Here is a 50,894-nt window from a genome sequence, read left to right on the forward strand (position 1 = left end):
GGTGCCGCCCATCCCGCGCTCCACCAGCGGGCCGTGACTGACGCCGAGGCCCAGCACGAACCGACCCGGGTACAGAGCGGTCAGTGTGCGAGCACCGGCCTCGGCGGCCGACGGAAGACGCACGTGAATGTTGGCGATGCCCGTGCCGACCACCAGCCGGTCGGTGGCCGCGAGGAAAGCTGCCGACTCGGTGAGGCACTCCTTGCCGACGGTCTCAGGCAGGAACAGCGATCCATAGCCCATGGCTTCGATGTCGCGGGCCACGGCCTGCGCGTCGGGCATGGCCCAGCTGTCGCTGGCCCACCAGACGCCGATGCGGGACGGGAAGTCGATACGCGCGCGCTGAGTGGTCACCCGTCCACAATCGCCTACCGCCACCCACACGGCGACGCGGGGTCACCCCTGGAGCCGGCCCGACAACTCGTGGGCCTGCTCGAGCAGCAGCCGCCCCAGTTCGCGTCGGCGGCCGGCCCGGAACCGGGTTTCGACGCCGGTGAGGCTCAACGCCCACTCGGGCAGGCCGCGCCGGTCGAACACCGCGGCCGCCATCCCCCAACTGCCTTCGACCAGCAGCGCGGGATTGACCGCGTAGCCCGCGCGCCTCGTCTGCTCGATGCGCTTGCGGATGGCCGCTTCGGAATGTGTAGGCCCCCAACTGGTTTCGGGCTGCTCGCGGGAGAAGTAGTCGTCGACGTCGGCGGCCGGCAGATGGCTGAGGATGGCCAGGCCTGCGCTGGCCACGCCGAGCGGAAACCGGATACCGACCTGCAACACGTGGGAGCGCAGCGGGAAGCTGCCCTCCTCGCTGAGCACGCAGACGGTCTGATCGCCGCGGCGGGCGGAGAAGAACGCGCTCTCGCCGGTCTCGCGGGCCAGTCGGGTCACCACCGCGCGCGCCTGATCGGTGACGTCGTGGTGTTGCGCCGCACCGACGCCGAGCAGGTACAGCTCGGGGCCCAGCGACCAGCGCCCGGTTTTCTGATCCCGGCTGACCAGATGTTCGTCGGCGAGTGCGGTCAGCAGCCGGTGCGCCGTCGGCCGGGCCAGACCTGCCAACTTGCCGAGTTCGGTGGTGGAGGCGCCGTCGGGTTCGGCCGTCGCCACCGCCCGCAGCATCGCCCCCACGCGGGCGACGACATTCGGACCGGTCATCACCACATGGTAGGCGTTCACTGAATGAACGCCCACGGCATCACTGCTCATCATGTGAACACTTTTGACCTGCTTCGAGCAGAGACTTGCCGTGTCAGCGGCCTGGAGTGAAAAGTGGGTGCCGCGTTTACTGAATGAACGGCGTGTTTGACTGGATGGAGTGCCATGACCTCGAAGGTGTACGCCTCGGCCGCCGCAGCGGTCGCCGACATCGGTGACGGCGCCACGCTGGCCGTCGGCGGATTCGGCTTGTGCGGAATCCCCGACCAACTCATCGATGCCATCGCAGCGTCGAGTGCCACCGACCTCGAGGTGTTCTCGAACAACTGCGGTGTCGACGGTGTGGGCCTCGGTGTGCTGCTCGGCCTCGGCAAGGTCCGCCGGGTCACCGCGTCGTACGTCGGCGAGAACAAGGAGTTCGCCCGTCAGTACCTGTCCGGCGAACTGGAGGTGGAACTCACCCCACAGGGCACGCTGGCCGAGCGGATGCGCGCCGGCGGCGCCGGCATCCCGGCGTTCTACACCCCGGCCGGCGTCGGCACGCCCGTCTCCGACGGCGGCCTGCCGTGGCGGTACGCGGCCGACGGTTCGGTCGCGGTTGCCTCGCCGCCCAAGGAGATTCGCGAATTCGGCGGCAAGCGGTACGTGCTGGAGGAGTCGATCAACGCCGACTTCGCCCTGGTGCACGCACTGCGCGCCGACACCGCAGGCAACCTGGTCTTCAACAAGACTGCCCGCAACTTCAACCCGTTGGCCGCGATGGCCGGGCGGATCACCATCGTCCAGGTCGAGGAGCTGGTGCAGCCCGGCGAGATCGACCCCGACGACGTCCACCTCGCCGGCGTGTTCGTGCAGCGCATCGTGCACACCGGCCCGCAGGACAAGCAGATCGAGAAGCGCACCATCAGCGAGGGAGCCGCAAAGTGACCGCACCAGCCGGTTGGAATCGTGACCAGATGGCCGCCCGTGCCGCCGCCGACATGATCGACGGCGAGTACGTCAACCTCGGCATCGGCCTACCCACCCTGATCCCCGGCTTCCTGACCGGCGACGTGCACGTCACGCTGCACTCGGAGAACGGCATCCTGGGCACCGGCCCCTACCCCACCGACGACGCCGTCGACCCCGACCTCATCAACGCCGGGAAGGAGACCGTGACGGTGAATCCCGGTGCGGCGTACTTTGATTCGTCGCTGTCGTTCGGGATGATCCGCGGCGGCCACATCGACACCGCGGTGCTGGGCGGCATGGAGGTGGCGCGCAACGGCGATCTGGCCAACTGGATGGTGCCGGGCAAGATGGTCAAGGGCATGGGTGGCGCCATGGACCTGGTGCACGGCGCGTCGCGGGTCATCGTGCTGATGGAGCACACCGACAAAGCCGGCAACCCGAAGATCGTCGAGGCGTGCACACTGCCGCTGACCGGTCAGGGCGTAGTCGACCGGATCATCACCAACCTGGCCGTCATCGACGTGCCCGGGGACGGCACCCTGATCCTGCGCGAGACCGCCCCCGGCGTCAGCGTCGACGAAGTCATCGCGGCCACCGGTGCCGAACTGACGGTTGAGGTGGCATAGGGATCTACGCCATGACCTCGAATGGGTCACCGCCGCCGATCGGCTTGATCAGCTCTTTGATCTCGTCGTCGAGCGACGCCGACTTGTCACGGGGCCAGGTGTAGCTCGCGTCTCGATCCTGACGGAGCCTCTCCCACAGCTTGATTCGTAACGCCCGGGCGAACGACACTTTTTCAAAGCCGAGTGAGGTGCCGTCGACCTTGCTGGTGAACCCGACCCCGAACTCGCCTTCGGCGAACAGGTTCACGCTGGTCAGCGACGGCTGCCAGAAGTTGGCCGAGCCGATGACGACGAACGCGTCGTCGGTGTGGTCGTCGAAGATCCAGACCTTCGAGTGCACGAACTTCTTGTCGTTCGGGACCTGCAACAGAATCGCGGGATTGGCCCCGCCTTTCAGGGTCTGGACCAGCGGGTCGCGCAGCGGCGGGTTGGCCGGCCCGACATCCCGCTTATTGCTGACGACCACCAGTTTCACGCCGCGGCTGATGGCGTCCTGGAGTAGATCGTCCAATGAGCGAGGAAGGTCGGGCAGGTCCGAGCGTTCCCTCGGCGACGATCCGCCCGTCGGGTTGGTTCGAGTCGGGGCAGCTCCCATCGTCTGGAAGAACTGCTCCTCGATGTAGATGGACTTGGTGGCGGCGCCGATGGCCCGGGACAGCAGGCAGTAGTAGGTGTGCTCGCCGTTCTTGGCGTAAGTGCGCTTCCAGTTCGTCGTGTCCGCGGGGAACGGCGGGTAGGTGCGGACGAACTGCACCCGGTGGGCATCTCCGCTCCCGGGCGGTATCGACTGCTGCGTCGAGCTGACCCCGCCCAGCGGCGGCTTGAGTGATTCCCAGCGCTCCTCCAACGTCTTGCGTCCCAAATGCGCTCCGGCGCCGATGATCTCGGCTTGCACGTCGAACCAGCCCGGGTCTTTCCGCCTACCCAGCGTGACGTCCATGCCGCCGACGAACAGGTGCGTACTCGAGTCCAGCTTCAGGAACGCCGCCTTCTGGTGGAAACTCGTATCGGGGTGCAACTGGTCGTCGATCACCGCCTCGGGGACTTTCTCTTTGATCGCGTCGGCAACCTCTTGGGCGTTGTCGCTCCACGAGTGTGAGCGCGTCAACATCAGTCGCACGCGGGCCAATCGGCCGAGCGCGCCCTGCAAGAAGGTGATCGGCTGTTGCACCTGCCCGAACTTCTGGGTCAGCACCATGTACACGCTGAAGGCCCAGCCGACCAGGAACACGTCGCCGTTCTCCTTGGCCTGCGACATCAGTGCGGCGAGCCGGTCGAAGTACGAATCGTAGTCGGCGTAGATCTTGATGTCCGCGGTCGTCACCGTCTGAAAGCACCATTCGTCAGGCGAGCCGGGCCCTCCCGCCGGGAGGAACCAATCGGTCACACCTGGCGTCCGGTCTTCGGGTCGTAGGTGACCTCGACGGGAACCACCTGGTCGGTCGGAAGCACCTCCACCCACTGGTCGAACACCTGGAAGTCTTCAGCGCCGGGCGTCGCCCGAAAACCACCGTCCAGGGGATAGAACCCGTGCTCGTAGACCTTGTCGATGGGGGTGGCCGACACCCGGTTGTCGTCATCGATCTCTTCGGCCGGATAGCGGCCCACCTTCTGGGAATCGTTGTGTTTCTTGGCCACCACGTCACACAGGTGGTTGATGGCGTCGCGCACCGTGGGGGACGGTCCGGTGTGGGGAATCTGGGCCAGTTCGTCGGCCGGCGCCGCGTACTGATCGTCCAGTCCGTCGGTGCCCTCGATGTGGAGCCGCTGCAGCCAGTTCATCGCCGCGCGTTCCTTCCCCGGCCGAATCGGGATCACCGCCTTGACCCACGGCGCATTCAGGAAGGCGTTGCGCAGGTTGTCCCCGTCGAGCTGCAGCAGCCAGCCCAATGACGCGCCGAGCTTCGCCGGATGGGACTCCTCGGTGATGTAGTAGTCGTCGACGCGGTTGTCGGCACCGCCCCATGACACGGTGTCCATGGATGCGATCTGACTGTGGTGGCCGGCGGCCGCTGCGGCACTGGTGATAACGCTCTTCGCGACCTCGGACTTCAGCTGTCCGAAGATCGATCCCGACTTCGCGGCGTCGTGCAGGACCGGCGACGCGGCGACGTCCGATGGCGTCCGCAGCCCGCCCAGCGACTGGTGACTCTGGTGCAGGCGAGGGCGCCACCATTCGGGTGCCACGAAGTAGAGCATCTTGTCGACGTCAAAAATCGTGTTGAGCAGCTCAGAGACGACGTGCCGGGTGCGATCGTCGGGCATCGGCAGGTCCTTGGTCAGCATCTCTTGAATCAGGCTGCGGTACACGATGATTCGTTCCTCTTCGCGGAGGTCTTCGAATGGGCGCGGCTCGATGTTGCTGGCCTTGTTGATCCGATCGCGGGCCGCTTCGACGAACGCTTTCTCGTACTCGCGGCGAGTCTGCTCGGTGAACTTTTCGGTCGCGGCGACGTTCTTGGTGTTGACGTCGTCAAGCGCGGCTTGGGTCGGCTGCCACGTGACCTTCGCCGTTACCCGCAGCGGCGAGACGTTGCGGAAATTCACGTACTCGAGGTGGATGCCGAAGGACATGTCGCCGGGCGAGTCCTCGACGACATTGCGGACCGAAATCTCGATGTCGTTGCCGCCGTAGTCGAACTCGATGATTCCGCTGGCGACCTTGCCGTCCGGGCCGAACTCGTAGCCCGGCCGGTCGCATACGGCGACGAAGCCGCTGAAGTCGGCCTTGATACGTTCCGGGTCCCCCTCGGTCGTGTCGAGGTTGACCTCCTTGCCGTCCTTGTACGCCTCGTCCATGTCGTCTTCGGGGATCGTGTCCTCGGTCATGGGCACGAACGGAATGTCGATCGGGTATTCCGTCACGAACGGCGTCGGCATCGGAATGGACTCTGGCGGCGGCACACTGCCCAACTCCGGATCTTTGGCCAGGTGCACGAGATTTGCGACGCCGAGCTGCCGACCGGGATCGTCGACGTAGGTCTGCCAGCACAGGTACGTCCCGATGTCCTGGACCTGGACGCCGACCTGCCGCATCTTGCGCCGCAGTTCGTAATTGAGGAGTTTGTCGGTGTGGTTGGCGAGAACGTAACGGCGGCTTGACGTGTCGGTGGTCTCTGTCACCGTTCGGAATGTCGTCTTGTAGTTCTTGCGGATCTCCGTGGACAGCTTCTCGGTCTGCTCCCGCATGCGTTTGTGGGTGACCTCCCGCGCCGTCGATTGCGTTTTGCCGATGTCGATCTTGGCGGACGCGCTCGCACTGCCCCCGATCCAGCTCTGGTTCGCGGTGGTGTCGACGCCGAATTTGGTGTCAGATTTGTTGTCGGTCTTGACCGCATCGGACAGTTCGTCCTGCTCGGTCGTCGACTTCTCCGACTTGAGCACCGTCTCCGTGGAGCTCTCCGTCATGCGTTCCTGAAGAGTCTTGCGGGTGCTGATCTCGACCAGCTCGACGGTCGCACCGGGGCTCATCCAGACGTGACCCACCGGCGGCCCCAGAAAGGTGTCGAACTCGAAGAAGTACTGGCGGAACAGGTGCACGATCCCCAGTGGAGACAGACTCACCCGATCCAAATCTCGAAACGGGTCCATGTACTCGAGCGGGTCACGGAACTTGAGGAGCGCCAGGAGCCGGTCGAGGTTCTTGTCCGGTCGATAGAACAGATTCTTGAGTTCGTCGAAGTGCTGGTTCTCCTTGAGGTACAAGATAAAACCGGCGACGGCGGATTCGCGACTCAGCTGATCGGCAACCATGTCGGTGAGCCCCTCCGACCGCCGGGCAGATGCGGTGCCGGCGGTGTCGCGACTCAGTGCCGCGGTGTACCACTGCTGCGTTTTCGGGACCACCACCTTGTCCAGCGTCTTCTGGATTTCTGCCGGCGCAATCGCCCGGTCCCAGACCGACGGGTGGTAGTCGGCAAGCGAGGGTAGCGACCGAGCTACGCCTTCCATCACGAAGCTGCCACCGAACCGCGTCTCGGTATCCCGCAATTGAGCAGGCTTCAGATTGGCTATGTGGGCCAACGGCTTTCGGTCGTCGAGCGTGAGTTCGAACTGGCTCTTGAACTTCTTGTACAGCGACTCGAAGGCGATGGCCTTGTCGACGGCGAACCCGCGGTCCCAGCGGTTCGCCATGCGTTTGGCGCGCCATCCCAACATCGGCTGATAAACACCGAAGATCTCGCTGGCATAAGGAAGGACATTCGCGTAAGCAGAAAAATCCGTGATCCTCTTCATGAGAAAACGATAGTTCCCAGCTGCTTCCCAGGAAGGAAATCGCGCCGGACGGTCAGCTCAGGTTCACGGCGGGTTCAGCCCGGAACACCCGACGCCCGGCGGGGCGGCGCGGCGTCCGTTCCCTACGCGTGAAGGTCCGGGCCAGCACGCCGCGCACCAACGGCACCGGCGACCACCAGAACCACCGGCCGAGCAGCCCGGCGATGCCCGGCACCACGAAAGTCCGCACGATCAGGGTGTCGATCAGCAGGCCGACGCCGATGGTGGTGCCGACCTGTTCGATGCTCAGCACGTCGCTGGAGAGCATCGCAAACATTGTGATGCCGAAGACAATTCCGGCGGTGGTGACCACGCCGCCGGTGCCGCCGAACGTCCGGATCATGCCGGTCTTCAAGCCCGCGTCCGGCCGGGTCACCTCCTCGCGCAGCCGCATGGTCAGCAGCAGGTTGTAGTCCGCGCCGACGGCCACCAACGCGATCAACGCGATCGACGGCACCGCCCAGTGCAGATCGTTGCCCAGCAGGTCTTGCCAGATGAAGGCACTGACCCCGAGCGCCGACGCGTACGACACCACGACGGTGCCGATCACCACCGCGGCCGCCACCGGGCTGCGCAGCATGACGAGGATGATCAGGAAAACCAGCGCCAGCGCTACTCCGGCGAGCAGCAGGAAGTCATCGGACACATAGCCACGAAGCTCCGCGGTGCCGGTGCCAAAGCCAGTGACATACACCGTGTTTCGGACCAGCGTGCCCTCTTTTGTCGACTCGCGCACGGCAGCCAGAATCTCGGGTGACCGTAGCGCCCCGTCGGTGCCGAACACCTTGCCGTCGCCGTAGACCAGCAGCCGCGTCGACCGGCCGTCGGGCGCGAAGTACAACCCGGCCGCGCGCTGGAAGCGCGGGTCCTGCCACGCGCGTTGCGGCAGATAGAAGCCACCCGCGCCACTGTCCTGGAAATCCGCACGCACCCCGCGCAGATAGTCGGTCAGCCCGGTGAACATGCCGCGGGTCTCGCCGACGGTCTTGGTCAATTGCGTTGTCACCGCACCGAGTTGGTCGACGGCAGCCCGCATCGAACGCACCGACGCCTGCGCACCGGTCAGTGACCGCGCCATCTCTGTGGTGCCTGCACTGAAACCCACCGTGCTGTCGGTCAGCGTGCCGGTGGCCGCCACCACGGAATCCATCGGCTCGACGACCCTGAGTACCAGTGAGCAGATGGCGTCGCCCGCGCAATTCGGGTTGGCGCCCGTGAAGCCGCGCAACGGATCCAGGTACTGCGACACCGAGGTGACGTTGTCCCGCAACTGCTGCATGCCGCCGTGCATCGCCTCGATTCCGGAGCCGAGCTGCCCGAGCCCGCGGACGCTGCCACCGAGCCCGTTCTGCAATTGCGTTATCGCCGAAGAGAACTGGTCCAGCGTCGCGGACAGCTGATTGACGGAACCGAGCCGCTTGCTCAGCTGGGCCACCCCGTCATCGAGCTGGTCGGCGATGGTGCCGGCCTGATCGGTCAGCGCGGCCTGCTCGGGCAGCGAGCCCGACGGCCGCGAAGCCGACTGCACCATACGAATACCCGGAATCTCCATGATCTTTCGGGTCATCCGTTCGACAGCGATGACGCCCGCCGGGTTGCGCAGATCGTGATCGGTCTCGATGGACACGATCTCGGGCAACAGCCGGTTGGGCGGGAAGTGCCGATCCATGGCCTGGTACCCGCGGTTGGCATGCGTGGTATCCGGTTGTGCGGCAAGCTCATCGAAGCCCAGACGGACGCCGGCCACCGGGATGGCGCACACCACCAGAACCAGCGCCGAGGCCACCAGCACCGGCCCCGGCCACCGGGCGACGACGGTCCCGACCCGGCGCCAGCTCCGCCCGGGCGCCTTGGCGGCGGCGCGCGCTCGCGGCTGTGCCAGGCCATGCCGGCCGGCCAGCCCGATGAACGCCGGCAACAAGGTGAGCGATGCGAACATCCCGGTGAGAATGCCGATCGCACAGGGCAATCCGGCGCTGCGGAGCATGCCGACCTGAGCGAACAGCAGACAGGACAACGCCGCCGCGATGGTCAGGCCGGACGCCGCGATCACCGGCGCCACGCTGCGGTTCGCGATGACCAGCGCGTCCTCGTGGTCGACACCGGCTCGTCGCTGTTCGTGGTAGCGCCCCAGCAAGAAGATGCCGTAATCAGTTGCCGCACCGAGCACCATCGCGGCCAACAACGACACCGAGAAGATCGACACCTCGATCAGGTCCCGCTCCCCCAGGAACGCGACGAATCCCCGCGCCACCCCGAGCCCCAGGCCGACAGTCAGCAACGGGATCGCCGCCGTGACCACCGACCGGTACACCACGAACAGCAACACGGCGATCAGCACCACGGTCACCCCGGTGATCATCAGCATCTGCTTGTCGATGGCACTGAGCTCATCGGCGATGGTGGCACCCGGACCGGTGACGTAGGCGTGCAGGCCCGGCGGTGCGGGCGCGTCCGCGACGATGCGCCGCACGGCATCCAGCGCGGCATTCGCCTTGGCCGCACCGAGTTCGCCGCGAATCCGCAGCATCGTGTAGACGGCCTTGCCGTCGGTGCTCTGCGCGCCGGAGGCCGTCACCGGATCGGACCACAGGTCCATCACCGAATCCACATCCGCGGTATCCGCGCGCAGCGTACTCAGCAGGCGGTCGTAGTAAGCCCGCTCCGGCGGGCCCAGCGGGTGATCGCCCTCCAGCACCAGGTAATTGAGGTTGCCGCCCGATCCGTCGTGGAACTGCTGGTCCATCTGAACACCGGCGAGGTTCACCGGTGCGTCCGCGGGCAAGAAGCCCCGCGCGTGGTTGTGCGCGGTGGTTTCCACCTGCGGCACAAGGAGATTGCCCGCCGCCGCGGCCAGCACCCACAATCCGATGATCAGGACCGCGAAGCGGCTACAGAATCTTGCGATGGCGTCCCACATGGGATCTGAAACTACGAGCGACCGGGGTCCGGAAGCGTCGTGCTGGGGACGAGACCGGGCCTCCTACCGCGGTAGGAGAACCGGGCCGCCCCGCGAATGATGTGTAAATCCCGACACCGGCTCTAGGCTGGCGGTATGGCCTGGATCCGCGACTTCGCCCTGCGACGACGCGGCCTGATGTCCTACCAGTTCCCGTTCACCGTCCCGGTCGTCATGTACAGCGGGTCGCTGCTGGTTGCCGGCACCGCCGCGATGCAACGGGATTTCGCCCGGCCGTGGCTGTTGGTCGTCGCCATCTCACTGGTGTTCGCGCCGATCGTCGCGTTCATCGTGTTCGGCCACAAGCCGTCGACTCTGACCACCGCAGCCTCGGTACTTACGGGCGTCGGTCTGCTGTTGCTGTGCTGGCCGCCGGTCTTCCTCGACGCGGCGCCGTTCCTGCTGATGTTCATGCTCGGTGAGGTGTTCGCGCTGGGTTCGGTGCGGCACGGACTGGTGGCCGCGGCGGGATGCGCCGTGCTCCTGGTCGGCGCCGCCCGCGCCGGGCATCTCACCACCTATGTGCCGTACCTGCTGTTCTTCCTGGCCATCGCCGCGATGATCGGCCGCATCCTGCAGTTGCAGCAGCGTCTCGTCCTGGAGGAGCGCGCGCGCCAGGCCGCCCTCACCGAACAGGCGACCGCAGATGAACGACGCCGGATCGCCCGCGAGATACACGACGTGATCGCCCACTCGCTGTCGGTGACGATGCTGCATCTGACCGGCGCCCGGCGGGCGCTGCAAGAGGACAACGACGTCGACGAGGCGGTCGACGGCCTGCTGGACGCCGAGCGTCTCGGCCGGCAGGCCATGTCGGACATCCGGCAGACCGTCGGCCTGCTCGGCGCGCGCGACGCGGCGCCGCTGCGGCTGACCCCCGAGCCCGGGTTGTCCGACATACCCGACCTGGTGACGAGTTTCGCCGACGCGGGATTGCATGTGGAGTCGAGCATCGAGGTCGACCCGACATCGGTCACCGCGGGGATCGGCCTGGCGTTGTATCGGGTGGCCCAGGAATCGTTGGCGAACGTCGCCAAGCACGCCCCGGCATCCGCGGCAAGGCTGCGACTGTATGTGGAGAAAGGAACGGCCATCCTGTCGGTCAACAACGAGCTGCGGCGCCCGGTGACCAGCGGGCCGGCGGGCGCGGGACTGCCGGGCATGCGCCAGCGCATCGCGTTGCTCGACGGCGATTTCCAGGCCGGTCCCGGACCGGACGGGTGGACGGTCCAGGCTCGCGTGCCGGTCACCCCGACGGCAACCCAGCACTGCGCCATGCACCGAATCCGGATGTCACGCAACGAGACCCACAATGGCTGACGGCGCAGTCCCGAAAGATGGTTCGACCGTCGACGTACTGCTGGTCGACGATCAGGAGCTCGTCCGCTCGGGCCTGCGCCGGATCCTGCGGCGTAAGGACGGCTTCACCATCGTCGGCGAATGCGCCGACGGCGACGAGGTACCCCGCGAAGTGCTCCGGTGCCGCCCTGACGTCGTCGTGATGGACCTGCGGATGAAGCGCGTCAGTGGCGTCGACGCCATCCGGGCCCTGCGCACCGGCGGCGGCCCACCGGCCTTGGCGCTCACCACTTTCGACGACGACGACCTGTTGTCCGCGGCACTGCGCGCCGGGGCGTCGGGCTTCGTCCTCAAGGACTCACCGGCCGAGGAACTGATCCGGGCCGTGCACGCCGTCGCCCGCGGCGAGGCGTACCTGGATCCCGCCGTGACCGCCCGCGTGCTGAACGGCTACCGGCGCGCCCCCGGCGTACCGTCCGACGATGTCGCCGACCGGCTGACCGCCCGCGAACTCGACGTGCTCGAGCTGATCGGATCGGGCGCGACCAACGCCGAGATCGCCGGCCGGCTGGTCATCTCGGAGGTGACGGTGAAGAGCCATATCGGGCGCATCTTCACCAAGCTGGACCTGCGGGACCGCGCGGCCGCGATCGTCTACGCCTACGACCACGGCGTGGTCGCGCCCAAATAGCGGCTACTCACCTACCCGGCGGCGAATTCCTTCAGCATCGCATTCAACTGGTCTTTGTCAGGGGCACCGTAGATTTTGGGACTTGAGCTGCGGTACGTGGCCATGATCGGGCAATGGTCCAAGAGGCCTTTCACCGAACCGAGACTCTTGATTCGCTTGCCGGTTTTGGCCTCGCGTATCTCTACGTCGTAGTCGACCGAGTAACGAGTCACGCGGTCCGTGTCGCCCCGGCTCTCATATTCACAGGTGCCCTCTTTCTTCTCGGTGGCAGACAGCCGCGACAGGCACGCGACGACATTGATCGACGAAGGCGGCGAATTGGCCCCGGAATACCCTCCGTCGGCGCCCGCCATCGACACCGCTGTCCACTTACTGATGCTGCCCACCGACTCGTAGAACGCGACGATCTTGTAGGGCTTTTGGTAGTCGGCGGCATTGCTCACCGAACCGTTCTTGCAAGCGGCATTGAAATCGTCCGCGGTGTTCGCGGTAGTAGGCGGTTCGCCCCGAATGCTCGAGGTAATACCGACTACCGCTGCGATGCCCACCGGTATGGCGAATATTGCAGCGACTACACCGAGCGCGCGACGGCCGCTCTTCGGCGGCGGTGGCGTGTACTGCGGCCACTGACCCTGCGGGGCCTGGCCATACGGAGCTTGCCAATACTGTTGCGGCCCTTGACTACCGACCCCCGGCTGCGCCGAATTCGGCCACGGCGGAGCCGGCGGCCCGTACTGCTGCGGAGCACCGTGCCCTTGGTATCCAGGCCCTTGATAGCCGGGCGGCGGATATGGAGGCTGCGTCATTCATCGATCGTAAGCGCCGGCAACGCCTCGGTTTGGCGCCAAAATACTGACCACAAACCTCTGCGCAAGCGCCACGAACAGCCTCAGTCGGCGAACACCCCGCGCATGGCGTCGGCGCCGAACATCGGCTCCATCATGGCCGAGAAGTCCGGGCCACGGCGCAGCTTCTGGCCGCCGTCGACGTTGATCAGCTGGCCGGTGATCCACTGCGATGCGTCACTGAGCAGGAACAGCGCCAGGTTGGCGACGTCCTCGACCTCGCCGGCGCGGGGCAGCGGGGTGCACTGCTTGTAATCCTCACGCAGCGGCTCGAATTCGAAGATGCTGGCTGCCACCAGGTCGGTGCGGATCAGGCCGGGACGGATGCTGTTGGCCCGCACCCAGGAGGCGCCGAGCTCGTCGGCCGCCAACTGCACGAGGTGATCGAGCGCCGACTTGGTGACGCCGTACGGGCCGAACCAGCGGTGGGTGTTGCTCGCCGCGATCGAAGAGATGCCGACGAACGATCCGCCGCCGCCGCGCACCATCTCCCGCGCGGTGTGCTTGACGACGTACATGCTGCCGTTGACGTTCAGGTCGACGGTCTGCCGCCACATCTCCGAATCCAGGTGCGTGACGGGCCCGACGGTCAGTGAGCCACCGGCACAGTGCACGGCGCCGGCGAGCTTGCCGTTCCAGGCGGCGGCGGTCGCGACGGCGGCGGCCACGTCGTCCTCGTTGGTGACGTCGGCGGTCTGGAAGCGGATGGCGCCCGGTCCCCCGGCCGCCGAAATTTCCTCGGCGGCGGACTGCAGCGTGGCCTCGGTGCGGCCGACGATGAGGGCGTTGCCGCCGGCGGCCACGACGCCGTGTGCGATGGCCTTGCCGATTCCGCTGCCACCGCCGGTGATCAACACGGTCCGATCCGTCAACCAACCCTGAACTGAAAACTGCACCGACGTACTCCTCATAGACAGATCGACGGGGACACGTCCTGTATACACTTTTCAAAAGTTGTACACAATGCTGGTCCGGCGCCTATTTCCCATCCACACCCCGGACCACACATTCCCCGTCCGCCACACAGCACCTGGGCGTACCCTGAAATTTTCCCTGACGAAAGCGTGACGTCATGACCATCCACCCGATCCACCGGCGCCTCCTGGTGGCCGCCGGCTTCGCCATCGCGACGGTCGCCGCACCCGCCGTTTTCGCTCTCGGCAGCCCGGCGTCCACCGCATTGCTCGGCGACACCAACTGTCCGCCGGGAATGACCGAAAACCCTGTCAGCGGTTCATGTTTCGAGGGCGGCAACGACCAGGCCCCCGGACCGGTATCCGGGCCGTCCGACCAGCTCGGCGAAATCGACGGAATCCCGTGCACCGGCCACAACACCGGCGAATGCATCGGCCTCTCGGAGAACCAGGCACCCGAGGCGCACCCGCACTCGTCGGTGAGTTCCAGCCCGTAACAACAGTCGCCTAGAGTTGTGTAATGCCTGCAAAAACTGATCCCGCAGATATCGGCGACGTGGAGCCCCTGGCCGACAGCACCGCCCGTCAGGCCCGCCGGGTCGTCGCCGCGTACGCCAACGACGCTGACGAGTGCCGCATGTTCCTGTCCATGCTGGGTATCGGGCCCACGAAGCTCGACGCGTGACGGCCCGCGGAGGCAACGACACTTCTGCCGGTTCCGCCGCGACTCCCAAGACCACCAAGGGCGGTAAGGCCGCCAAGCAGTCCCCGGTCGGCAACTCCGACTTCGTCGTGGTCGCCAACCGGCTGCCCGTCGACATGGAACGGCTTCCGGACGGCTCCATCACCTGGAAGCGCAGCCCAGGCGGTCTCGTCACCGCCCTGGAGCCGTTGCTGCGCAAGCAGCGCGGCGCCTGGATCGGCTGGCCCGGCGTCGCCGACAGCGACGAAGAGCCGATCGCTCAGGACGAGCTGACGCTGTGCCCGGTCAGCCTGTCGGCCGACGACATCGCCGACTACTACGAGGGCTTCTCCAACGCGACACTGTGGCCGCTGTACCACGACGTCATCGTCAAGCCCACCTATCACCGCCACTGGTGGGACGCCTACGTGGCGGTCAACAAGCGCTTCGCCGAGGCCACTGCCCGCACGGCAGCGCAGGGTGCGACCGTCTGGGTACAGGACTACCAGCTGCAGCTGGTACCCAAGATGCTGCGGGAACTACGCCCCGACCTGACCATCGGGTTCTTCCTGCACATCCCGTTCCCGCCCGTCGAGCTGTTCATGCAGATGCCGTGGCGCACCGAGATCATCGAGGGCCTGCTCGGCGCCGACCTGGTCGGCTTCCATCTGCCAGGCGGCGCACAGAACTTCCTGGTGCTGGCCCGCCGGTTGCTCGACGCCAACACCACCCGCCACACCATCGGCGTGCGCTCCCGGTTCGGCGAGGTGACCCACGACAATCGCACCGTCAAGGTCGGCGCCTTCCCCATCTCGATCGACTCGGCCGCGCTGGACGCCCAGGCCCGTAGCCGCACCATCCGGCAGCGAGCCCGTCAGATCCGCGATGAACTGGGCAACCCGCGCAAGATCATGCTCGGCGTGGACCGGCTGGACTACACCAAGGGCATCGACGTGCGGCTGCGGGCGTTCTCCGAGCTGCTCGCCGAAGGCCGCGCCAACCGGCACGACACCGTGCTGGTTCAGCTCGCCACCCCGAGCCGGGAACGGGTGGAGAGCTACAAGGTCATGCGCGAGGACATCGAGCGCCAGGTGGGCCACATCAATGGCGAATACAGCGAAGTCGGCCACGCGGTCGTGCAGTACATGCACCGGGCGATCGGCCGCGACGAGCTCATCGCCTTCTTCGTCGCCGCGGACGTCATGCTGGTGACGCCGTTGCGCGACGGCATGAACCTGGTGGCCAAGGAGTACGTGGCCTGCCGCAGCGACCTCGGCGGCGCGCTCGTGCTCAGCGAATTCACCGGTGCGGCAGAGGAATTGCGGCAGGCGTACCTGACCAACCCGCACCATCTGGACGGGGTCAAGGACGCGATCGCCGACGCCCTGACCCAGTCCCCGGAAGAGGGACGACGTCGCATGCGCGCGCTGCGTCGTCAGGTGCTCGCTCATGACGTCGACCGCTGGGCCCGGGCGTTCCTCGACGCCCTGGCGCACACCCGCGACTGACGCCGCGACCGTACAGAACGATTCAGGCCCCGGAGCTTCCGCTCCGGGGCCTGAATCATGTTGGGGTGCTAGAAGATCGGCGTCATCTCGTCGATCAGCCACTTGCCGTTGATCTTGCGGTAGTCGACCTTCAGCCGGCTGCCCTCATAGTTGGGCTGCTTGCGCTCATCGGTGATGACCCGGTTGACGAACGCCAGCACCGACCCGGTGTCGCGGTGCGACGCGATCATGCCCGCGCCGACCACATTCACCTGGCTGATCAGCTTGCGCTTGACCGCGTCGTTGAAGATGTTGTTCTTGGCCGTCAGTTCCTCGTACCGCTTGCGGAACTCCGGCGTCATCAGCGTCAGCGCCTGCGTGGTGGAACGCTGCACGCTGCTGTACTCGTAGCCGAGAATCTGCGGGATCTGAGACTTGGCCAGGTCGGGCAGTTCGGCCGCGGCCTCCTGCTCACCGGCCAGCTGCACGTGGTTCCAATACGCCGAGCCGCCGAGCGCCCCGAGCGCCACCACGGCAACCGCCAGCACCGCACCGAGGACCGCGGTCAGGACTGTGGACAACCGGTTCATCAGTTGCCTCCGTCCGGGTATTTGATGTCGTAGGCCGCCATGTGGCCGCTGTCGTCCTCACGGATGAACACGCGCTGCCGGTAGGGCGTCGACGGCTGGTTCACCCCGTTGATGTCGGTCAGGGTCACCCGGACCGTCACCAGCACCTTCGCGATGTTGGAGGTGTTGTCGACGCTCTCCAGCGCCGCCGCGGTGATGACCGCCTCCGAGTTGGCCTGAGTCTGCTTGAACAGGTACTTCAGGTTCTCGGCGTTGTTGCTCTGGTTCATCATGTCGCGCAGCGGGCCGGGGCCGATGCCGTTGACGAAGCGGTTCACGCTCTCGTCGACGGTCTTCTGCGTGTAACTGAACATGTTGACCACGGTCTGCTTCGCGGTGTCCACGAACCGCTGATCGCGGTCCTGCGTCGCCTCGATCTGTCCGTTGCCGTGCCGGAGGAACCAGGTGCCGCTGGCCAGCGCCGCCACCAGGACGGTGACGACCGCCAGGCCGACGGTCGCGACCAGGGACCGGTGCGGTTGCCGCCGCGGTACCTGGATCGCCGAACGTACCGACTTGGTGGTTCCCGATTCTGTTGATGTCTTGCTCGATGTCGACGGAATCGCCACGTCGAGCACTGTTGAAGCCTCTGCTGAGCCGCTGCTGCCGGCGGGCCGTGAAGCCCGCCGACGCACGCGGTTCACCGGCGGCTCCGACGTCTCGTCCGTCGCAGCCGGTTGGTCACTCATCAAACCTGCCTTGGATCCTTCATCAGGTCGACCCAGGACTCGCCTGTGTCGCCATTACTCGAGCCGGCGTTGAACACTCCCGTACCGCCGGCAGGGTCTGCGAAGACCCCGGTATTCGCATCGTACGTCGTACTCTGCGGTCCCTTGGGTCCGCTTGCCTGCGGCTGGCTCTCGGGGCCAGGCGCCGGCGGGTTGTTGATCGCGTACGGCGGAGTCACCTGATCCGGCGGCGCGAAGAACGGCCAAGGCAGCGGCTGCGGACCCGGATCGCTCGGCGGGTACGGCAGCGGGAACGGCGCGTTGGGCGCAGGTCCCGGCCCGGCGGGCACCCCCGGCGGCAACTGCACCGACGGCGGACCCGGGTCGTAGTCGGCTCCCGGCGGGATCATCGGGAACATATTCGGCGGGGTGATGTTGCGCGGGTCGTTGACCGGGGTGCCGTACGGCACCGGCGGGCCACGCCACGGGTTGCTGCCGATCGGCACGTAACCACGCGGGTCGCGGCAGATCTGGACCGTGGGACCGCGCTTGCCCGGGTACTCCATGCAGGGGTAGTTGCGGGCACCGCGGACCGTGCTCGGATCGCTCTGCGCGGTCTTGCAGTACAGGTCCTTGGGCAGGTCGCGCACGGTGGTGTCGGCCGGCGTCCGGATCTCCGGGGCCGGGATGAAGCCCGTCAAGCACGGCGGCTGGCCGAGGCTGAGCTTGAAGTCCAGCTTCGCGCCTTCGTCGATGGGCAACCCACCGGCGTCGGTCAGCAGGGCCGCGATCAGCGCCGGGAAGATCACCAGCGCCTGCTCGATCGACTTGTGGTAGATCACGCCTATCCGGCCGAAGTTGGCCAGGTTGGCCGCCAGCACCGGGAACGTCGGGCGGATGCCGTCGAACGTCTCGTTGACGGTCTGGACGGCGCCCGGGACGGTCTTCAGCAGCGAGCGGATCTGCGGGTCGGCGTGGGCGGCCTCACCGGTCAGCGTCGCGAGGCTGCTCGCCATGGTCTTGAGGTCGGCGCCGGCACGAATCTGCGCCTTCAGCAGCGGCCCGGCCTGATCGAGCAGCTTGTTGATCTCGCCCGAGTTGGCGTTGGCCTCATCCACCAGCAGCCGCGACGACTGGATCATCCGCGACAGTTCCGGACCGGATCCGTTGAACGCTTTGAACGACTCCCGCAGCAGGTCCTGCAACCGCGTGTTGCTGATGCTGCTGACCAGGCTCTGAGCCTGGTTGAGCAGGTCCGCGATGTCCTGGCCGACTGCAGTCCGGTCGACGCCGATGGTGGCGCCGTCCTTCAGCATGTTCTTCGACGGGTTGGCCGGCGGCACCAGGTCGATGTACTGCTCACCGATCGCCGACACGCTCTTGACGGTCGCGGTGACGTTGTCCGGCACCGGGGCGTCGGTGTTCAGCCGCATCTGGGTCGTCACGCCGTTGTCGGTCAGGCCGACGTTCTGCACGCGACCGACCGTCACGCCGCGGTAGGTGACGTTGGCGTTCTGGTAGATGCCGCCACCGACCACGAACTTGGCGTCCACGTTGTAGACACCCAGGCCGACCGCGGCCGGCAGGTGCAGGTAGGACGTCGTGATCAGGGCGAGGCAGATGATGGTGACGACACCGAAGATCGCCAGCTGGAAACGCGCAAGACGGGTCAACAACATTACGGCTTCACCCCTCCATGTTGCGTCGCTGTGCCTGCTGGAATCTTGAACGGATCGGCGGCCTGTCCCGACAGGTTCGCCAGTGCTCCCAACAGGAAGTCCGGCGGGTTGACCACTTCATCCAGGTGCCGCATGTTCGGGTCGAAGGCCCCCGAGGTGGTGAAGACGGTCTCGCCGAGGCGTCGCAACGTCAGGTCGAACGTCACGAACACGTTCAGGTAGTCGCCGCGCACCGCGTTCCGGAAGTACTTGTTGGAGAACGGGAATGTCGGAACCAGGTCCAGGTCGTGGATGAATTCGTCGGCGTTGTCGTTGAACGCCTTGATGACCGGGAAGATGTCCTTGAAGTCCGCGGCGAAGTCATCCTTGGTGGCGGTCATGACCTTGGCGCCGACAACTGCGAGCTTCCGCAGCGCGGTGAACGCGTCCACGATGTTCTTACGGTTGTCGTTGAGCACCTTGATCGCGCCGGGCAACGTGTCCAGCGTGCGGCCCAGGCTGTCCTTGCTCTTGGCCAGGATCGAGGCGAAGCGGTTCAGCCCGTCCATGGCCCCGACGATGTCGCTGGTCTGCTTGTCCAGGGATTGGGTGAGCTCGGCCAACCGCGGGATGAAGTCGACGAACTGCCCGGCCCGGCCGGCCACCGCGGCGTAAGCCTCATCGGTGATGTCCTGCAGCGCACCGAGATTGCCCTTGTTCACCACCAGGCCGAGCGACGACAGCACCTCTTCGGTGGTCGGGTAGCGGGCGGTGTGCGACAGCGGAATCTCTGAGCCCTGCTTGAGCCGGCCCTCCGGAGCCTTCCCTACCGGATCCCCAAGCTGCACGTGCTGCGAACCCAGCAGCGAGGTCTGCGCGACCTTCGCCGTCGCGTTCGCCGGCAACTTCACGTCGCCGTTCAGCGACAGCTTCACCGCGGCGTAGAAGGTGCCGTCGGGGCGCTGCACGGCGTCGATACCCGACACACTGCCGACGGTGACGTCGTGGACCATCACCGGCGAGTTCTGCGGCAACGTCGCGACGTCGGGCAGCTGCACCGTCACGGTGTAGGAACCGGCGCCGTGGCCTTCAGTACCGGGCATGTCCAGCGAGTTCAGGCCACCGAACTGGCAACCGGCGAGCACCACGGCACTCGATCCGAGTGCCAGCGCCTTGGTGGCCCTGCGCGCACCGCGTGCGTTACGGGCTTTCGCGACCGCCTTCATCAGTTGCCACCTCCGGCTTCAGCGGGCAGCGGCGCGCCAACGGGCGCCGGGGCGGGTCCGGGCAGCGGGCCCGAACCGTTCAGCGGCGTAGAGCCTGGTCCCACCGGCGGTGTGGCCGGAGAAATCTGGCCCGGTACTGCCGGCGGCGGCAGGATCAGGTCGCTGAGCGTCCCGTCCGGCTGAACCTTCGGCGGGATGACGCCAGGTGCGGCATTCCACTGCAGGTACGGCACCGGAGTCTGGGCCTTGGCCTCGGTCTGCGGGGTGTCGTAGGTGAGCTGGCCCTTGTACGCCGTGATGCTGTTGATCGGGTGGAACAGCACTGGCGGGTAGTTCATCGCGATACGACGCAGCACCGGGGCCATGCGCTGACGGCAGATCTCCGCACGCTTGTAGTTGTCCGGCGTCGCACCGACGTCGAAGTTACCGCCGCACAGGAACTGCACCGGGTTGGAGAAGTTCGGCAGCGACAACAGACCGTCCAGGGAGCCCTGCGCCGGGTTGTAGATGTTGTAGAAGTTGGCCAGACCGTTGGGCGTCACGTGCAGAACCTGCTCGACGTTGTCGCTGTTGTCGGTGATGATCTGCGTGAATTCGGCCAGCTTGCCGACCTGGTCGATCAGCGCCTTGTTGTTGTCCTTCAGCAGGCCCTTGACGTCCCCGAGTGCCTGGTTCAGGGCACCGAGGGTCTGGTCCAGACCGGCCGAGCTCTCCGCCAACACCTGCGAGACAGACGCGACATGGTCGGTGAACTGCACGATCTGCTCGTTGCTGTTCGACAGCGCGTTGACCAGAATCTGCAGGTTCTTGATCGTGCCGAACAAGTCGCCACGCGAATCACCAAGGCGCCCAGCGGTTTGCGACAGTTCACGCAATGCACTGCGGAACGAGTCGCCCTTGCCGTCGAGGGTGTCTGCGGCCTGATTGATGAACGCACCGAGCGGACCCTGCGCGGCACCGTCCTGCGGACCGAGCTGCGCACTGAGCTGGGTCAGCTGCTTCTTGACGTCGTCCCACTCGACCGGGACACCGGTCCGGGCCAGCGGCACCTCGGCACCGTCGGCCAGCGCCGCGCCGCCGTTGTAAACGGGGGTGAACTGCACGAACCGCGCCGCCACCAGGTTCGGCGAGATGATGATCGCCCGCGCGTCGGCCGGGATCTTCACGCCGTCCTTGACGGTCATGGAGACCTTGACCGAATTGGGCTGCGGCTCAACCGAATCGATGGTGCCGACCGGCACACCGAGCACCCGCACGTCGTCGCCTGCGTACAGACCGACGGCGTTGGTGAAGTAAGCGACCACCTTGTGGCCGCCCCGCGACGGCCACATCAGGTAGGCGCCACCGGCGACCAGCGCCACCAGCGCGACCACCAGGGCGATGATCGCCCCACGTGACTTCAGGTTCTTCATCATGGCGACTTCGGCCTCACGACGATCCGTTCAGAGATGTATCCACGCAGCATGTCTCCGAGGCTGGCGGGCAGCTTGCCTGGCTGGAAGTACGTGTCGAGCAGGACTTCCGTCATCGTCGCCGGCGGCAGGCCGTACAGGTTGATGTTGAAGCCCGGCCCGTTACCGACGACCTCGCCGAGCGCGGTGGCGTAGCCAGGCAGCCGCTTGAGCGCCTCGCTGATGTGCTCCTTGCGCTTGAGCAGCTCGTCCATCACCAGGTTCAGCTGCTTGAGCGCAGGCCCGAACTCCCGCTTGTTGTCCGAGACGAATCCCGAAAGCTGTTGGGAAACACCCCGAATGCCGGAGATCAGCGTGCTCAGGGACTGCCGCCGCTCGTCCAGCGCGGCGAACAGCTGATTGCCGTCGACGACCAGCTTGTTCACCTGGTCGGCACGCTGCGCCAGGGTGTCCGACACCTTCTTGGCGTGGCCCAGCAGCTGCTCGAGCGCCTGGTCACGGGTGTTGAGGCTGCGGGACAGGGCCGCCACACCGTCGAGCGCACCGCGCAGCTGCGGGGTCGCGTCGTGCAGCGTGTCGGTCAGCACCTTCAGCGCCTGCTCCATCTGCGGCTTGTCCAGCTCGCTGGTGTTCTGGCCCAGGTCCTGCAACGCGGTGTTGATCGTGTACGGAGTCGTGGTGCGGCCCAACGGAATCGTCGTTGCTTCCTTCGCGCCCTTGGGCGTCACCCACAGGGACTTCTGGCCCAGCACGGTGTCGGTCTTGATCGCGACCAGCGACTGGTCGCCGACCTTGATCTGACGGTCGACGGTGAAGTTCACCTTCGCCGCGGTACCGGCGAGCTCCACCGTGCCGACCTTGCCGACCCTGATGCCCGAGACCCGGACGTCACTGCCCGGCGTGATGCCACCGGCATCGCTGAAGAACGCGGAGTAGTTCTTGCCCTGCGGCCAGAACGGCAGCCCGGTGTAGCCGAACGAGATCAGCACGAGGCAGACCACGATGAAGACGCCGAGGATGCCGGTGCGGATCGGATCCTTTTCGGGCTTAGCCATTTTCGGAGCACCTGCCCTTCGACGGATCCGCGGGACCACCGAACGGCACGATCAGGTCGCTGCCCGCGGGGCCGCTCATCTTGATCTTCACCGAGCAGTAGTAGATGTTGAAGAACGCGCCGTAGGCGCCCAGGGCGTTGAGTCGCAGGTAGTTCTCCGCGAGATTCTCGATGACCGGGTTGACGTCCGCGCGGCGTTCGTACATCCGCTGCGCGAACGGACGCGCGTTCTCGATGACACCCTGCACCGGGCGCCGCGACTTCTGCAGCATCTCGGTCAGGTCGTTCTCGGCGGACGCCAGCGGACCGATGGCGCCGGCGATGGGGTCACGTCCCTCGGCCAGGCCGGTGATCAGCTGCTGCAGCTGGTCGATGCTGGTGTTGAACTGGGAGCCCTTGGAGTCGACCGTCGCCAGCACCGTATTGAGGTTGGTGATGGTGTCACCGATCAACTGATCGCGGTCGGCCAGCGTCTGGCTGAACGAGCCGGTGTTGGACAGCAGGTCCGACAGTGCGCCGCCCTGCCCCTGCAGGGCCTCGATCATGGCGGCGGTGATCTCGTTGACCTTCTTGCCGTCCAGACCCTTGACGACGGGACGCAGACCACCGAGCAGCGCGTCGAGGTCGAGCGCCGGCTGGGTGTTGGCGAGGACCACGGTGCCGCCGGCAGGCAGCTTGCGCAGCTCGCCCGGACCGGAGGTGATCTCCATGTACCGGTCGCCGACCAGGTTCTGGTAGCGGATGACGGCGCGGCTCGAGGTGTACAGCTGGTACCGCTCGTTCAGCGTGAACTTGACGTCAACGGTGTTGTCGCCCTTGAGCTTCACGCTCTTCACCGAGCCCACCGGGACACCCGCGATGCGGACGTCCTCGCCGGCCTTGAGCCGGGAAGCGTCGGTGAAGTTGGCGTGATAGGTGGACGACGAGGCGAATCGGAACTGGCCGAACACCACCACCAGGCCGGCGGCGACCAGCAACATCACGACGGTGAACACCGTGACGTTGATCATTTCGCGCTTGTGTCTCATGGGCGGCCCCAGTCACTCGCGGACATCAGTAGCGGTCCCTCTCTGCGTAGGCACCGGAGAACAGGAACTGCAGCGTCGAGGGAGCGTCGAACTGCAATTCGGTGTTCGGCTGGAACGGGATGTAGGCGTTGTCGGTCACCAGGAACGGCGAGTGGTACCAGGAGCCGCCGTACTGCTTGGACGGGACGTCCGGAAGACCACGGCAGTTGGGGCCACCGGAGGCGTTCACGATCGGCAGGCTCTCGGGGTAGGTGTAGTTGGGCGCGCCGGGGAAGAAGTTCGAGGACACGAACAGACCCGGCTTGACGCCACCGAACACCGGACCGAACTGGTCCACTGCCTTCGACAGACCTTGGAGCAGGCAGGGCAGTTCTGGTGAGTAGTCGCCCAGGACCTTCAGCGGTGCCCGCAGCCGCTGGATGGCGGCGATGTAGTCGTCGGCGGCCGGCGAAATGGTCGCGTAGGCGTTGTTGGCGAACCCGGTGGCCGCCAGCAGCGCGGCGTTCAGGTCGTCCTTCTCGTCGATCAGCGACTTGCTGACCGTCGGCGCGTTGTCGAAGATCTTCGCCAGGTCGGGCGCGGCATCACCGTAGATGCCGGCCACCGTCGCGGTGTCCTTGAAGTCCTGCTGCAACGTCGGCAGCTTGGGGTTGAAGTACTCCAGGTACTTGCTCAACCCGGCCGCGGCCGCACCGGCGTCGTCGCCGTGACCCCGCAGGCCTTCACCGAGCGCGGTCACCGTGGCGTTCAGGTTGACCGGATCGATCTTGTCGAGCAGGTCGGTCAACGTCTGGAAGACGGTGTTCATCTCCAGCTGCACGTCCTTGGCCTGCACCTGGGCGCCGGGACGCAGCGATTCCTTCGCCGGGTGCTCCGGCGGCAGGAACTCGACGGACTTGGCGCCGAACACCGTCGTGCTGCCGAGCCGGACCCGCGCGTTCGACGGGATGTAGCGCATCTGATCGCTGAGCACCGACAGCGTCAGCTTCGCCTGGTCACCGGCGTAGTCGATGTCCTTGACCTTGCCGATCTGAATGCCGCGGTACTTGACCTTGGCATCGGGATCCATGACCAGGCCGGCGCGGGGCGCCATCACCGACACGGTGTCCGTGGGGGTGAAAGCCGCGGTGTACGACAAATACGTGAACACCACGGCGGCCAGCATGATGCTGATCAGGACCGCTGCCGCGAGCCTCACATGGCTGCGTTTAGGACCACCGGAAGACATCGTCGTACACCCCCTATCCGGAGAGGTTGAAGTTGCCGGACGCGCCGTAGACGGCCAGGGAGATGAGCAGGACGATGGTGACGACCACGATCAGCGAGGTCCGCACGGCCTGACCGACCGCGATACCCACGCCGACCGGTCCACCACTGGCGTTGTAGCCGTAGTAGGTGTGCACCAGCATGACCGCGATGGACATGACGATGGCCTGCAGGAATGACCACAACAGGTCGGTGGGCACCATGAAGGTGCTGAAGTAGTGGTCGTACAGACCGGCCGACTGACCGTTGATGTAGACCGTGGTGGCCCGCGCCGCGAAGAACGAGGCCAGGACGGCCAGGGCGTACAGCGGGATGACGGCGATCAGGCCCGCGATGATCCGGGTGGACACCAGGTAGGACACCGAGTGCACGGCCATCGCTTCGACGGCATCGATCTCCTCGGCCACCCGCATGGCGCCCAACTGCGCTGTGGTGCCCGCGCCGATGGTGGCGGCCAGGGCGATACCGGCGATCACGGGCGCGACGATGCGCACATTCAAGAACGCCGACAGGAACCCGGTCAGCGCCTCGATGCCGATGTTGCCCAGCGACGAGTAGCCCTGGACGGCGATGACGCCACCGGAGGCCAGCGTCATGAACCCTGCGACACCGACGGTGCCACCGATCATCACCAGCGCGCCGGTACCCATGGTCATCTCGGCGATGAGCCGGATGGTCTCGCGGCGGTAGCGGGTCAGTGCGTTGGGGATGTACCGGAAGGACTCCCCGTAGAACAGAGCCTGCTCACCGAGGCCGTCGACGATTCCGGGCAGAGCCCGGAACATTCGTTTGAAGCGGAGTGTTGCGTCGTAACTCATGCGCGATCCGTTTCCGCTACTCGCTGGGTGCTCATTCCCGGCATCACCTCACCAGTACCCGGACGCCGATGGCGGTCATGATCACGTTGATGACGAACAAGCAGATGAAGGCGTAGACCACGGTCTCGTTCACCGCGATGCCGACGCCCTTGGGTCCGCCCTTGACGGTCAGGCCGCGGTAGCAGCCGACCATGCCGGCGAGCAGGCCGAACAGCACGGCCTTGATCTCGGCGAGCATCAGCTCGCCGAGGCCGGTCAGCACCGTCAGGCCGTTGATGAACGAGCCCGGGTTGACGCCCTGCAGGAAGACGGAGAAGACGTAGCCACCGGCCAGGCCGATGAGACACACCAGGTTGTTGAGCAGCACGGCGACGAAGGTCGAGGCCAGGACGCGCGGCACCACGAGGCGCTGGATCGGGTCGATGCCGAGCACGCGCATCGCGTCGATCTCTTCGCGGATGGTGCGGGCACCGAGGTCGGCGCAGATGGCGGTCGCACCGGCGCCGGCGACCACCAGCACGGTGACGACGGGGCCCAGCTGGGTGATGGTGCCGAAGGCGGTGCCTGCTCCGGAGAGGTCGGCGGCGCCGATCTCACGCAGCAGGATGTTCAGCGTGAAAGCCACCAGCACGGTGAACGGAATAGCGACGAGCAGGGTCGGCACGAGCGATACGCGGGCGATCATCCAGGTTTGTTCGAAGAACTCCCGGAACTGAAACGGGCGACGCCACATCTTCGTGAATGTGTCGAGGGCCATTTCGAAGAACCCGCCAACGGCCCGGGCCGGAGCCGCAAGCTGTTCGATCAACCTTCGACTCCATTCTCGGTCGTGGTTGAGCAGTCACGGCGAAGAGTGGGAATTCCCACGTTCGCAGCGGCCTGATCACCACTTGGCAATGCTTAGCTCTTGTGAGCCGGCTCATAGTAGCTAGAACAGGTTCACAGTGGCAAAAGAACAGCAAAATCACTGGGAAACGACATATAATCGCAGCTCAGGATATATTTTGACGTTGCCGTCACTGTAACAAGTTCTAGTGCTGACGCGGCGCTTTCCACGCCCGTGCAACGTGGAACTCAGTTGTGTCATGTCCCACTCAGCGGACGGCGCTGTGAAGTGGCTCTCCACGGTCGGGGCTGCTACCAGGGTCACAGTCGGACCATAAACGATGAAGAGCTGGCCATTCACGTTTTCCGACGCCGGCGAGGAAAGGAAATGCACCAATTTCACGACGTGCTCAGGCGACAGCGGATCAACCTCATCCACACCAGGAGCCGCACCGAACACATCTGCCGTCATCGCGGTACGGGCCCGCGGGGCGATCGCGTTGGCGCGGACGCCGTAGCGCTCCAGGCCGCGGGCCGCGGTCAGTGTCAGCGCCGTGATGCCGGCCTTGGCGGCTCCGTAGTTCGCCTGCCCCACCGGACCGGCCAGGCCGGCCTCGGACGAGGTGTTGACGATCCGGCCGTACACCTTGCCGTCGGCCGACTCCTTCGCCTTGGCACGCCAGTAGGTCGCGGCGTTGCGGGTCAGCAGGAAGTGACCGCGAAGGTGGACCGCGATGACCGCGTCCCAGTCCTCGTCGGTCATGTTGAACAGCATCTTGTCGCGAGTGATACCCGCGTTGTTGACGACGATGTTCAGTCCACCGAGCTTGTCGGCGGTGTCGACGAGTTCGTCGGCGGTGCTGCGGGCACTGATATCCCCGGCCACCGCAATGCCTTTGGAGCCGGCGGCCTCGATCTCGGCGAGCACGTCCGACTTGTCGAGCGCGCCGGCCATGTCGTTCACCACGACGGTGGCACCGGCCCGCGCCAGCCCGATGGCCTCGGCACGGCCCAGGCCTGCGGCGGCACCGGTGACCACAGCCACCTTGCCGGAGAGGTCGGTGGAGTCGTTTTCGCTAGTCAATTTATGAATACCTCTAGTCTTTGCGGAGCAGGGCGGCGCGGGGGCATTCCGCGATGGACTGCTCGGCCAGTTCTTCCTGGTCGGCAGGCACCGGATCAGCCAGGACTACCGCATAGTCGTTGTCGTCCAGATCGAAAAGGTCCGGCGCAATTCCCACGCAAACCGCGTTTCCTTCACAGCGGTCGTGATCAACTTCAACCCGCATGACACCCTCCTGACGGCCCGGATTTCGACGGTGAGGCCAACATATCGACCCCGCCATGGCGATGCCAGTGTGGCACGCTCTGGACCCCAAGACTAGAACGTGTTACAAGTTTGAGTAGGCACGGGTCGCCGAAAGCGGCCCCCGCAAAGTGACAGACAGACCAAAGACGTACCCCAATTCGACTGATAAAGGATGAATTCGATGCGGATCGGCTATACGCCCGAGCAGGAGGAGTTGCGGCGCGAACTGCGCTCGTACTTCGCCAAACTCATGACCCCCGAGCGCGCCGAGGCCCTGGCGTCCAATGACGGCGAGATGGGACGCGGCAATGTGTACCGCGAGACCGTCGAGCAGATGGGCAAGGACGGCTGGCTGACGCTGAGCTGGCCGAAGGAGTACGGCGGCCAGGCCCGGCCCCCGATGGACGGCCTGATCTTCAACGACGAGGCCGCCATCGCCAACGTGCCGGTGCCGTTCCTGACGATCAACTCGGTGGCGCCGACGATCATGCACTTCGGCACCGAGGAGCAGAAGAAGTTCTTCCTGCCCAAGATCGCCGCGGGCCAGCTGCACTTCGCCATCGGCTACTCCGAGCCCGGCGCCGGCACCGACCTGGCCTCGCTGCGCACCACCGCGGTCCGCGACGGCGACGACTACGTCATCAACGGCCAGAAGATGTGGACGTCACTGATCGCCTACGCCGACTACGTCTGGCTGGCGGCCCGCACCAACCCCGAGGCCAAGAAGCACCGCGGCATCTCGATGCTGATCGTGCCGACCACCGCCGAGGGCTTCTCCTGGACCCCGGTGCACACCATGTCGGGTGTCGACACCAGTGCCACCTACTACCAGGACGTCCGTGTCCCGACCTCCAGCCTCGTCGGCGAGGAGCACGGCGGCTGGAAACTGGTCACCAACCAGCTCAACCACGAGCGCGTGGCCCTGGTGTCGGCGCAGCCGATTTTCGTTGCGCTGGACGGGGTTCGGGAATGGGCCCAGAACACCAAGGACCACCACGGCAAGCGGCTGATCGACTCGGAGTGGGTGCAGCTGAACCTGGCCCGGGTGCACGCCAAGGCCGAAGTGCTGAAGCTGATCAACTGGGAGCTGGCCTCGGCCACCGATTCGGCCCCCTCCCCCGCCGACGCATCGGCGGCCAAGGTGTACGGCACCGAGCTGGCCACCGAGGCCTACCGGCTGCTCATGGAGGTGCTCGGCACCTCGGCGACCCTGCGCCGGGACACCCCGGGTGCGCTGCTGCGCGGCCGGATCGAACGCTGGCACCGGTCCTGCCTGATCCTGACCTTCGGCGGCGGCACCAACGAGATTCAGCGCGACATCATCGGCATGGTCGCGCTCGGCCTGCCCCGAGTGAATCGCTAAGAGAGAGCGGCGAGAAATGGACTTCAAGACAACCGAAGCATCTGACGACCTCGGCGGCCTGGTCCGGTCCATCACCGAATCGGTGGTGACCCCGGAGCGCCAGAAGGAACTGGACAAGCTCGATGAGCGGTTCGACCGTGAGCTGTGGGCCAAGCTGATCGACTCCGACATCCTGTCCACCACCGCACCGGAGTCGGTGGGCGGCGGCGGTTTCGGCGCGCTGGAGCAGGGTGCCGTGCTGGTCGCACTGGGCCGGCAGCTCGCGGCGGTGCCGTACCTCGAGTCGACCATCCTGGCCGCCGGCGCCATCGCCGAATTCGGTTCGGCGGAGCTGCAATCCGAGTGGGCCGCCCCGGCCGTCGCCGGCAGCAAGATCGTCGTGCCGGCACTGGACGGCGAGATGGGCCAGGGTCCGGTGCAGGCCACCGGTTCCGACGAGGCCGGATACACCCTGACCGGCACCCGCACCCAGGTCGCGTACGGCCCGGTCGCCGACGCCTTCCTGGTCCCGGCCGAAACCGATTCCGGCGTCAAGGTTTTCCTGGTCACCGCTACTGATTCCGGCGTCACCGTCACCTCGCTGGACACCACCGGACACGGCAGCATCGCGCACCTGGATCTGCAGGGCGTGGCCGTCGCCGCCGACCGCGTCGTCGGTGGTTCGGAGGTCGCCTCCTGGCTGCAGCTGCACAACGTCCTGGGCCGCAGCGCATTCCAGCTCGGGGTGGTGGAGCGCGCGTTGGAGCTCACCGCTCTGTACGCCCGCGAGCGCGAGCAGTTCGACCGCCCGATCGGCAGCTTCCAGGCCGTGTCGTCCCGGTTGGCCGACGGCTACATCGACGTCAAGGCACTGCGCCTGACGCTGACCCAGGCCTCTTGGCGCGTGGCCGAGGGGCTGCCCGCCGAGATCGACGTGAACACCGCGGCGTTCTGGGCCGCCGAGGCCGGACACCGGGTGGCGCACACCGCGGTGCACGTGCACGGCGGCGTCGGCATCGACATGGATCACCCGGTGCACCGGTACTTCCTGGCGGCCAAGCAGACCGAGTTCGCCATCGGCAGCGCCACCGGGCAGCTGCTGCGCATCGGGCGCGAGCTGGCGGACACGCCGGCCTGATTCACGTCTCCGACATGGGAAGCCTGATGTCCGACCGGCCCACCGTCAGCGACCTGCTGCGCCCGCTGGTCGACGTCACCGACCGCGGGTTGTACGACTGCACTGCGGCGCCGGACGATTCCTCACAAGAAGATGATGGCGGCCCGGCTGATCTGATCAGCTGGGCCGACCACATCGCCGCGGGCGCACAGTTGGCCGCGGCGCTCAAAGCGCGGCTGGACCCGGCCAAGCCGCCGCATATCGGTGTGCTGCTGAGCAATACGACGTTCTTCTCGTCGCTATTGGTGGCCGCCGCACTGGCGGGGCTGGTCCCCGTCGGCCTGAACCCGACCCGCCGCGGGGCCGCGCTGGCCGGCGACGTCGAGCGCTCCGACTGCCAGTTGGTACTGGCCGACAACCTCGATCTGGTCCCCGCCGGCCTCGACGCCGCGGGCATCGACGTCATCGACGTCGAATCTGCTTCGTGGGCAACCGAACTCGCAGGATTCGCCGGCGCGCCGGTGCAGTTCGCCGACGTCGACCCCGACGACCTGTTCATGCTGATCTTCACCTCGGGCACCAGCGGTGACCCCAAGGCCGTCCGGGTCACCCACGACAAGGTGGCGTTCCCCGGCCAGATGCTGGCCGACCGCTTCGGCCTCGGGCGCGATGACACGTTCTATCTGTCCATGCCGCTGTTCCACTCCAACGCGGTGATGGCCGGCTGGGCGGTGGCGCTGGCGGCTCAGGGGTCGATCGCGTTGCGCCGCAAGTTCTCCGCCTCGGGATTCCTCCGGGATGTGCGCCGCTACGGCGCCACCTACGCCAACTACGTCGGCAAGCCGCTGTCGTACATCCTGGCCACCCCGGCGCAGCCGGACGACACCGACAATCCGCTGAAGTTCATGTACGGCAACGAGGGTGCCCCGCGCGACCTGAACCGGTTCGCACAGCGTTTCGGCGTCATCGTCGTCGACGGTTTTGGCTCCACCGAAGGCGGCGTCGCAGTCGCCCGCACGCCGGACACCCCCGCCGGTGCGCTCGGCCCACTGACCGCCGAGGTGGCCATCGTCGACGTGGAGACCGGGCTGCCGTGCCCGCCCGGCGTCGTCGGCGAACTGGTGAACCCGACCGGCCGTGGCTGGTTCCGCGGCTACTACAACAACGCCGACGCCGAGGCCGAGCGCATGGCCGGCGGCATCTACCACACCGGCGACCTGGCCTACCGGGATGCAGATGGATACATCTATTTCGCTGGGCGCCTTGGCGATTGGATGCGGGTCGACGGCGAGAACCTCGGCACCGCACCCATCGAGCAGGTGCTGCTGCGGCACCCCGACGTCGTCGAGGCGGCCGTCTACCCGATACCCGATCCCGCCGTCGGCGACCAGGTGATGTCGGCCCTCGTCCTCCTCGACGACGCGACATTCTCCGCGGACGACTTCAGCGCTTTCCTGGCCGCCCAGGAGGATCTGGGCCCCAAGCAGTGGCCCCGGTTCATCCGCGTCGCGACGACGCTGCCCCGCACCGAGACCTTCAAGGTCATCAAGCGGCAGCTGTCGGCCGAGGGCACCGACTGCGCCGACCCGGTTTTCGCGATCGCCCGCTAGTCGTGTACCGGGACGGCCTCGACGAGCGACATCGGCCCGGCCGTCGGGACCACGCGGGTCTGCCGAAGTCCGGCGCGCGCCAACAACTCTGCGTACTGCGAGGCCGTGCGTTCCTGCCCGCCTGCCGTGACCAGCATCTCGAGGTCGACGAGCATGCCCGGGTGATTCGGCGTGCCTTCGGGCAGCACGAGTTCGATCAACGCGACGGTGCCCGTCGGTGCCATCACCGACCGGATGTTGCGCAGGATCGCCAACGCACTGTCCTCGTCCCAGTCATGGATGATCGTCTTCAGCAGATAGGCATCGCCGCCTGCGGGGACCGACTCGAAGAACGAGCCACCGGTGACGGTGATGCGGTCGGACACCCCGGCCGAGTCGAGCACCGGACCCGCACCCGCCACGACGGACGGCAGGTCGAACAGCACGCCGCGGGCGTCAGTGGCCTGCTGCAGGACTGCCGACAGCAGTGCGCCGTGCCCGCCACCCACGTCGACGATGGTGCCGAAGCCGCGGAAGTCGTATGCCGGCAACAGGGTTTCGATCACCATGCCGGACAGTCCGGTCATCGCGTTGTTGAACGCCGCGGCCAGGTCAGGATCAGTCTCGAAGTAGTCAAAGGGCGCCATGCCGCGCAACATCTCTATCGATGTCTTGCCGGTCTGTACCGAGTACAGCAACTGGCCCCAGTGTTCCCAATGCTTGGGGTGGCCGATGAACTGGAGCATCGGCGCCATCGATCCCGGTACATCCGACCGCAGCGCCTGGCCGAGTCGCGTGAGCGCGAACCGTCCGCCACGCTCCTGCTTGAGGACTCCGTTGCTGGCCAGCGCCCGCAGCAACCGGAATGTCGCCGCGGGATCGGAGCCCACGCGTCGAGCGACGTCTTCGGCGGTCGCCGGAGCAGCTGCGAGCATGTCGATGATGCCGAGCTTGGACGCCACATACATGGCCTGGGTGAGCCAGCTGCCCAACACCATCTCGAACATCGTGAGGTTGGCCGGCGCGACGGCCTGGCGTAGTTGGCTCAAGCCTTCGCGGACCCGGCCGATGCCGTCGATGAGCCAGCCGGGCGGTGGTTTCTGCGCGTTTGCCACGCGCTCACAGTAATGCCACAGCTAATCCGCACGCTAGAGCCGGTTTCGCGCCGGCTCGGCCCCGGCTCACAGGATCACTGCGAGCTTGGTCCATTAGTCTCGCCACATGAGAACGTCCGCGATCACCGGCCTCGTCGCGGCAGCGACCGCACTGTCCATGGTGCTGGCCGGCTGCGACTCCGGAAAAGATGCGAGCGCGGCGTCCGACAGCCCGACCAGCGCCGCGCCGACGACAGCGGCCGCCGCTGCGGATGCGGGCAACAGCAAGGCAAGTGACGGCCCCAACCCGACGATCGCCAGCTACATCAAAGACCACAAGATCACCGAACAGCAGGTGCACCGCACCGACAACGGCGAGCCGAAGGTCGACCTGCCGAAGCCGGACGGCTGGAAGGCCACCGGTGACGACAATCCGCCATGGGCGTACGACTCGATCATCTACAACGGACCCGTCGACCCGGCGAACTACGCGCCCAGCGTCATCGCGCTGCTGTCGAAGCTGACCGGCGATGTCGATGCCAAGGCGCTGATGGCCACCGCGCCCGGGGAGATTCAGAACCTGCCGGGCTTCACGCCGTCGGGTCCCGGTACCGAAACCAAGGTGCGCAACTACCCCGCCTACCGGATCGCCGGCACCTGGGTGTCCGACGGCAAGACGAAGTTCGTCGCGCAGCAGACCGTGATCTTCCCGTCTGGCGGGGCAACCTATGTCCTGCAACTGAATTCAGACGGTGCGGTGGACCAGACGCCGATCATCCAGGCCGCCACCGACACCGTCGCGCAGCAGGTGAAGATCACGCCCTAGCGCTCGCGCAGGGAAATCAGTTGTCGCGGATGGCATCCAGGCGCTTGGTGGCCGCCTCGAACTCGGCGACCAGATCGGCGATGATGACCTCCACCGGGCGGATCTCGTTCATCCGGCCGACGATCTGACCGACCGGCATGGCGACCGCGGTCGGATCGTCGGAAAGGCTCATCCGCTGATGCGCCTCTCCGACGAGAATGTTCTGCAGAGGCATCGGCAGCGCTTCGGGCGCGTCCGGTGCGTCCCAGGCGTCGGTCCAGCGGCTCTTCAGAATCCGAGCGGGCTTGCCGGAGTAGATCTTTCGGCGCACGGTGTCGGCGGAGGTGGCATTCAGCAATGCCTCCTGGATCACCGAGGCACCCGACTCGCGACGCACACCCAGGTCGTATTCGGCCGCGGTGAGGAATGCCGAGCCCATCCAGACGCCCTGCGCGCCGAGCGCCAGTGCCGCGGCCAGCTGCCTGCCACTGCCGATCCCACCGGCAGCGAGCACCGCGGCCTTACCGTCCACGGCGTCGACGATCTCGGGCCACAGCACCACGGAACCGATCTCGCCGGTGTGCCCACCGGCCTCATGCCCCTGGGCGATGACGATGTCCACTCCGTTGGCGACGTGGCTGAGCGCATGCTTCGCGCTGCCGGCCAGCGCGGCCACCGGGACACCTGCCTCGTGGACCTGCTCGATGACGTCATTGGGCGGGGACCCGAGCGCGTTGGCGATCAGCTTGATCGGATGGCGCAATGCCACCTCGACATGGCTTCGCGCCACCGAGTGCAGCCAACCCAGCACGCCGGTGTTGTGCTCACCCTCGGCGGGGAGCGGCGGAACCCCGAGATCAGCAAGGGTTTTCGCGACGAAGTCCCGATGTGCCTGCGGAATCAGCTTGTCGATGTCGACCGCGCTGCCCTCGGTGGGGACCTTGTTGGGCATCACCACGTCGACGCCGTACGGCTTACCGTCGGTGTTGGCGTCCATCCAGGACAGCACGTTTTCCAGCTCGTCGGGATCGTTGAACCGGACGCAACCCAGCACACCCATGCCGCCCGCGCGGGTCACCGCCGCCGCCACCTTCTCCGACGGGGTGAAGACGAAGATCGGGTACTCGATGCCGAAGCGTTCGCAGAGTTCAGTTTTCATGTCTGTTTCCTAACTACGCCTGCACGCTTGCGTGTTTGGCGTGCACCTCATCGGCCGGACGGGCCTCGGTCTGATCCTTGGCCCAGCGGTAGTCGGGCTTGCCCGCCGGGGACCGCTTGACCTCGTCGACCAGCCACAGGCTGCGCGGCACCTTGTAGCCGGCGATCTCGCTACGGACGAACGCGTCCAGGTCGGCCAGCGCGGGCTTGGTGCCCTCGCGGGGCTGCACGACGGCCGCGACATGCTGGCCGAAGCGCGGGTCCGGAACGCCGACCACCAGGGCGTCGAACACATCCGGGTGACCCTTGAGCGCGGCCTCGACCTCTTCGGGGTAGATCTTCTCGCCACCCGAGTTGATCGACACCGAGCCGCGGCCCAGCATGGTCACGCTGCCGTCGGCCTCGACCTCGGCGAAGTCACCGGGGATGGCGTAGCGCACCCCGTTGAACGTCCGGAAAGTCTCGGCAGTCTTCTTCTCGTCCTTGAAGTAACCGACCGGGATGTGGCCGCACTTGGCGATGATGCCGCGCACGCCCGAACCCGGAACCACCTCGTTGCCGTCCTCGTCGAGGACCTTGGTGTTCTTGTCGATGGTGACCCGCGGGCCGCCGGTGTGCGACTGCCCCTTGGCGACGATGCTGGTGCCGCCGAAACCGGTCTCCGAGGAGCCGATCGAGTCGGTGATGATCCGATTCGGCAGCAGCTCGAGGAACTTCTCCTTGAGGCTGGTGGAGAACAGCGCGGCGGTGCTGGCCAGCAGGAACAGCGAGGACAGGTCGTAGGTGTTGCCCTCCTCCTGGTGCGCCAACAGGGCGTCCAGCAGCGGGCGGGCCATCGCGTCGCCGGTGAAGAACAGCAGATTCACCTTGTGCTCGTGGATCATTCGCCACGCGGCGTCGGCGTCGAACTCCGGCATCAGCACCACGGTGTGGCCGGTGAACATGGCCATCCAGGTGGCCGACTGGGTCGCGCCGTGGATCATCGGCGGGATGGGGAGCCGGATCATCGGCGGGTTCGCGGCGGCCTGCTTGGACAGGTCGTACTCGTCGGCGATCGGCTCGCCGGTGGCGAAGTCGGTGCCGCCGAACAGAACTCGGTAGATGTCCTCGTGCCGCCACATGACGCCCTTGGGGAATCCGGTGGTGCCGCCGGTGTACAGCAGGTAGATGTCGTCTTCGCTGCGCGGGCCGAAGTCGCGCTCGGGTGAGTGCTCGGCGATGGCGGAGTAGAACTCGACGCCACCGTAGCGCTGGAAGTCGTCGTCGGAACCGTCCTCGACGACCAGGATGGTCTTAAGCAGCGGCAGCTCGGGCAGCACGTTGGCGACCCGGTCCGCGTACTGGCGCTCGTGGATCAGCGCGACCATGTCCGAGTTCTCGAACAGGTACTTCAGCTCGCCCTCGACGTAGCGGAAGTTGACGTTGACCAGGATGGCGCCGGCTTTGATGATGCCGAGCATGCCGATCACGATCTCGATGCGGTTGCGGCAGTAGAGCCCAACCTTGTCGTCCTTCTTGACGCCTTGTGACTGGAGGTAGTGAGCGAGGCGGTTGGCCTTCTCCTCCAGCTGGGCGTAGGTCAGTTGTTCGTCGCCACAGATGAGGGCGACGCGGTCCGGCACAGCATCGATGGCGTGCTCGGCAAGATCTGCGATATTCAGAGCCACGTTACATAAACTAGAACGTGTTACATTTTGTGACAAGTCTAACGTTCTCGAGCCCGGAGGAAGGCACCTGTGAGCGAGCCCGAAAAAGGCCCCGACGCCCTCATTGAGCAGCGCGGACACACTCTGATCGTCACTTTGAACCGACCCGAGGCTCGCAACGCCCTTTCTGGCGAGATGCTCTCGATAATGGTCGAGGCCTGGGACCGCGTCGACAACGATCCCGAGATTCGCACCTGCATCCTGACCGGTGCCGGCGGCTACTTCTGCGCCGGCATGGACCTCAAGGGCGCCACCAAGAAGCCGCCGGGCGACTCCTTCAAGGACGGCAGCTACGACCCGTCGCGCATCGACGGTCTGCTCAAGGGCCGCCGCCTGACCAAGCCGCTGATCGCCGCGGTCGAGGGCCCGGCCATCGCCGGCGGCACCGAGATCCTGCAGGGCACCGACATCCGCATCGCCGGTGAGAGCGCCAAGTTCGGCATCTCCGAAGCGAAGTGGAGCCTGTATCCGATGGGCGGCTCGGCGGTGCGCCTGGTGCGCCAGATTCCGTACACCATCGCGTGCGACATGCTGCTGACCGGACGGCACATCACCGCGGCCCAGGCTCTGGAATACGGGCTGATCGGGCACGTGGTTCCGGACGGCACCGCGCTGGAGAAGGCCCTGGAGATCGCCGAGGTGATCAACAACAACGGTCCGCTGGCCGTGCAGGCCATCCTGAAGACCATCCGCGAGACCGAGGGCATGCACGAACTGGACGCCTTCAAGCCCGACACCGCCAACGGCATCCCGGTCTTCCTGTCCGAGGACGCCAAGGAAGGCCCGCTGGCATTCAAGGAGAAGCGCGCACCGCAGTTCAAGATGCGCTGATGCACATCGCCGTGACGGGTGGCACCGGCTACGTCGGTGCCCACACCGTCCGCGCGCTGCTGGCAGCCGGGCATACCGTCCGGCTGCTGGTGATCCCCGGCGGCAGCGACGACGCGGCGCTCGACGCACTGTGCCAGCTGGGTCCCCTCGAGGTCCTGGCCGGCGATATCCGCAATCCCACAACGGTTTCCGAGCTACTGGCCGGATGCGACGCCGTGCTGCACGCGGCCGGTGTCGTCGGCACCGACAGTCGCCGCACCCAGCTGATGTGGGAGATCAATGCCTACGCCACCGAGGCCCTGCTGACGCAGGCCGCCGCGTTGGGGCTCGACCCCATCGTGTCGGTGTCGTCCTACAGTTCGCTGTTCCCGCCGCCCGACGGCATCATCGGGCCCGATACTCCCCCGGCCCCCGGCCGCAGCGACTACGCCCGCACCAAGGCCTACGCCGATCTCGCGGCCCGGCGGCTGCAGGCCGAGGGCGCGCCCGTCGTCGTCACGTACCCGTCGTCGGTGGTCGGGCCGGCCTTCCACACGGCAGTCGGTGTGACACAACGTGGTTGGGACCCCATCGTGCGGTACCGCGTCGCCCCGCGACTGCGCGGCGGCATGCAGATGATCGATGTCGGCGATGTGGCCCGCGTACACACGGCGCTGATGCAGCCCGGCCGTGGACCGAAGCGCTATGTCTGCGGCGGCGTGCTGCTGACGTTCGACCAGATGGTCGACGCACTGCAGTCGGCACTGGGCCGGCCGATCCGCCGGATTCCCCTGTCGCCCAGCCTGTTTCGCGGCGTCGGCCGAGTTTCGGATTTCGCCGGGCGCTGGCTGCCCCTGGCAGAGGGCCTGAGCCACGAAGCCGCTGTGCTGCTGACGGCGGCCGTACCCACCGACGACAGCCTGACCTTGTCCGACCTGGGCCTGACCTGGCGCGACCCCCGAGAGTCGATCGTCGAATCATTTGCGTGATTCGTGCACGATTTTCCGCGCTCATCGCGGAAAATCGTGCACATGTCCGAACCCAGTAGGCCTCTGCTGCGCGGCCTGCTGCTGCAACTCGCGTTGCGGGCGCTGTTGGCGGTGTTCATCGGGTTCGGCCTGCTGTTCGAGCCCCCGAACGCCAACGTACGGCTGCACTGGGGCATCTTCGCCTGCTACGTCGCGATGGTCGCGGCGTGGGGATTGTGGGCGCGACGCTCGGCCGATCAATCCGACCAGCGAACCAAGCGGGTGGCGGCACTGTTCCTGTTGTGCGCGGATCTGACTGTGGTGGCGGTCATTTCAGTGGACAGCGGGCTCAGTTCGCCCGAAACCTGGACATCCGACGTCCTGCAGCACGGGCTGTTCCTAATCCCGCTGATCGCGGCAGCGCAGCTCGATCCCGCCGTCAGCGCCATGATCGCGATCCCCACCGTAGCCACGTTCTTCGTCGTGAACTGGATCGACCGGGAAGCCAACGGTCACGAGCCCTGGGGCTCGATCCTGTTGCGCACCGCCATCGTGTTCGGCCTGGCCGCCGGGTCGGTCGCACTGTCGTGGATTCAGCAAGCCAAGACGCGGACCATCGCCGACCTGGCCCTGGAGCGGACCCGGCTGCTCGAAGAGGTGATCAGCCTGGAGAAGCGGGAGCGCCAATCGCTCTCGGAGCGTCTGCACGACGGCGCGCTGCAGTACGTCCTGGTGGCCCGGCACGACATGGAGGACGTCCGCGACGGGTCGGTCGAGGGCATGGACCGCGTCGACTTCGCGCTCGCGGAATCTTCCCGGCTGCTGCGCGACGTGGTGCGTGAACTGCATCCCGAGGTGCTGGCCCGCTCCGGCCTCAAGGCCGCGATCACCTCACTGGCCGACGGCATCGCCGCACGGACCAGCATCACGGTTCACCTGGATGCCGAAGGCTGGCCAGAGAGCCTGCGCACCAACGCCGACCATCTGCTCTACAGCGCGGCCCGGGAGTTCTCGACCAACGCGATCAAGCATGCGCATGCCGACAACCTGCGATTCAAGCTGGCGCACAACGGCAGCCGGGCCGAACTACGCATCGCCGACGACGGCGTCGGCATTCCGGCGGACCGGCTCGCGCAGAGCGTCGAGGACGGTCACATCGGGTTCGCCTCGATCTGCACGAAAGTGCTTGCCACGGGCGGCGAATTCACGGTCACGGGTGCACCCGGCACCGTCATCACGATGGCGGTGCCTGCGGCCCCCAGCTAGAACGCCGCGCCCTGCTCGCGGTCGAGGTAGGTGCTGGTCTTGTTCTTCAGGAACACCAGGTACACCACCAACGACACGGCGATGCACACGGTGACGTAGCCGATGAACAGCGGCACCTGGTCGCGCGCCTTGAGCGCCTGATAGATCAGCGGCGCGGTGCCGCCGAAGATCGAATTGGCCAGTGCGTAGCCGACTCCCACGCCCAGGGCCCGCACATGCGCGGGGAACAGTTCGGACTTCACCAGCGCGTTGATCGACGTGTAGCCGGTCAGGATGACGTAACCGACCGCCAGCAACGTGAACGTCGCGATCGGCGAATGCGTCTGCGGCAGATAGGTGATCAGCACATAGGTGTAGACCACGCCACCGAAACCGAACCACAGCAGCAGGGGTTTGCGGCCCACCCGGTCGCTGATGATCCCGCCGATCGGCTGCAACAGCATCAGGAAGATCAGGCCGGCCAGGTTGATCCACGTCGCTGTCATCGCCTCGGTCTTGTACGTGGTCTTGACGATGGCCGGGGCGTTCACGCTGTAGGTGTAGAACGCGACCGTGCCGCCGAGCGTGATCAGGAAGCACAGCAGCAGCGGCCGCCAGTACTTGGTGAGCAGTTCGCGCAGCGAGCCCGCACCGGTGTCTTTGCCCTCTTTGATCGCCGCCAGCTGCTCCTCGGACAGCGACTCGTCCATGGACCGGCGCAGCCAGAACACCACCACCGCCGCCACGCCACCGATGGCAAATGCGATGCGCCAACCGAATTCGTGTACCTGATCCTTGGTGAGCGCGGTCAGGATGATCAGCAGGGTGAACTGGGCGAGCACATGCCCGCCGACCAGCGTGACGTACTGGAACGAGGAGAAGAAGCCGCGCCGTTCCCGCGTGGCCGCCTCCGACATGTACGTCGCGGAGGTGCCGTATTCGCCGCCGGTGGCGAAACCCTGCACCAGCCGGCACAAGATCAGCACGACCGGCGCCGCGATCCCGATCGTCGCCTGCCCGGGCACCAGAGCGATCACCATGGAGCACATCGCCATCAGCGACACGCTGAAGGTCAGGGCGGCACGCCGGCCGCGACGGTCGGCGTACCGCCCGAAGAACCACGAGCCCACCGGCCGGGTCAGGAACGTGACGGCGAAGATCGCGTAGACGTAGATCGTCGAATTCTGGTCCGCCTCATCGAAGAATTGCTTCTCGAAGTAGGTGGCGAACACGGTGTAGACGTAGACGTCGTACCACTCCACCAGGTTGCCCGAGGAGCCCCGGATGGTATTCCAGATCGCGCGGCGGTTTTCGGCTTTGGTCGATGAGATCATCGATGTGGTCATGCCGCCCATCATTGACGCAGGCCACTACGCCGTGCGACGGAACCTGCCGATTCCTTGCACAGTTCTCACATTGGCTCGCTACAGCACCCGGGCTGTCGGGGTGAACACCACCGGCATGGCCTCGGGACCGCTGACGAAGTTGGCGGCGCGCAACGGGATCTCCGCGCCATCGGCCAGGCGGAGGTCGGGCAGCCGCTGCATCAACCGCTCCGTCATCAGGCGCAGCTCCAGCCGGGCCAGCTGGTTACCCATGCAGAAGTGGGTGCCGAAGCCGAAAGCCAAGTGGCTGTTGGGGGTCCGGTCGATGTGGAACTCGTCCGGGTTCTCGAACTGGTCGCCGTCGAAGTTCGCCGCCTCGAACATCAGCATGACCTTCTCGTCCTTATTCAGCTCGGTGCCGTAGAAGACGGTGTCCGCGGTCAGGACGCGGCACATGTTCTTGATGGGCGACGTCCAGCGCAGCATCTCCTCGATGGCACCCGAAAGGAGAGCGGAGCCTCCGTCACGGTCTTCGCGCAAGCGCTCATCCTGGACCAACCGGTCCCACTGGTCGCGGTGCCGCATCAGCTGTTCGGTGCCGCCGGACAGGGTGTGTCGCGTGGTCTCGTCGCCGCCGATCAGGATCAGCAGCGTCTCCATGACGATCTCGTCGTCGCTCAGCCGCTGACCTTCGACCTCGGAGTTGATGAACACCGAGAACAGGTCGTCGGTCGGGTTGGCGCGCCGGTCCTTGATCACGTCCATGGTGAAAGCGGTATATGCCGCAAAGGTTTCCATCAGTTTCTGGATCGACGACTCGTCCAGGTGCGACGACAGCCCGGACACCAGCTCGTCGGACCAATCGAGCAGCATCTCGCGCTCTTCCGGCACCACACCCAGCATGTCGCCGATGACGGCCATGGGCAGCGGGGACGCCAGATCGCGGACGAAGTCGGCCTCGCCCTTCTCACAGATGTTGTCGATCAGGGCGTCACACAGCCGCCCGATGGACGGCACCTTGTCCATGACGCGCTTGCGGGTGAAGCCGGCGTTGACCAGCTTGCGCCGCACCAGGTGCGCCGGATCGTCCATGTCGATCATGTAGGGCATGCCCGGCTGATCGGGGCGGATGCCGCCGGCGTTGGAGAACAGCTCGGCGTTGCGCTCGGCCTCGAGCACGGACTGGTACGTGGTCACCGCGGCCTGCCCGGTGCGGTCCCGGAACACCGGCTCGTTGGCCCGCATCCAGCGGTAGGCCTCATGCGCGGCCTGCCGGTCGGCATAGAACCGGCCGTCGGCCAGGTCAACGTCGGGGCGGGTCAGAACACTGGTCACTTGATCTCCTGAGCGTCGGCGAAAGTCATGTCTACGTTGTCTGCGGAACCGGAAAGCATGGCGCGTTTCGGCAATCCGAGCGCCGCCAGTTCCTGGGCATAGGGGTGGTCACCCAGTCGCAGCGTCACGCCACCGGGCCGGTAGCGTACGCCGGACGGCCGCATCACGCCGACGGTCTCCCGGGTGACGCCATCGAGGTGCGAATACGTCGGGGGCGCTTGCGGTTTGGACGGTGCGGGCACCGGGAAGCCCGGCCGGATGTCCATCCCGACGGCGAACCGGCCGTCGATGGTGACGTCGAAGGAGAAGTTCTTTCCGTCGTCAATGGCGAAGTCCGCCATCACCTTGGGGTAACCCCAGATGTTCCGGCCGGCCTCCAGGGTGAAGGGTTGGTCGACGGGCAGGTGGTGGATGAAGGCGCCCGCCGATTGCAGGGCGCGCAGGCCCGACGCGTTCGAGCCGGGCGGGTTCACCATGATGTTGGTGCCGTACTCGTAGTACTGGCCGAGGTCGCTGTCGACGTAGTGCATCAGCATCAGCACGGCCACTGCGCGGCGCGGGCGGAACCGGCACACCTGCAGGCCGCTGTAGTCGATCATGCGTTGCGCGGCATCGGCGTCGACCGAGAACATCGCCATGTGCTGCGTCGCCTTGCGGACGCGCACCGGCATGGTCAGCACGGTGCCCGCGATGGTGTGCTGCGAGAGCGCGGGCCCGGTGGCGTCTGTCACACCACAAATCTAGAACACGTTATAGACACTTCGCAATAAGTGTCTACTGCCGTATTCGCGAACGGACGCAAAACTGCACTTCGGCGGGCCAAAGCGACAGTTTTACGTCGGCTCGCGGGACCGACTAGACCAAGTCAGCCAATTGCTTGATCTGCTCGACCGACTTGGCCCCGACGACCATCATGGTGACGCCGGAGGCCTCCCAGGCCTTGATCTGTTCCTTGACGTAGTCGAGGTTCCCGACGATCGCGGAGTCGTCGACCAGCTCGTCCGGAATGACCTTGGCGGCCTCGTCCTTGCGGTCGGTGCGGAACAGCTTGGTGACGTCGTCGACCACCTCGGAGTAGCCCATGCGGCGGTACACCTCGGCGTGGAAGTTGGTGTCCTCCGAGCCCATGCCGCCCATGTAGAGCGCCAGGTGCGGCTTCATCATCTCCATGACCATGGGCCGGTCGTCGGTGACGACGATCTGTGCGGTGGCACAGATTTCGAACGTCTCGCGGGTCCGACGGGCACCGGCGCGGGCGAAGCCCTCGTCGAGCCACTCGTTGTACATGCCGGAGATCCGCGGTGAGTAGAAGATCGGCAGCCAGCCGTCGGCGATCTCGGCGGCCAGCGCGACGTTCTTGGGGCCTTCGGCGCCGAGCATCACCGGGATGTCCGCGCGCAGCGGATGGGTGATGGGCTTGAGCGGCTTGCCCAGACCCGTGGTGCCCTCACCCGACAACGGCAGCGGGTAGTGCGGGCCGGCGCTGGTCACCGGGGCTTCGCGGGCCCAGACCTGGCGCAGGATGTCGACGTATTCGCGGGTGCGGGCCAACGGCTTCGGGAACTTCTGCCCGTACCAGCCCTCGACGACCTGCGGCCCCGAGACGCCCAGGCCCAGGATGTGGCGGCCACCCGAGAGATGGTCGAGGGTCAGCGCCGCCATGGCACACGCGGTGGGCGTGCGGGCCGACATCTGGACGACCGAGGTACCCAGGCGCATCCGCGTGGTTTCCCGGCCCCACCAGGCCAGCGGGGTGTACGCGTCCGAGCCCCAGGCCTCCGCGGTGAAGACGGTGTCGAACCCGGCTTCCTCCGCGGCCGCGACGAGCGTCGCGTGATCGGTCGGCGCCTTGGCGCCCCAGTATCCGAGCTGCAAACCGAGTTTCATAGCGCTGCCTTCCCGCACATGCTTGCCACGATTGTTAGAACCTGTTCTACTCGATGCCGTGAGCGCTAGCCAAAGCAGCCCAGCCCAGATGGCAGGCCATGAGCCGCCCCTTTCAGCTCCGCTGAAACTGTCATTCGACTACACCCGTTCAGTAGGTCCGGTCCTGAGTCAGTTCTTCACCGCGCTGCGCGGACGACGCGTCGTCGGCACCCGCGGTTCGGACGGCCGGGTCCACGTACCTCCCGCCGAGTATGACCCTGTCACCTACGAGGCCCTGACCGAGGTGGTTCCGGTTTCCAGCGTCGGCACCGTGGTGTCGTGGACCTGGCAGCCCGAGCCCCTGGAAGGGCAGCCCCTGCAGCGTCCGTTCGCCTGGGCGCTGATCAAGCTCGACGGTGCCGACACCCCGCTGCTGCACGCGGTCGATGCCCCGGAGGGCTCGCTGAAGTCCGGTGACCGCGTCCGCGCGCACTGGGTCGACGAGCCCGTCGGCGCCATCACCGACATCGCCTACTTCGTGCCCGGCGAGGACGCTGTCGAACCGCTGCCGGCCGACGATCGGGACCCGGTCACCATGCTGGTCGTGCCGTCGTCCATCGAAATCCAGCACACCGCTTCGCATCCCGAGACCGTGTTCCTGCGCGGTCTGCAGGAGGGCAAGCTGCTCGGTGCCCGCACCAAGGCCGGCCGCGACGGCAAGCCCGGCGCGGTGCTGTTCCCGCCGAAGGAGGCCGACCCGGCCACCGGTCTCGAACTCGACGAATTCGTCGAGCTGGTCGACCGCGGCACCGTCACCACGTTCGCGATCATCAACATCCCGTTCGCCGGGCAGCGCATCAAGCCGCCGTATGTGGCCGCCTACGTGCTGCTCGACGGCGCCGACATCCCGTTCCTGCACCTGGTCACCGAGATCGACGCGGCTGACGTCCGGATGGGTATGCGGGTGGAAGCGGTGTGGAAGCCCCGCGAGGAGTGGGGTCTTGGCATCGACAACATCTCGCACTTCAAACCGTCCGGCGAACCCGACGCCGACTACGACTCGTACAAGCACCACCTGTAAAGGGCCACAATGACTTCCAGTGACGTAGCGGTCGTCGGGTTCGCGCATGCCCCGCATGTGCGCCGCACCGATGGCACCACGAACGGCGTCGAGATGCTGATGCCGTGTTTTGCAAAGCTGTACGCCGAGTTGGGTCTGAAGCAGACCGATATCGGCTTCTGGTGCTCCGGATCGTCGGATTACCTTGCCGGCCGGGCATTTTCGTTCATCTCGGCGATCGACTCGATCGGCGCCATCCCGCCGATCAACGAATCGCACGTGGAGATGGACGCGGCCTGGGCACTGTATGAGGCCTACATCAAGATTCTGACCGGCGAGGTCGATACCGCGCTGGTCTACGGCTTCGGCAAGGGCAGCGCCGGCACCCTGCGCCGGGTGCTGGCCCTGCAGACCGACCCGTACACCGTCTCGCCGCTGTGGCCGGACGCCGTCTCGATGGCGGGCCTGCAGGCCCGATTCGGCCTGGACGCCGGGAAGTGGACCGCCGAGCAGATGGCTCAGGTGGCACTGGATTCATTCGCCGTCGCCGAGCGCGTCGACCGGCTCGAGTCCGCGGCCACCGTGAGTGAGCTGCTGGACCGTCCGTTCTTCGCCGACCCGCTGCGCCGCCACGACATCGCGCCGATCACCGACGGCGCCTCCGCGATCGTGCTGGCCTCGGCAGACAAGGCGCGGGAACTGCGCGAAAACCCCGCGTGGATCACGGGTTTCGAGCACCGCATCGAGACCCCGATCCTGGGCGCCCGTGACCTGACGGTCTCGACCTCGACCGCCGCATCGGCCGCCGCCGCCACCGGTGGGGACGTCGGCTCGATCGACATCGCCGAGTTGCACGCGCCGTTCAGCCACCAGCAGCTGATCCTCGCCGAGGCGATCGGGCTGAAGGACTCGACGAAGGTCAACCCGTCCGGTGGCGCCCTGGCCGCCAACCCGATGTTCTCGGCCGGCCTGGAGCGCATAGGCTTCGCCGCCGAACACATCTTCAACGGATCGGCGAATCGCGTACTGGCCCATGCCACGAGTGGTCCTGCGCTGCAACAGAATCTGATTGCCGTCTTGGAGGGCAAATAATGGCCAAGAACCTCGCCGCCGTCCTCGGCACCGGGCAGACCAAGTACGTCGCCAAGCGACTCGATGTGTCGATGAACGGCCTGGTGCGCGAAGCCATCGATAGAGCGCTCGCGGATTCCGGGTGCACCATGGCCGACATCGACGCCGTCGTGGTCGGCAAGGCACCGGACTTCTTCGAGGGCGTCATGATGCCCGAGCTGTTCATGGCCGACGCCACCGGCGCCACCAACAAGCCGCTGATCCGCGTGCACACCGCGGGTTCGGTGGGTGGCTCGACCGCGATCGTCGCCGCCAGCCTGGTCAAGTCCGGCAAGTACCGCCGCGTGTTGACCATGGCGTGGGAGAAGCAGTCGGAGTCGAACGCCATGTGGGCGCTCTCGATTCCGGTGCCGTTCACCAAGCCGGTGGGCGCCGGCGCGGGCGGTTACTTCGCCCCGCACGTGCGGGCCTACATCCGCCGCTCGGGCGCGCCGGAGAACATCGGTGCCATCGTGGCGGTCAAGGACCGGCTCAACGGCGCCAAGAACCCGCTGGCCCACCTGCATCAGCCCGACATCACCGTCGAGAAGGTGATGGCCTCCCAGATGCTGTGGGACCCAATCCGTTTCGACGAGACGTGCCCGTCCTCCGACGGTGCTGCCGCACTGGTCATCGGCAACGAGGAAGTCGCCGACGCCCGCGTCGCCGAGGGACATCCGGTCGCCTGGATTCACGCCACCGCGCTGCGCACCGAACCGCTGGCCTACTCGGGCCGCGACCAGGTGAACCCGCAGGCCGGCCGCGACGCGGCTGCCGCCCTGTGGCGCGACGCCGGCATCACGAGCCCGATCGATGAGATCGACGTGGCCGAGGTGTACGTGCCGTTCTCGTGGTTCGAACCGATGTGGTTGGAGAACTTGGGCTTTGCCGCGGAAGGCGAAGGCTGGAAGCTCACCGAGGCCGGCGAGACGGCCATCGGCGGCAAGATTCCGTTCAACGCCTCCGGCGGTGTGCTGAGCTCCAATCCCATTGGCGCATCCGGCATGATCCGGTTCGCCGAGTCGGCCATCCAGGTCATGGGCAAGGCCGGTGACCATCAGGTCGAAGGCGCCCGCAAGGCGCTGGGCCACGCGTATGGCGGTGGCGCACAGTACTACTCGATGTGGGTTGTCTCGAGCGACAAGCCCGGAAAGGACTGACATGGCAGTTTCCGATCCGAATCACCCCGCACACTTGGCCGGCAAGCGTTCCCGCGATGCCGTTGCCGCCCGCGACAAGGAAGCCTGGCTGGCCAATTTCGCCGACGACGCCATCGTGCAAGACCCGATCGGGCCGTCGTTCCTGGACCCCGAGGGCAAGGGACACCGCGGCAAGGAAGCCATCTCGGCGTTCTGGGACAAGGCGATCGCTCCCGCCGACAAGCTGGTGTTCAACTTCGAGACCACCTACCAGTGCGGTGACGAGGAAGCCAACGTCGGCAACATCGTGACCACCATCGCCGGGCGCGACTTCACGACTCCAGGCGTCTTCACCTACCGCGCGAACGAAGCCGGGCAGCTGCTGGCGCTGCGCGCCTTCTGGGAGGCTCCGCGCTCGTCGTAGCTAGAACGTCCAGGAGCCCGAGGGTTGCAGGACGAAGCCGTGGCCGCCGGCGGTGCTGTCGATGCACGCGGTGACACCGCCCGGGGCGACGCCGCACGTGGCCGTCCCCAGAGACACCTTCTGCGTGGGCGCGAGCAATGCTCCGCCGGCCAGATCGGTCGGGCAGTCACCCTGGTAGCGGCTGATCGTCCCCTCGTTGGCTCCGTGTAACTGCGCCATCCCGAATTCGCACGGCGCCTTCGCGGAGGGGTCGACAGTGACAGCCACACCCGCGGCTCCGGGCACCGGCCCATAACAGCGGACCGTCGTCCCGGCCCCGGCCAGTGCGCCGATGTCGCACGACAGACCGTCGGGGGTGGCGAACTTCACCACCTGCTGCGTGGTGTTCCGGTAAGGCACCAGGTGGGTGTTGGTGGCGATGTCGAAGTTCGCGAAGTCGGGAAAGTTGGGTGGCGGCGCGGCGTGCGCGAGCGGGGCCGTGAGCACCACTGCGGCACCGGCCAAGACGAAGAGCGGCAACTTCATGGGCCCAGTCTTGGCCGAACGTCGGCCGGAATGTCAGATTTCCGCGAAATCCGCCACGCAACCGCCCTACAGCTCTTCCAGCCCCGCCAGGTAGCGCTCGGCCAGCTCGCGGTAGGCCTGCGGGTTGGTGTTGATCCACGTCTCGGCGCCGGTCCCGGCAATTGGGCCGCGAATCTTCGCCGGCGACCCCATGACCAGCACTTCGTCGGGAATCTTGGTCCCGGCGGCCACCAGCGAGTGTGCGGCGACCAGGCTGCGCCGACCGATCACCGCACCGTCGAGCACCGTGCTGTTGTTGGCGATCAGCGCCTCGGCACCGACATGCACGCCGTGCACGACGCACAGGTGGGCAATGGTCGCGCCAGGCCCGATATCGACCGGAATACCGGGAGGGGCGTGCAGCACGGACCCGTCCTGCACGTTGGCGCCGTTGCGGATGACGACGGGCGCGTAGTCGGCGCGCAGTACCGCGTTGAACCACACAGATGCCCCGGCCTCGACGCGGACATCGCCGATCAGGACGGCGGTGGGGGCGATGAAGGCCGTGGGGTCGACGACCGGGCTACGGCCCTCGAAGGAGTAAAGCGGCATGACATAGATATACCGCAGGTCGGGACGCTTGCATTGCGCTGCACCAAGGAAAAACTGTAACGTGTTCTAGTTACTCGGCACAGATTGGGAGGCCAAGGTGAGCACCGAAACCGCGGGGGTTCGCGAGATCGATACCGGCGCGCTGCCGGACCGCTTTGCCCGTGGATGGCACTGCGTGGGTCCTGTGAAGGATTTCCAGGACGGCAAGCCGCACTCGTTCGAGGCATTCGGCACCAAGTTGGTGGTGTTCGCGGACTCGAACGGTGACCTGAAAATCCTCGACGGCTACTGCCGCCACATGGGCGGGGACCTGTCACAGGGCACCATCAAGGGCGACGCGGTCGCGTGCCCGTTCCACGACTGGCGCTGGGGCGGCGACGGCAAGTGCCAGCTGGTGCCCTACGCCAAGCGCACGCCGCGCCTGGCCCGCACCCGCGCTTGGCACACCGACGTCCGTGGTGGCCTGCTCTTCGTCTGGCACGACCACGAGGGCAACGCGCCGACCGACGAGGTCCGGATCCCGGAGATCCCCGAGGCGGCCAGCGACGAGTGGACCGAGTGGCAATGGAACTCGATGCTGATCGAGGGCAGCAACTGCCGCGAGATCATCGACAACGTCACTGACATGGCGCACTTCTTCTACATCCACTACGGCCTGCCGACGTACTTCAAGAACGTCTTCGAGGGCCACATCGCCAGCCAGTACCTGCACAACGTGGGCCGGCCGGACATCGGTGGCATGGGCACCCAGTACGGCGAGGCGCACCTCGACTCGGAGGCCTCGTACTTCGGGCCGTCGTTCATGATCAACTGGCTGCACAACAACTACAGCGGCTACAAGGCCGAGTCGATCCTGATCAACTGCCACTACCCGGTCAGCCAGGACGCATTCGTGCTGCAGTGGGGCGTCATCGTCGAGAAGCCCAAGGGCATGGACGAGAAGACCACCCAGAAGCTGGCCGACGCCATGACCGACGGTGTCAGCAAGGGCTTCATGCAGGACGTCGAGATCTGGAAGCACAAGACCCGCATCGACAACCCGCTGCTGGTCGAGGAAGACGGCGCGGTCTACCAGATGCGTCGTTGGTACCAGCAGTTCTACGTCGACGTCGCCGACATCACGCCGGACATGGTCGACCGCTTCGAGCTGGAGATCGACACCACCGTTGCCAACGAGAAGTGGCAGGGCGAGGTCGCCGAAAACCTCCGCATCCAGGCCGAGGCCAAGGAAGCCGCGGAGCAGTCCAGCTGATGACCCAGCACGACGAACGGACCCAGGCTCCCGATGCCGAGAGCCTGGCCCGTTCGATGCTGCAGCTGATGGGTCACGGTGACGAGGATGATCACGCACACCCGGCGTCCGACTCACCCGCGAGCGGATCCTGGTCCAAGGCACCAGATTTCGCCGACGACCCGGTGCGCTTGGCCGCCGTTCGCGAGGCCACGGCGGCTGATCGCCAGCGCTACCTGACCGCGGGCCTGGTTCCGGTGGACTGCCGGTTCTGCCACTCGACGGTGGCGGTGAAGAAGCTGGGACCCGAACACACTGCGGTGCAGTGGAATTCGGGAGCGACGCAACGGTGCGCGTATTTCAGCGAGATCCGCGCCGGAGGCGGCGACCCCAGTCGCAGCCGCTCGTGCCCGAAGATGTCCGACAGCATCAAGCATGCCGTCGCCGAGGGGTGCCTGGAGGAGTTCTCCACCGCCCCCTCCCCCGGCGACGGCTGAGTTCTCCCCCTGAGCAGACGCGAAAACCCCCTAAATCTGAAGTGCTCCCCAGAAGTTGGACTGAGAAGTTCAGTTCCTTGTTCTGGGGAGTACTTTTTTGCATCCTCGTAGTTCGTTGACCGAGGGGCAGCGTGGTGCGGTTGTCGCGTTGTTCGAGCAGGGGTGGCGGTATCACGCCACGGC

General features: G+C 66.3%; 48 protein-coding genes (1 of these 48 cut by a window edge). 20 read left to right on the top strand and 28 right to left on the bottom strand.

Annotation, left to right across the window (positions count from 1 at the left end; translation table 11 throughout):
• Positions 1-354, bottom strand: partial view of an LLM class F420-dependent oxidoreductase gene (locus AC1U2B_RS17350; protein WP_480217703.1) — the 5' portion only. 549 nt of this gene lie to the left of the window's left edge; 354 of the gene's 903 nt are visible here — the first part of the coding sequence; its start codon is at positions 352-354; its stop codon lies off the left edge, out of view.
• Between the two features lie 42 nt (positions 355-396).
• Positions 397-1,152 (bottom strand): IclR family transcriptional regulator, encoded by a 756-nt coding sequence (locus AC1U2B_RS17355; protein ID WP_480217704.1) that lies wholly within the window; start codon positions 1,150-1,152, stop codon positions 397-399.
• 165 nt (positions 1,153-1,317) lie between these two features.
• On the opposite strand from AC1U2B_RS17355, the gene AC1U2B_RS17360 reads away from it, so the two are divergent.
• Together AC1U2B_RS17360 and AC1U2B_RS17365 are read left to right on the top strand one after the other, a co-directional pair.
• Positions 1,318-2,079 (top strand): CoA transferase subunit A, encoded by a 762-nt coding sequence (locus AC1U2B_RS17360; protein ID WP_071285609.1) that lies wholly within the window; start codon positions 1,318-1,320, stop codon positions 2,077-2,079.
• Positions 2,076-2,729 (top strand): 3-oxoacid CoA-transferase subunit B, encoded by a 654-nt coding sequence (locus AC1U2B_RS17365; RefSeq protein WP_480217705.1) that lies wholly within the window; start codon positions 2,076-2,078, stop codon positions 2,727-2,729. Before AC1U2B_RS17360 ends, AC1U2B_RS17365 begins: the two co-directional genes overlap by 4 nt.
• A gap of 4 nt (positions 2,730-2,733) precedes the next feature.
• On the opposite strand, the gene AC1U2B_RS17370 is transcribed toward AC1U2B_RS17365, so the two are convergent.
• Genes AC1U2B_RS17370 through AC1U2B_RS17380 form a run of 3 tightly spaced genes read right to left on the bottom strand, consistent with a single transcriptional unit; the run spans position 2,734 to position 9,924 of the window.
• Positions 2,734-4,053: a phospholipase D-like domain-containing protein gene (locus AC1U2B_RS17370; protein WP_480217706.1), complete on the bottom strand. Its 1,320-nt coding sequence runs from the start codon at positions 4,051-4,053 to the stop codon at positions 2,734-2,736.
• Positions 4,054-4,112: 59 nt separating this feature from the next.
• Complete coding sequence (locus AC1U2B_RS17375; RefSeq protein ID WP_480217707.1) at positions 4,113-6,965, bottom strand: hypothetical protein; 2,853 nt, start codon at positions 6,963-6,965, stop codon at positions 4,113-4,115.
• 52 nt (positions 6,966-7,017) lie between these two features.
• Entirely contained in the window at positions 7,018-9,924 is a 2,907-nt protein-coding gene (locus AC1U2B_RS17380) for an MMPL/RND family transporter (protein WP_480217708.1), read from the bottom strand.
• A 135-nt stretch (positions 9,925-10,059) separates the two neighbouring features.
• Here AC1U2B_RS17380 and AC1U2B_RS17385 point away from each other — a divergent pair, with 135 nt between their 5' ends.
• Together AC1U2B_RS17385 and AC1U2B_RS17390 are read left to right on the top strand one after the other, a co-directional pair.
• Positions 10,060-11,283, top strand: a complete 1,224-nt coding sequence (locus AC1U2B_RS17385; RefSeq protein ID WP_480217709.1) for a sensor histidine kinase — start codon at positions 10,060-10,062, stop codon at positions 11,281-11,283.
• Entirely contained in the window at positions 11,276-11,953 is a 678-nt protein-coding gene (locus AC1U2B_RS17390) for a response regulator (RefSeq protein ID WP_480217710.1), read from the top strand. Before AC1U2B_RS17385 ends, AC1U2B_RS17390 begins: the two co-directional genes overlap by 8 nt.
• Positions 11,954-11,964: 11 nt before the next feature.
• On the opposite strand, the gene AC1U2B_RS17395 is transcribed toward AC1U2B_RS17390, so the two are convergent.
• The gene (locus tag AC1U2B_RS17395) at positions 11,965-12,501 is read right to left on the bottom strand and encodes a hypothetical protein (RefSeq protein ID WP_480217711.1); all 537 of its coding nucleotides are present in this window, start codon (positions 12,499-12,501) and stop codon (positions 11,965-11,967) included.
• A 341-nt stretch (positions 12,502-12,842) separates the two neighbouring features.
• Entirely contained in the window at positions 12,843-13,694 is an 852-nt protein-coding gene (locus AC1U2B_RS17400; RefSeq protein ID WP_480217712.1) for an SDR family oxidoreductase, read from the bottom strand.
• 176 nt (positions 13,695-13,870) lie between these two features.
• Between AC1U2B_RS17400 and AC1U2B_RS17405 the strand changes: the two genes are divergently transcribed.
• The 3 genes from AC1U2B_RS17405 (at position 13,871) to AC1U2B_RS17415 (ending at position 15,902) form a co-directional block, all read left to right on the top strand.
• Positions 13,871-14,209, top strand: coding sequence for an intersectin-EH binding protein Ibp1 (locus AC1U2B_RS17405; protein WP_480217713.1), 339 nt, complete (start codon positions 13,871-13,873; stop codon positions 14,207-14,209).
• A gap of 23 nt (positions 14,210-14,232) precedes the next feature.
• Positions 14,233-14,397 (top strand): hypothetical protein, encoded by a 165-nt coding sequence (locus tag AC1U2B_RS17410; protein WP_090562895.1) that lies wholly within the window; start codon positions 14,233-14,235, stop codon positions 14,395-14,397.
• 107 nt (positions 14,398-14,504) lie between these two features.
• Entirely contained in the window at positions 14,505-15,902 is a 1,398-nt protein-coding gene (locus AC1U2B_RS17415) for an alpha,alpha-trehalose-phosphate synthase (UDP-forming) (RefSeq protein WP_480217765.1), read from the top strand.
• 68 nt (positions 15,903-15,970) lie between these two features.
• Here the strand turns inward: AC1U2B_RS17415 and AC1U2B_RS17420 are convergent, their stop codons facing one another.
• The 12 genes from AC1U2B_RS17420 to AC1U2B_RS17475 all read right to left on the bottom strand — a co-directional run bounded on the left by AC1U2B_RS17420 (position 15,971) and on the right by AC1U2B_RS17475 (position 27,754).
• Positions 15,971-16,471: a mammalian cell entry protein gene (locus AC1U2B_RS17420; RefSeq protein ID WP_480217714.1), complete on the bottom strand. Its 501-nt coding sequence runs from the start codon at positions 16,469-16,471 to the stop codon at positions 15,971-15,973.
• Positions 16,471-17,199 carry an Rv1363c family protein gene (locus AC1U2B_RS17425; protein WP_480217715.1) on the bottom strand — a complete coding sequence of 243 codons (729 nt, stop codon included), beginning with the start codon at positions 17,197-17,199 and terminating at the stop codon, positions 16,471-16,473. Before AC1U2B_RS17425 ends, AC1U2B_RS17420 begins: the two co-directional genes overlap by 1 nt.
• Entirely contained in the window at positions 17,199-18,854 is a 1,656-nt protein-coding gene (locus tag AC1U2B_RS17430) for an MCE family protein (protein WP_480217766.1), read from the bottom strand. Before AC1U2B_RS17430 ends, AC1U2B_RS17425 begins: the two co-directional genes overlap by 1 nt.
• 2 nt (positions 18,855-18,856) lie before the next feature.
• Entirely contained in the window at positions 18,857-20,062 is a 1,206-nt protein-coding gene (locus AC1U2B_RS17435; protein ID WP_480217716.1) for an MCE family protein, read from the bottom strand.
• On the bottom strand, positions 20,062-21,474 hold the full coding sequence (locus AC1U2B_RS17440) for an MCE family protein (RefSeq protein ID WP_480217767.1): 1,413 nt from the start codon (positions 21,472-21,474) through the stop codon (positions 20,062-20,064). Before AC1U2B_RS17440 ends, AC1U2B_RS17435 begins: the two co-directional genes overlap by 1 nt.
• On the bottom strand, positions 21,474-22,529 hold the full coding sequence (locus AC1U2B_RS17445; protein WP_480217717.1) for an MCE family protein: 1,056 nt from the start codon (positions 22,527-22,529) through the stop codon (positions 21,474-21,476). Before AC1U2B_RS17445 ends, AC1U2B_RS17440 begins: the two co-directional genes overlap by 1 nt.
• Positions 22,522-23,556, bottom strand: a complete 1,035-nt coding sequence (locus AC1U2B_RS17450; protein ID WP_480217718.1) for an MCE family protein — start codon at positions 23,554-23,556, stop codon at positions 22,522-22,524. Before AC1U2B_RS17450 ends, AC1U2B_RS17445 begins: the two co-directional genes overlap by 8 nt.
• A 25-nt stretch (positions 23,557-23,581) precedes the next feature.
• Positions 23,582-24,784, bottom strand: a complete 1,203-nt coding sequence (locus tag AC1U2B_RS17455) for an MCE family protein (protein ID WP_480217719.1) — start codon at positions 24,782-24,784, stop codon at positions 23,582-23,584.
• Between the two features lie 13 nt (positions 24,785-24,797).
• A complete protein-coding gene (locus AC1U2B_RS17460) occupies positions 24,798-25,640 on the bottom strand; it encodes an MlaE family ABC transporter permease (RefSeq protein ID WP_480217720.1) in 843 nt (280 codons plus the stop codon).
• Positions 25,641-25,683: 43 nt separating this feature from the next.
• Positions 25,684-26,448, bottom strand: a complete 765-nt coding sequence (locus AC1U2B_RS17465; protein WP_043398187.1) for an MlaE family ABC transporter permease — start codon at positions 26,446-26,448, stop codon at positions 25,684-25,686.
• A gap of 156 nt (positions 26,449-26,604) precedes the next feature.
• Entirely contained in the window at positions 26,605-27,549 is a 945-nt protein-coding gene (locus AC1U2B_RS17470) for a 3-oxoacyl-ACP reductase (RefSeq protein ID WP_480217721.1), read from the bottom strand.
• Between the two features lie 13 nt (positions 27,550-27,562).
• Positions 27,563-27,754 carry a ferredoxin gene (locus AC1U2B_RS17475; protein ID WP_480217722.1) on the bottom strand — a complete coding sequence of 64 codons (192 nt, stop codon included), beginning with the start codon at positions 27,752-27,754 and terminating at the stop codon, positions 27,563-27,565.
• A 201-nt stretch (positions 27,755-27,955) separates the two neighbouring features.
• Between AC1U2B_RS17475 and AC1U2B_RS17480 the strand changes: the two genes are divergently transcribed.
• The 3 genes from AC1U2B_RS17480 to fadD17 are packed head-to-tail and all read left to right on the top strand — an operon-like array spanning position 27,956 to position 31,843.
• Positions 27,956-29,137, top strand: a complete 1,182-nt coding sequence (locus tag AC1U2B_RS17480) for an acyl-CoA dehydrogenase family protein (RefSeq protein ID WP_043398336.1) — start codon at positions 27,956-27,958, stop codon at positions 29,135-29,137.
• A 16-nt stretch (positions 29,138-29,153) separates the two neighbouring features.
• Complete coding sequence (locus tag AC1U2B_RS17485; RefSeq protein WP_480217723.1) at positions 29,154-30,254, top strand: acyl-CoA dehydrogenase family protein; 1,101 nt, start codon at positions 29,154-29,156, stop codon at positions 30,252-30,254.
• A 26-nt stretch (positions 30,255-30,280) separates the two neighbouring features.
• A complete protein-coding gene (gene fadD17 / locus AC1U2B_RS17490; protein WP_480217724.1) occupies positions 30,281-31,843 on the top strand; it encodes a long-chain-fatty-acid--CoA ligase FadD17 in 1,563 nt (520 codons plus the stop codon).
• Here fadD17 and AC1U2B_RS17495 read toward each other — a convergent pair.
• A complete protein-coding gene (locus AC1U2B_RS17495; protein WP_480217725.1) occupies positions 31,840-32,937 on the bottom strand; it encodes a methyltransferase in 1,098 nt (365 codons plus the stop codon). The genes fadD17 and AC1U2B_RS17495 overlap by 4 nt on opposite strands.
• A gap of 106 nt (positions 32,938-33,043) precedes the next feature.
• Between AC1U2B_RS17495 and AC1U2B_RS17500 the strand changes: the two genes are divergently transcribed.
• Positions 33,044-33,742 (top strand): LpqN/LpqT family lipoprotein, encoded by a 699-nt coding sequence (locus tag AC1U2B_RS17500; RefSeq protein WP_418004693.1) that lies wholly within the window; start codon positions 33,044-33,046, stop codon positions 33,740-33,742.
• A gap of 16 nt (positions 33,743-33,758) precedes the next feature.
• Here the strand turns inward: AC1U2B_RS17500 and AC1U2B_RS17505 are convergent, their stop codons facing one another.
• Both AC1U2B_RS17505 and AC1U2B_RS17510 read right to left on the bottom strand, forming a co-directional pair.
• A complete protein-coding gene (locus AC1U2B_RS17505; protein ID WP_418004692.1) occupies positions 33,759-34,880 on the bottom strand; it encodes an NAD(P)H-dependent flavin oxidoreductase in 1,122 nt (373 codons plus the stop codon).
• 13 nt (positions 34,881-34,893) lie between these two features.
• Positions 34,894-36,546, bottom strand: a complete 1,653-nt coding sequence (locus tag AC1U2B_RS17510) for a medium/long-chain-fatty-acid--CoA/3-oxocholest-4-en-26-oate--CoA ligase (RefSeq protein WP_480217726.1) — start codon at positions 36,544-36,546, stop codon at positions 34,894-34,896.
• A gap of 69 nt (positions 36,547-36,615) precedes the next feature.
• On the opposite strand from AC1U2B_RS17510, the gene AC1U2B_RS17515 reads away from it, so the two are divergent.
• From AC1U2B_RS17515 to AC1U2B_RS17525, 3 genes are read left to right on the top strand one after another with little or no spacing between them, the layout of a single operon-like run.
• The gene (locus tag AC1U2B_RS17515; RefSeq protein WP_133764449.1) at positions 36,616-37,416 is read left to right on the top strand and encodes a crotonase/enoyl-CoA hydratase family protein; all 801 of its coding nucleotides are present in this window, start codon (positions 36,616-36,618) and stop codon (positions 37,414-37,416) included.
• Entirely contained in the window at positions 37,416-38,384 is a 969-nt protein-coding gene (locus tag AC1U2B_RS17520; protein ID WP_480217727.1) for an NAD-dependent epimerase/dehydratase family protein, read from the top strand. Before AC1U2B_RS17515 ends, AC1U2B_RS17520 begins: the two co-directional genes overlap by 1 nt.
• A 42-nt stretch (positions 38,385-38,426) precedes the next feature.
• Entirely contained in the window at positions 38,427-39,629 is a 1,203-nt protein-coding gene (locus AC1U2B_RS17525; RefSeq protein WP_480217728.1) for a sensor histidine kinase, read from the top strand.
• Here the strand turns inward: AC1U2B_RS17525 and AC1U2B_RS17530 are convergent.
• The 4 genes from AC1U2B_RS17530 to AC1U2B_RS17545 all read right to left on the bottom strand — a co-directional run bounded on the left by AC1U2B_RS17530 (position 39,626) and on the right by AC1U2B_RS17545 (position 44,155).
• Entirely contained in the window at positions 39,626-40,954 is a 1,329-nt protein-coding gene (locus AC1U2B_RS17530; protein WP_480217729.1) for an MFS transporter, read from the bottom strand. The two genes, AC1U2B_RS17525 and AC1U2B_RS17530, sit on opposite strands and share 4 nt — an antisense overlap.
• A gap of 78 nt (positions 40,955-41,032) precedes the next feature.
• A complete protein-coding gene (locus AC1U2B_RS17535) occupies positions 41,033-42,268 on the bottom strand; it encodes a cytochrome P450 (RefSeq protein ID WP_480217730.1) in 1,236 nt (411 codons plus the stop codon).
• The gene (locus AC1U2B_RS17540; RefSeq protein WP_480217768.1) at positions 42,265-42,939 is read right to left on the bottom strand and encodes an acetoacetate decarboxylase family protein; all 675 of its coding nucleotides are present in this window, start codon (positions 42,937-42,939) and stop codon (positions 42,265-42,267) included. Before AC1U2B_RS17540 ends, AC1U2B_RS17535 begins: the two co-directional genes overlap by 4 nt.
• Before the next feature lie 184 nt (positions 42,940-43,123).
• Complete coding sequence (locus AC1U2B_RS17545) at positions 43,124-44,155, bottom strand: LLM class F420-dependent oxidoreductase (RefSeq protein WP_480217731.1); 1,032 nt, start codon at positions 44,153-44,155, stop codon at positions 43,124-43,126.
• 58 nt (positions 44,156-44,213) lie between these two features.
• Here AC1U2B_RS17545 and AC1U2B_RS17550 point away from each other — a divergent pair, with 58 nt between their 5' ends.
• Genes AC1U2B_RS17550 through AC1U2B_RS17565 form a run of 4 tightly spaced genes read left to right on the top strand, consistent with a single transcriptional unit; the run spans position 44,214 to position 47,867 of the window.
• Positions 44,214-45,215, top strand: a complete 1,002-nt coding sequence (locus AC1U2B_RS17550; RefSeq protein WP_480217732.1) for a Zn-ribbon domain-containing OB-fold protein — start codon at positions 44,214-44,216, stop codon at positions 45,213-45,215.
• A gap of 9 nt (positions 45,216-45,224) precedes the next feature.
• Positions 45,225-46,286: a thiolase family protein gene (locus AC1U2B_RS17555; RefSeq protein WP_260936537.1), complete on the top strand. Its 1,062-nt coding sequence runs from the start codon at positions 45,225-45,227 to the stop codon at positions 46,284-46,286.
• Positions 46,286-47,464, top strand: a complete 1,179-nt coding sequence (locus tag AC1U2B_RS17560) for a thiolase family protein (RefSeq protein WP_480217733.1) — start codon at positions 46,286-46,288, stop codon at positions 47,462-47,464. The genes AC1U2B_RS17555 and AC1U2B_RS17560 overlap by 1 nt, the downstream gene beginning before the upstream one ends.
• A 1-nt stretch (position 47,465) precedes the next feature.
• A complete protein-coding gene (locus AC1U2B_RS17565) occupies positions 47,466-47,867 on the top strand; it encodes a nuclear transport factor 2 family protein (RefSeq protein WP_043984598.1) in 402 nt (133 codons plus the stop codon).
• On the opposite strand, the gene AC1U2B_RS17570 is transcribed toward AC1U2B_RS17565, so the two are convergent.
• Positions 47,868-48,392: a hypothetical protein gene (locus AC1U2B_RS17570; RefSeq protein ID WP_480217734.1), complete on the bottom strand. Its 525-nt coding sequence runs from the start codon at positions 48,390-48,392 to the stop codon at positions 47,868-47,870.
• A gap of 66 nt (positions 48,393-48,458) precedes the next feature.
• A complete protein-coding gene (locus tag AC1U2B_RS17575; RefSeq protein ID WP_071285642.1) occupies positions 48,459-48,983 on the bottom strand; it encodes a gamma carbonic anhydrase family protein in 525 nt (174 codons plus the stop codon).
• 97 nt (positions 48,984-49,080) lie between these two features.
• Between AC1U2B_RS17575 and AC1U2B_RS17580 the strand changes: the two genes are divergently transcribed.
• Together AC1U2B_RS17580 and AC1U2B_RS17585 are read left to right on the top strand one after the other, a co-directional pair.
• The gene (locus AC1U2B_RS17580; protein WP_043984596.1) at positions 49,081-50,235 is read left to right on the top strand and encodes a 3-ketosteroid-9-alpha-monooxygenase, oxygenase component; all 1,155 of its coding nucleotides are present in this window, start codon (positions 49,081-49,083) and stop codon (positions 50,233-50,235) included.
• The gene (locus tag AC1U2B_RS17585; RefSeq protein ID WP_043398133.1) at positions 50,235-50,711 is read left to right on the top strand and encodes a hypothetical protein; all 477 of its coding nucleotides are present in this window, start codon (positions 50,235-50,237) and stop codon (positions 50,709-50,711) included. Before AC1U2B_RS17580 ends, AC1U2B_RS17585 begins: the two co-directional genes overlap by 1 nt.
• Positions 50,712-50,894 lie beyond the last annotated feature (183 nt).

This window comes from Mycolicibacterium sp. P4_G11 (assembly GCF_056555145.1).

Coding starts and splice junctions, on each gene's coding strand:
- AC1U2B_RS17475 (WP_480217722.1), bottom strand. CDS start 27,754: ATGCGGGTTGAAGTTGATCACGACCGCTGTGAAGGAAACGCGGTTTGC.
- AC1U2B_RS17425 (WP_480217715.1), bottom strand. CDS start 17,199: ATGAGTGACCAACCGGCTGCGACGGACGAGACGTCGGAGCCGCCGGTG.
- AC1U2B_RS17405 (WP_480217713.1), top strand. CDS start 13,871: ATGACCATCCACCCGATCCACCGGCGCCTCCTGGTGGCCGCCGGCTTC.
- AC1U2B_RS17480 (WP_043398336.1), top strand. CDS start 27,956: ATGCGGATCGGCTATACGCCCGAGCAGGAGGAGTTGCGGCGCGAACTG.
- AC1U2B_RS17375 (WP_480217707.1), bottom strand. CDS start 6,965: ATGAAGAGGATCACGGATTTTTCTGCTTACGCGAATGTCCTTCCTTAT.
- AC1U2B_RS17360 (WP_071285609.1), top strand. CDS start 1,318: ATGACCTCGAAGGTGTACGCCTCGGCCGCCGCAGCGGTCGCCGACATC.
- AC1U2B_RS17500 (WP_418004693.1), top strand. CDS start 33,044: ATGAGAACGTCCGCGATCACCGGCCTCGTCGCGGCAGCGACCGCACTG.
- AC1U2B_RS17575 (WP_071285642.1), bottom strand. CDS start 48,983: ATGCCGCTTTACTCCTTCGAGGGCCGTAGCCCGGTCGTCGACCCCACG.
- AC1U2B_RS17485 (WP_480217723.1), top strand. CDS start 29,154: ATGGACTTCAAGACAACCGAAGCATCTGACGACCTCGGCGGCCTGGTC.
- AC1U2B_RS17525 (WP_480217728.1), top strand. CDS start 38,427: ATGTCCGAACCCAGTAGGCCTCTGCTGCGCGGCCTGCTGCTGCAACTC.
- AC1U2B_RS17540 (WP_480217768.1), bottom strand. CDS start 42,939: ATGCCGGTGCGCGTCCGCAAGGCGACGCAGCACATGGCGATGTTCTCG.
- AC1U2B_RS17445 (WP_480217717.1), bottom strand. CDS start 22,529: ATGGCTAAGCCCGAAAAGGATCCGATCCGCACCGGCATCCTCGGCGTC.
- AC1U2B_RS17585 (WP_043398133.1), top strand. CDS start 50,235: ATGACCCAGCACGACGAACGGACCCAGGCTCCCGATGCCGAGAGCCTG.
- AC1U2B_RS17560 (WP_480217733.1), top strand. CDS start 46,286: ATGGCCAAGAACCTCGCCGCCGTCCTCGGCACCGGGCAGACCAAGTAC.
- AC1U2B_RS17410 (WP_090562895.1), top strand. CDS start 14,233: ATGCCTGCAAAAACTGATCCCGCAGATATCGGCGACGTGGAGCCCCTG.
- AC1U2B_RS17555 (WP_260936537.1), top strand. CDS start 45,225: ATGACTTCCAGTGACGTAGCGGTCGTCGGGTTCGCGCATGCCCCGCAT.
- AC1U2B_RS17435 (WP_480217716.1), bottom strand. CDS start 20,062: ATGAAGGCGGTCGCGAAAGCCCGTAACGCACGCGGTGCGCGCAGGGCC.
- fadD17 (WP_480217724.1), top strand. CDS start 30,281: ATGTCCGACCGGCCCACCGTCAGCGACCTGCTGCGCCCGCTGGTCGAC.
- AC1U2B_RS17545 (WP_480217731.1), bottom strand. CDS start 44,155: ATGAAACTCGGTTTGCAGCTCGGATACTGGGGCGCCAAGGCGCCGACC.
- AC1U2B_RS17380 (WP_480217708.1), bottom strand. CDS start 9,924: ATGTGGGACGCCATCGCAAGATTCTGTAGCCGCTTCGCGGTCCTGATC.
- AC1U2B_RS17530 (WP_480217729.1), bottom strand. CDS start 40,954: ATGACCACATCGATGATCTCATCGACCAAAGCCGAAAACCGCCGCGCG.
- AC1U2B_RS17570 (WP_480217734.1), bottom strand. CDS start 48,392: ATGAAGTTGCCGCTCTTCGTCTTGGCCGGTGCCGCAGTGGTGCTCACG.
- AC1U2B_RS17455 (WP_480217719.1), bottom strand. CDS start 24,784: ATGTCTTCCGGTGGTCCTAAACGCAGCCATGTGAGGCTCGCGGCAGCG.
- AC1U2B_RS17520 (WP_480217727.1), top strand. CDS start 37,416: ATGCACATCGCCGTGACGGGTGGCACCGGCTACGTCGGTGCCCACACC.
- AC1U2B_RS17505 (WP_418004692.1), bottom strand. CDS start 34,880: ATGAAAACTGAACTCTGCGAACGCTTCGGCATCGAGTACCCGATCTTC.
- AC1U2B_RS17385 (WP_480217709.1), top strand. CDS start 10,060: ATGGCCTGGATCCGCGACTTCGCCCTGCGACGACGCGGCCTGATGTCC.
- AC1U2B_RS17420 (WP_480217714.1), bottom strand. CDS start 16,471: ATGAACCGGTTGTCCACAGTCCTGACCGCGGTCCTCGGTGCGGTGCTG.
- AC1U2B_RS17440 (WP_480217767.1), bottom strand. CDS start 21,474: ATGAAGAACCTGAAGTCACGTGGGGCGATCATCGCCCTGGTGGTCGCG.
- AC1U2B_RS17450 (WP_480217718.1), bottom strand. CDS start 23,556: ATGAGACACAAGCGCGAAATGATCAACGTCACGGTGTTCACCGTCGTG.
- AC1U2B_RS17355 (WP_480217704.1), bottom strand. CDS start 1,152: ATGACCGGTCCGAATGTCGTCGCCCGCGTGGGGGCGATGCTGCGGGCG.
- AC1U2B_RS17390 (WP_480217710.1), top strand. CDS start 11,276: ATGGCTGACGGCGCAGTCCCGAAAGATGGTTCGACCGTCGACGTACTG.
- AC1U2B_RS17565 (WP_043984598.1), top strand. CDS start 47,466: ATGGCAGTTTCCGATCCGAATCACCCCGCACACTTGGCCGGCAAGCGT.
- AC1U2B_RS17460 (WP_480217720.1), bottom strand. CDS start 25,640: ATGAGTTACGACGCAACACTCCGCTTCAAACGAATGTTCCGGGCTCTG.